Here is a 57,184-nt window from a genome sequence, read left to right on the forward strand (position 1 = left end):
GGCGCTGGGCGTGCCCGCCGTCAACTACGGCCCCGGGGCCCCGCTGCTGGCCCACAAGCGGGACGAACGCGTGCTCGCCTCGCTGATCAACCACTGCGAGGAACGGCTGTGCGCCTGGCTGACAGCCTGATGTGCCTTTGCGGCAACCTGCCGGGGCATACGCTGATCGGCGAAGATCCTCCCGTCGCCGGACGACGCGGGAGGCGGTGTTTCGGAAGGAGCGGCCCGTGACCAGTGCCGAGGGAGAGGCCCGGGAAGAAGCCCGCCGGGAGCAGCATTTGGGGCCGGTGACACGGCGGCGGGGCCAGGTCCAGCGGACCACTACCGACCAGCGGCTGCTGGACACGCAGCCGGGGCCCGTGGAATGGGTGCACCAGGACCCGTGGCGGGTGATGCGCATCCAGTCCGAGTTCGTCGAGGGCTTCGGCACGCTCGCCGAACTCGGCCCGGCCATCAGCGTCTTCGGCTCGGCCCGCACGCCGGTCGGCTCGGAGGACTACGAGAACGGCGTCAGGATCGGCAGGGCCCTGGCCGAGGCCGGCTTCGCCGTGATCACCGGCGGCGGGCCCGGCACGATGGAGGCGGCGAACAAGGGCGCCTACGAGGCGAACGGCATCTCGGTCGGCCTCGGGATCGAACTCCCCTTTGAGCAGGGGATGAACAACTACGTCGACATCGGCGTGAACTTCCGCTACTTCTTCGTCCGCAAGACGATGTTCGTGAAGTACGCGCGGGGGTTCGTGGTGCTGCCCGGCGGACTGGGCACGCTCGACGAGCTGTTCGAGGCGCTCACGCTCGTGCAGACGCGCAAGGTCACCCGCTTCCCGATCGTCCTGTTCGGCACGTCCTACTGGCGGGGCCTGGTGGACTGGGTGGAGAACATGCTGATCGGCACCGGCAAGGCGGCGCAGCACGACCTGGACCTCTTCCACCTGACGGACGACGTGGACGAGGCCGTGAGCCTGGTCAGCAAGGAGACCGGGCAGGCGTAGCCCGGTCTCCCCCCTCCGGGAGGCCGGGGACGTCCGGAGCCGGGGCGTCCGTTCGGGCCGGTCCGTTCAGGCCAGGCCGCGGCGGGCCACGGCCGGTGGGCGGTGGCCCGCGATGGACGCGACCATGTCGAGCACCTGCCGGGTCTCGGCCACCTCGTGCACCCGGTAGACCCGGGCCCCGAGCCAGGCCGAGACCGCGGTCGTCGCGAGTGTGCCCGTCAGCCGCTGCTTGACCGGCCGGTCGAGGGTTTCCCCGACGAAGTCCTTGTTCGACAGGGAGACCAGCACCGGCCAGCCGGTGGCCGTCATCTCGCCGAGCCGGCGGGTGGCCTCCAGGGAGTGCCGGGTGTTCTTGCCGAAGTCGTGGCCCGGGTCGATGAGGATGCCGTCGCGGCGCACGCCCTGCTCGACCGCCCGTTCGGCCAGGCCCAGGGTCACCCGGAGGATGTCGGCCATCACGTCCTCGTACGCCACCCGGTGCGGCCGGGTGCGCGGCTCGGCGCCGCCCGCGTGGGTGCAGACCAGGCCGGCCCCGTACCGGGCCGCGACCGCGGCGAGCTGCGGATCGACCCCGCCCCAGGCGTCGTTGAGCAGATCGGCGCCCGCCTCGCAGACCGCCTCCGCGACCTCGTGCCGCCAGGTGTCGACGCTGATCACCACCTCGGGGTGGCGCCGCCGCACCTCGGCGACGAAGCCGACCGTGCGCCGCGCCTCCTCCTCGGCCGTGACCTCCTCGCCGGGGCCGGCCTTGACACCGCCTATGTCCACGATGGCGGCACCCTCGGCGATCGCCTGTTCCACGCGGGCCAGGGCGGGCTCGTCCCGGAAGGTGGAGCCCTGGTCGTAGAAGGAGTCCGGGGTGCGGTTGACGATGGCCATGACCACCGGCTCGTGCTCACCGAACTCGCGCTTCCCCAGCCGCAGCACCACGTAACCTCCTCCGGCCGCCCGGTGGGCGGTGGGACCGTCTTCCGGCCCGGGACAACTGTCCGGCGGGCCCCTCCGGCTCTCCGTACGGACCGTGTGACGGGTTCGGGGGCCCGTCCGGTCGTTCCCGCCGGGTCCGCGCCGCCCCGCGATACGGCCTGATCCGGCGCGAAGGGCCAGAGAGACCCTAGCCCCTCGGGACCGCCCGCCGGAGCGTGCCCGCACCCGGCCGGTTGCCCGGCGCCCGGCGGAGCGTGGCACCATCGTCCCCTCAGACCCTGCCGAAGCACCCGGGGAGACGGTCGTGTTCTGGTTCATGCTCATCGCGCTGGTCGTGGTGGTCGCGGCGGTCACGCTCGCCGTGGTCGGCGGCGACGACGGCGCGGCGCTGCCGGAGGCCGGGCCGGACCGGCTCGCCGATCCGCTGCCCCTCTCGCGCCCCGTCGGCCGCGCCGACATCGAGGCGGTGCGCTTCCCGGTGGTCGTGCGCGGCTACCGCATGGACGACGTCGACGACGTGCTCGACCGGCTCGGGGCCGAAATGGCCGAGCGGGACGCCCGGATCGCCGAACTGGAGACGGCGCTGACGGGTGCCCGGGCGGCCGTCTACGGCGCCCCGGACCTCTTCCGCGAGGACGCCGGGGAGCAGCCGGCTGCGAACGGCCGCGCGGCGGACGGTGGCGCGGTGGGCGACGGCGCGGCGGACGGTGGCGCGGTGGGAGACGGCACGGAGGCCGGTGGGGAAGCGTCCGCCGGCCCCTCCGGCGACCCGTCCCCGGAACCGGCCCCCTCCCCGGCCCCGGCCGTCTCCGCCGGGACCGGCACGGCCGCCGGTGACGGAAACCCGGGCGGGGACGAGGCCGGTGACGGGGCCGCCGGCGGCGAGGGAACGCCCGGCGCGGCCGCGGCCGATGACGCCACGGACTCCGGTGCCCGGGATTCCGGCTCCGCGGACTCCGGCGTCACGGGCTCCGGCGCCCGTCCGGCGCCCGGCGGCGGGCGGTCCGCGTGACCGGCCCGGCCGCCGAACCGGTACCGGCGGGCGCGCCGCTCCCCGGCCCGGACGGCCTGCTCCGCTGTCCCTGGGGTCTCTCCGCCGAGGAGTACGTGGCCTACCACGACGGCGAGTGGGGCCGGCCGGTCCACGGCGACGACGCCCTCTTCGAACGGCTGTGCCTGGAGGCGTTCCAGTCCGGGCTGTCCTGGCTGACGATCCTCCGCCGCCGGGAGGGCTTCCGCGCGGCCTTCAAGGGCTTCTCGATCCCCGACGTCGCCGCCTTCACCGGCGAGGACGTGGAGCGGCTGCTCGGCGATACCCGGATCATCCGCAACCGCGCCAAGATCGAGGCGACGGTGGCCAACGCCCGGGTGGCCGCGGGCTGGGAGAAGGGCGAGCTCGACGAGCTCATCTGGTCGTACGCGCCCGCCGCCGGCCCGGCCCCGCGCACGCTCGCCGAGGTGCCGGCCACGACCGGCGAGTCGACGGCGCTGGCGAAGGAGCTCAAGAAGCGCGGCTTCCGCTTCGTCGGGCCCACCACGGCCTACGCCCTGATGCAGGCCTGCGGGCTCGTGAACGACCATCTCGCCGGGTGCTGCGCCCGGGCGGACGGCCGGACCTGACCGCGGGGCCCGGCCCGGCCCGCCCGGACGACCCGGCCCCCTCGCCCGCGCACCGGAGCCGCGCCGGACCGGTTCCGGAGTGCCGGCTCACCGCCCCGTGAAGCGCGGCCTCTCCTTGTTCACGAAGGCCTCGACCGCGATCGCGTGGTCCTCGGAGGCCCCGGCCCGGGTCTGGAGCTCGTCCTCCTTGGCCAGCGTCTCGGTGAGGGAGTGCGTGGCCCCGTAGGCCAGTGACTCCTTGAGCGCCGCGTAGGCGAGCGTCGGTCCGGAGGCCAGCTTCCGGGCGACGGCCTCCGCCTCGGCGGCGAACTCGTCCGCCGGGACCACCCGGTTCACCATGCCCAGGTCCAGCGCCTCGTGGGCGTCCACACTGCGCGGGAAGAGCAGCAGATCGGCGGCCCGGCCGTGGCCGATCAGCCGGGGGAGGGTCCAGGAGACCCCCGAGTCGGCGGTGAGGGCCACCCCGGCGAAGGACGTCGTGAAGGCGGCGGTGGCGGAGGCGATCCGGTAGTCGGCGGCGAAGGCGAAGCCCGCTCCGGCCCCGGCGGCGACGCCGTTGACCGCGGCGACCACGGGCTTGGGCATCCCGGCGATGGCCTCGGTGATCGGGTTGTAGTGCCGGCGCACGGTGTCCATCGCGTTGCCCCCGCCGGACTCCCGCGCGGCGGCCAGGGCGCCGGTGTGCTCCTTGAGGTCCTGGCCGACGCAGAAGGCCCGGCCCCGCCCGGTGAGCAGCACGGCCCGTACCCCCGGGTCCGCGGCGGCCTGCCGGAGGGCGTCCCGCAGGGCCTCCTTGAGCTCGGTGTTCAGGGCGTTCATGGCGTCGGGACGATTCAGGGTGATCGTCGCGAGTCCGTCGGTCACCTCGTGGAGCACGGTGTCGGCCATCGCCGGCTACCTCCGTCAGGGCTGGTGGGAATGGTGGTGAGCGGTCGGATGACAGCATGACGGAGACGGGCGGCGGCGGATACGCGGGCCGCCCCGGGGCGGTGGAGCGCCGGGGGCGGCGGAGCGGCGGCGGAGTATGGCAGCCGCATGGCCCAATTGTCGGCATTTGTGGAAGCCCGTTGTGCAAGCGATGCAGACCGATGTTGGTCATCGGGTCCCGCGATGCGGGATAATGGCCTGGAAGCAATCTGTTCGATGCCGGTGACGCTGCCTTTCGGGGGCCGTCGGCTGACTGTGAGCTGGTTTCAGGAAGGGGAACGAGCATGGCGGCCATGAAGCCGCGGACGGGCGACGGCCCGCTCGAGGTGACCAAGGAGGGGCGGGGCATCGTCATGCGCGTTCCGCTCGAAGGCGGCGGTCGGCTCGTCGTCGAACTCACACCCGACGAGGCCGATGCGCTGGGCGACGCTCTGAAGCAGGTCGTCGGCTGAGGCCGGGTCACCATATTCGTCCCGCCGCCCCGGCGGGAGCCGCGCACCGCCCGGTGCCGGCTCCCCGTCCGGGGCGGTGGCGTGTCCGGGGCGGGGCGGACCGGGGCGGGCCCGGGCTCACCGCCCGCGCTTGACCGCGCAGAGCAGACCGTCGCCGACCGGGAGCAGCGAGGACAGCAGCGTCGTGCTCTCCCGTACGGTGCGCAGCAGTTCGCGCAGCCGCTGCACCTCCAGCGGCTGGGCCGAGGCGTCCATGGTGCGGCCGTGGGCGAAGACACCCTCGAAGACCACCAGGCCGCCGGGGCGCAGCAGGCGCAACGATTCGTCGAGGTAGTCGAGGCACTCCGCGCGGTCGCCGTCGCAGAAGACGAGGTCGTAGCCGCCGTCGGCGAGCCGGGGCAGGACGTCCAGCGCGCGCCCGGGGATGAAGCGGGCCCGGTTGGCGGCGAAACCGGCCGCGCGGAAGGCCTGGCGCGCGAACTGCTGGCACTCGGGGTCGGTGTCCACGGTCGTGAGCACGCCGTCCGGCCGCATGCCGTGCAGAAGGTGGATGCCGGAGACGCCGGTCCCGGTGCCGATCTCCGCCACCGCCTTGGCGTCCACCGTGGCGGCGAGCAGGCGCAGGGCGGCACCGGTGCCGGCCGACACCGAGCGGAGCCCCGACTCGCGGGCCCGGTCCCGGGCCCAGAGCAGGGTCTCGTCCTCGGCGACGAACGCATCGGCGAACGCCCAGCTCGTCTGCCGGTTGCCGGTAATGGCCCTCTCCTGTCCCCGTGGTCGACGCAACGGTGACTGTATCCGCTGCCCCCGGGAACCCGCAGATGGGACCGGACGTTAGCCCAGCGGGGAGAAGGAAAGGGGTCGGGAGAGCGGTGACCGAAAAGCGGGTCAAGGATGCTTATCCGGAGCTAACGGGCGAGCTGGCTATGGTAGGTGCTCCACTGGACACCACCAGAGCCACCAGGGGAGGTGCGGCTGCAGCCGGTGACCGGGGGGTGCTCCGCCGCCTCCGCAGGTACTCCGGTGAGCCGAAATCCGTGACCGACACCGCTGACCGTCCTCGTCCCGACGACTCCACCGCCACCGCGACCTTCTCCACGACGGCGTCGTTCGGTGAGGGGGAGTCCCCGGCGTGGACCCCTCCCACCTGGGAGGAGATCGTCAGCACCCACAGCGCGCGGGTCTACCGTCTCGCCTACCGCCTCACGGGCAACCAGCACGACGCCGAGGACCTCACCCAGGAGGTCTTCGTCCGCGTCTTCCGCTCGCTGTCCACCTACACCCCCGGCACCTTCGAGGGCTGGCTGCACCGGATCACCACCAATCTCTTCCTGGACATGGTCCGCCGCCGCCAGCGCATCCGCTTCGACGCCCTCGCGGACGACGCCGCCGAGCGGCTCCCCAGCCGCGAGCCCTCCCCCCAGCAGCACTTCCACGACGCCCACTTCGACGCGGACGTGCAGCAGGCCCTGGACACCCTGGCCCCCGAGTTCCGCGCCGCGGTCGTGCTGTGCGACATCGAGGGGCTGTCCTACGAGGAGATCGCCGCGACCCTCGGCGTGAAGCTCGGCACCGTGCGCAGCCGCATCCACCGCGGCCGGTCCCATCTGCGCAAGGCGCTCCAGCACCGGTCGCCCGCGGCCCGTGCCGAGCAGCAGCGCGCCTTCGCCACCGCGCTCCCGGGACAGACGGGACCGGCGGGACAGGGAGGGCTCGGAGGAGAGGTCGGGACGGCGTGACCGGGTCGGGCGGTGCGAGCCCCGCCGAGCAGCATCTGGGCGACCGTCTCGCCGCGCTGGTGGACGGGGAGCTCGGCCACGACATGCGCGAGCGGGTGCTCGCCCATCTCGCCACCTGCTGCCGGTGCCGGGCCGAGGCCGACGCGCAGCGCCGGCTGAAGAACGTCTTCGCCGAGGCGGCCCCCCCGCCGCCGTCGGCGGGGCTGCTCGCCCGCCTGCAGAGCCTGCCCGCGGGAGACGGCGCACCGGACGGCCCGTTCGGCGGTCCGCCGTCCGCCTTCGGTGAACGCGGTTCCCGTCCCGGCCGTTCCGCGCCGGCCGACTGGTTCGGCGGCGCCGGAGAGGCCGAGGCCACCGTCGCCACGGTCGGGGACACCCGGCGGGGCGGCTTCCGTATCCACGAGTTCGGCCGCCGCCCCGCGCCCTCCGTCGCCGTCGCCGCGCCCGGCCCGCGCCAGAGCCTTCCGCAGCGCAGCCGCCGCTTCGCCTTCGCCGCCGCGGGCGCGGTGTCGCTGGCCGCGTTCGCCCTCGGCGGCACCCTGCCGCTGGAAGCGGCGGTGGACGGCCAGCGGGGCCACGCCGACACGGCGGGCGCGGCCGACCGGTCCGGCTCCGCCGGGTCCGGCGGCGAGGTCGTCACCGCCTCGGTCGCCGGCCGCTCCGGCGGCGCCACCAGCGTGGACCTCCCGGAGCCCGGCGCACCGGCCGGTTCCCTGACGCCCACCGCGACGGCCCACCCCGAGCAGGCACTGAGCCGGCCCGCTCCGCTGCTCCCCGCCGACGCCGCGCTCGCGCCGCTCATACGCCATCTCCTGAACGTCCGGCCGGGCAACGGAATCCCGGCCTCCCCGGCCGGCGCCCCAGCACTCTCCCCGTCCCCCACGACGCTCACCGCACCCTCGGCCCCGGAGCGGCCCCCCGGTTCCGGCAACCGGGTGGCACCGCTCGCGGGCGGAACCACGGCCACCGCCTTCCTGCCTCCCGCCGCCCGCTGAGCCGTCCGCCGCGCGGACCGGCCGGAACCGGCCCCTGCGGACCGGCGCGTGAACCTGGTTGAATCGCACGGTGGACCGCGGGCGGCCCGCGCCGCGGACGGACTGTGGGGAGAACATGAACCAGGGCAAGGCCACCGGCCCGAAGCCGCAGTGGTGGAGCCGCCCGCGGGGCGGCACCGCCCCCGACCCGGCAGCGTCCCTCGCCCCCGAGCGGGCAGCCGAGCCGTCGCCCGCCGCCCCGTCATCCGTGCCCGGCCCCGGCACCCCGTCCGGCTCCGGCGCCCGGGCTCAGGCTCCGGACTGCCACGCCTCGGAGCCCCCCGCAGGCCCCGAAATCTCTGCCGACGGCTCCTCTTCCGGACCGGACGGCTCCACGACGACCCTGCCGGGCGCGGCGGTTCCTGGAAGCCGGGCTTCCGCGGCCTCCGCTCCGGACCACGGTGAACGACCCGGCGCGGGCCTTCCCCCGCACGTCCCGGGCGGTGGCGCGGCTCCGGGTGCGGCGGGCACGGCAGAGGAGCCACGCCCCCTTACCGGCGCTGCGGCGACCGGTGCTGCGGCGACCGGGGTGCCGGCGGCGGAACCGCCCGTTCCAGGGCCCGCGCCGACCCCTCCCGGCCCGGGGGCGGAACAGCCCGCCGGCGAGCCGCGGCACGCGGCCGATCCGTACGGCACCCCGCCCTACGGCACCCCCGGCCCCTGGGCCCCCGCGCCGCCGGTCCAGCGTCCGGCGGTCACCCCGGCCCGGGGCACGGTCCTGCCGCCGGACGCTCCCCTTCCGGCGCCGCCGGCGGGGACGGGAGCGGGGGACGGGAGCGGCGAACGGCTCACCGCGTCCGTACCGCCGCCGTGCCCGCAGCCCGCGCCTGCTGCCTCCCTGGCGCCGCCGCAGGGGCCGCAGGCGCCTCCGGCAACGGCCGTACAACCCGGGCGCAGCGAGGAGCCCGGTGCGGCCGCGGACCGGCCCCTGCCGGCCGCCACCACGGGACCGGACGCCGGCACAGCGCCCGTCACAGCCGCGCCCATCTCGCCCGCGACGGGTGGTGCCGCCCCGGCCGGCCCTACCTCCGCCGGCCCCGCGGCGGCCTCCGGTGGCTCGGCGGCAGAGGGCTCCGCGCCCGCCGCCGGCCCCGCGCCCGCAGCGGCCCCTGCCGGCTTGCCCGCACCGGCTGGACCGGTCGCCCACACGGCGCCCGGGGAAGCGGAGCCGTCGCCGGCCTCCGCAGCAGCCGACGGCGCCTCATCCACACCCCCGCCCCTGCCCGTTCCGGCGCCCGCGCCGTGGCCCGCGCCCGCCGGCTCCGGGACGGCCGCCGGGATGCCGTCCGTACCGTCCGCGCCCGGAGCCGGCGGGCACTGGGAGCGGTACGACCCCTGGGCCGCTCCCGGCGCCCCGGCTCCCGGAGCCCTCCCCGCCCCGGGCGGACCGCTGCCCGCCGTCCGCCGTCGGGGCCGCTCCCGGGGCGCCCTTGTGGCGGGCGCGCTGCTGCTGACCCTGGTGGCGGGGGCCATCGGCGGCGGCGTCGGCGCGTACATCGAGCGCAACGGCGGCGTGGTCGACGTCGCGCTGCCGCAGGCGCCCGCCGAGGACCGCCCCCGCGACCCCGGCAGCGTCGCGGGCATCGCCGAGGCCGCGCTGCCCGGTGTGGTGACCTTCCACGTCAAGGGCGGCGGCAAGGAGGGGACGGGCACCGGCTTCGTCCTCGACCGGCGCGGCCACATCCTGACCAACAACCACGTGGTGGAGGCCGCCGCGTCGGGCGGCGACATCTCGGTGACCTTCAGCGGCGGTGCGACGGCCGAGGCCGAGATCGTCGGCCGCGACAGCGGCTACGACCTGGCGGTGGTCCGGGTCTCCGGGGTGCGGGGGCTGCGTCCGCTGCGGCTCGGCAACTCCGACTCCGTCCGGGTCGGCGACCCGGTCGTCGCCATCGGCGCTCCGTACGATCTGGCGGGCACCGTCACCTCCGGCATCATCAGCGCCAAGGAACGCCCGATCACCGCGGGCGGCGGCAAGGACGGGGGGAGCGACGTCAGCTATGTGGACGCGATCCAGACGGACGCGCCCATCAACCCGGGGAACTCCGGCGGTCCGCTGATGGACATGGAGGGCCGGGTCATCGGGATCAACAGCGCGATCCGGGCCGCCGACGACGAGACGGGGCTCGGCGCCAGCCAGGGCGGCAGCATCGGCCTCGGCTTCGCCATCCCGGTCAACCAGGGCAAGCGGGTGGCCGAGGAACTGATCAACACCGGCCGGGCCACCCACCCTGTGATAGGCGTCACCCTCGACATGCGCTTCACGGGCGACGGCGCCAAGGTCGGCGCGGACGACGGCGACCGCCCGGCGGTCACGCCCGACGGCCCGGGCGACAAGGCGGGCATCAAGCCCGGTGACGTCATCACCGCGGTGAACGGCGCCCGCGTGCACAACGGCGAGGAGCTGATCGTGAAGATCCGCGCGCACCGGCCCGGCGACCGGCTCGAGCTCACCCTGAAGCGGGACGGCCGGGAGCGCACGCTGCGGCTGACCCTGGGGTCGGCGAGCGACGAGGAGTGACGGACGGCCGCGCGGTGCGGAGCGCCGGCCGTCCTCCGCGCCGGGCGAGCCGCGAACGGCAGCGGGCGGCCGCGAGCACCGGGCCGGCGGCGCGCTCCCCGCGGCCCACGCGAGCCCCGCGGCCGGTCCGCCCGCTCCGTCCGGTCCCCCCGGCCGGCCCGGTCCGCCCGGCCCCGCCGGGAACCGGCCCCCCGCCGTACTCCCGCGCTTCACCGCGCCGTTCCCCCGGCGGTACCGCCCACCCCGCACCGCCGGGTACCGTGGACGGGGCCCCGACCCGTCCCCCCGTCGGTCCCCGGCGGCGGCGACCCCCGACCAGCGGGCCGCGGACGTCCCAAGGAGCTGACGGTGTTCAACGACATAAGCACGCTGGAACTCTTGGCTCTCGTGATCCTCGCGGTGCTCGTCTTCGGCCCGGAGAAGCTGCCCAAGGTGATCCAGGACGCCTCGCGCCTCATCCGCAGGATCCGGGACTTCTCGGAGAACGCCAAGGCGGACATCCGCTCGGAACTGGGCCCGGAGTTCAAGGACTTCGAGTTCGACGACCTGAACCCGAAGAACTTCGTCCGCAAGCAGCTCCTGGAGAACGACGAGCTCGGGATCAAGGAGATCCGCAGCAGCCTCGACCTCCGCAAGGAGATGAACGAGGTGGCGGACGCCGTCAACGGCCGGGACGGTGACGCGTCCGGCGGCGGCTCCACGAGTGGTTCCCGGATCTCCCTGGAGAAGTCCTCCGGCACCACGGGGGGCACGGGCGGCGGCTCCGACCTGCTGCGCAAGCGGGACCGGCTGGAGTCGGGCGAACGCCCGCCCTTCGATATGGATGCCACCTGAACCAGGCATATGTCCGAACGAAACGACCGGTGTGGTTATCCTCCCTGTGTCCGGGGTCAGTCCGCCCGCTCGGCGGTTCGCCCTTCGGCAACGGGGCAATGAGGAAGGACCACGCAGATGGAGACCACGAGCCGGGCAGAGGCGCAGGAAGCGCTCGACGGGCCCACGGTGGCCGACGGGACGGCCGGGGGCGGGGCCCGGAGGGTCCTGGACCCCCGCTCGGCGGACGGGTATCTGCGGGCCGACTTCCCCTGGTACGGCCTCGACGAGGCGTTCACCGGCCCCCGCTGGCTGACGGGCGTGGGGGTCGCCGCCGACGGCACCGTCGAGCACGGCTCCACCGGGCACGGTGAGGCCCCCGCGTACCGGTCGGAGACCGAGGAGCGGGACCAGCGCTTCGTGATCGTCGTGACGGTGGCCGGCCGGCCCGTGCGCAGCAGCGCCGACGGCACCGGCACCCTGGAGGCCACCTCGGTCTCCTCGGCGGCCTGGCTCGCCGGCTCCGGGCTGCTGTCCCGCACCTGGCCGAACCAGATGGAGCGCTCGCTCCGCGAGGACTGGCTGGAGCAGCAGACGGCGATCGCCTGGGATCTCGCCGACGACCTGGACGGCCCGGCGTGGTCGGTGCTGTCGCTGCCGGTCGACGGGGTGCCGACGCCCTTCCGCCACCGCGAGTCCGAGTACGGCTGGGTGCTGGCCGGGGAGGCGCCGGGCGGAGTGCTCCTGGGCGCGTACGGCCGCGGTATGAGCCCCTACGGGCTGGGTTTCGCGGTGATCAAGGACATCGCCGGATACGCCGGCTGAGCGGACGACGACCGCGGGCCCCGTTCCGCCGCCCTCTGTGAGGGGCGGCCGAACGGGGCCCGCGGCGCGGAGCCCGGAGCTCTCAGAACTTGTTGCGCGGGGTGATCCCCAGCGCCATCCCCGACAGCCCGCGCTTGCGGCCGCCGAGCTTGCCCGCGATCGCGCGCAGCGCGCTGCCGGCCGGGGACCCGGGGTCGGTGAGCACGATCGGACGGCCCTCGTCGCCGCCCTCGCGCAGCCGGACGTCGATCGGGATGGTGCCGAGCACGGGGACGCTCGCACCGGTGGTCCGGGTCAGCCCCTCGGCGACCCGCTCGCCGCCGCCGCTGCCGAACACGTCCACCATCTCGTCGCAGTGCGGGCAGGGCATGCCCGACATGTTCTCGACCACGCCGACGATCTTCTGATGGGTCTGCACGGCGATGGAGCCCGCCCGCTCGGCGACCTCGGCCGCCGCCTGCTGGGGCGTGGTGACCACCAGGATCTCGGCACCGGGGACCAGCTGCGCCACGGAGATGGCGATGTCGCCCGTGCCCGGCGGCAGGTCGAGCAGCAGTACGTCGAGGTCGCCCCAGAAGACGTCCGCGAGGAACTGCTGGAGCGCCCGGTGCAGCATCGGCCCGCGCCACACCACGGGGGCGTTGCCGGGGGTGAACATGCCGATGGAGATGACCTTCACGCCATGCGCCGAGGGCGGCATGATCATGTCCTCGACCTGGGTCGGCCGGGCCTCCGTGCCGAGCATGCGGGGCACCGAGTGGCCGTAGATGTCGGCGTCGACGACGCCGACCTTCAGGCCGTCGGCGGCCATCGCCGCGGCGAGGTTGACCGTCACCGAGGACTTGCCGACACCGCCCTTGCCGGAGGCCACCGCGTAGACGCGGGTGAGCGAGCCGGGCTTGGCGAAGGGCACCTCGCGCTCGGCCTTGCCGTCGCGGAGCGCGGCGGCCAGCTCCTTGCGCTGCTCGTCGCTCATCACGTCCAGCTCGACGCTCACGGAGGTGACGCCCTCGACGGCGGAGACGGCCTCGGTGACCTCACGGGTGATCGTGTCGCGCAGCGGGCAGCCGGACACCGTCAGGTACACACCGACCGCGACGGAGCCGCCGGCGGCGATGTCCACCGATTTGACCATCCCGAGCTCGGTGATGGGGCGGTGGATCTCCGGGTCGTTGACCGTCGCGAGGGCGGCGCGCACCGCCTCCTCGGAGGGCGCGGAGACGGGGGGAGTGTCGGTAGCCATACCGTCGATGGTACGGCGCTCGCGCGGCTGTGCGGACGGCCGGTCCGGGAGGTGCGTCACAGTCCCCGGAGCAGCGGGGGGTCCGGGGGCGGGCCCGGTCGCCGTCAGCGCTCGGGGGAGTGTTCGCCGGCGGCCGCGCGGCTCTCCAGTTCCTTCAGCAGGTCCTGGAACTCGGAGCGGATCCAGTCCCGGGTGGCGACCTCCCCGAGGCCCATCCGCAGGGCGGCGATCTCCCGGGTCAGATATTCGGTGTCGGCGATGCTGCGTTCGTTCTGCTTGCGGTCCTGTTCGAGATTGACCCGGTCCCGGTCGTCCTGCCGGTTCTGCGCGAGCAGGATCAGCGGCGCGGCGTAGGACGCCTGCAGGGAGAGCATCAGGGTCAGGAAGATGAACGGGTACTCGTCGAAGCGCAGCGCCGGCGGGCCGAAGGTGTTCCACAGCAGCCACACCACGATGACGACCGTCATCCACACGATGAACCGCCCGGTGCCGAGGAACCGGGCGATCTTCTCGGAGACGCGGCCGAAGGCCTCCGGGTCGTACTCGGGCATCAGGCTGCGGCGGGGGGCCCGCGGCTGGTCGAGGCGGGTGCGTTCGGTCGTGCTCATCGGCTGCCTCCGGGCAGGTTCTCGACCCCTACCGGCCCGTGGTACTCCGTCTCCCGCCAGTCCTCGGGGAGCAGGTGGTCGAGGACGTCGTCGACGGTCACGGCGCCCAGCAGGGAACCGCTCTCGTCGACGACCGCGGCCGCGACCAGGTTGTAGGTGGCGAGATAGCTGGTGACCTCGGGCAGCGGGGTCTCGGGGCGCAGTGGCTGCAGGTCCTTGTCGACGATGGAGCCGACGAGGGTGAACGGCGGGTCGCGCAGCAGCCGCTGGAAGTGCACGGTGCCGAGGAACTTCCCGGTGGGCGTCTCGTCCGGCGGCCGGGTGACGTACACCTGGGCGGCGAGCGCGGGGGAGAGGTCGCTGTTGCGGACCCGGGCCAGCGCGTGGGCGACGGTCGCGTCCGGGCGCAGCACGATCGGGTCGGTGGTCATCAGACCGCCGGCCGTGCGCTCCTCGTAGGACATCAGCCGCAGGACGCCGGCCGCCTCCTGGGGTTGCATCAGCGCGAGCAGCCGGTCCTTGTCCCGCTCGGGCAGTTCGGAGAGCAGGTCGGCCGCGTCGTCGGGGTCCATCGCCTCCAGGACGTCCGCGGCGCGCTCCTCCTTGAGCTTGCCCATGATCTCCACCCGGTCGTCCTCCGGGAGTTCCTCCAGGATGTCGGCGAGCCGGTCGTCGTCGAGGGCCGAGGCGACCTCCACGCGGCGCTTGGCGGAGAGATGGTGCAGCACGTTGGCCAGGTCGGCCGGGCGGAGCTGCTCGAAGGTGGCGAGCAGATTGGCGGCGCCCTGGCCGTGTTCCTCCAGGGAGAAGCCGGTGACGGCCGACCAGTCGACGGTCAGCGCCTCGCCGCGGCGCCGCAGGGCGCCGCCCTTGCCGCGCCGGACGAACACCTTGTCGATCTCCCAGTCACGGCGGGCCGGGAGCTGGATGATCCCCACATCGAGCACCGTCACCTCCTCACCGCCCTCCACCAGGCGCACCCGCCGGTCGAGCAGTTCGCCGAGCACCAGGGTCTCCGTCGCCCGCTGCTCGAAGCGGCGCATGTTGACCACACCGGTGGTGATCACCTGCCCCGACTCCACGCCGGTCACCCGGGTCATGGGGACGAAGATGCGCCGCCGGCTCAGCACCTCCACGACCAGACCGACCAGGCGCGGGGGCCTGTTGCCCACCCGCAGCATCGCCACGAGGTCCCGGACCCGCCCCACCTGGTCGCCGTTGGGGTCGAACACCGGGACACCCGCGAGGTGCGAGACGAACACCCGGGGGGTGCCTGACGCCATGGCGCGGGTCTCCTTTGCCGGGAAAAACGGGCTGATGACGGGTTCAGGCTAACGTGCCCCGGTCCCGCCCGCCGGGGTGGCGCCGGGCCCCCGCGGGCCCGGCCGGGGGCCTGGACAGCACCGGTACGCTGCCGTCGAGTCCCCCCGCACTCAGGAGGCACAACCGACGTGACCGCACATCTCCGGACCCCGGCCGCCGCCCCCCGCACACGCTACGCGGCGTCCGTGGCAGCGGTGTTGCTGGGCCTCACCGCTGCCCTCACGGGATGCTCGGCGGAGGAGAAGGACCCGGACGCGGGGACGAACGGGGTGGGCAAGCTCTCCGCCAAGAAGATCGAGGGCCGGGCCATCAAGGCCGCGGACGCCGCCGACGCCGTCCGGCTGTCCGGCAACGTCGTCAGCAAGGGCCGGACGTACGAGCTCGACATGCGGCTCAAGGAGGACGGCGGCAGCGGCCGGGTCACCGCCGGCTCCAGCACCTTCGAACTGCTGCGTGTCGAGAAGGACCTCTACCTCAAGGCCGACGCGGCGTTCTGGAAGAGCCGGCAGGAGAAGCCGAGCAAGGCGGACATCGAGGCGGCCGGGAAGCTCGACGACAAGTACGTCAAGGTGCCCACGAGCGACCCCGCGTACAAGCAGTTCACCGGGTTCACCGACATGGCGGTGCTGCTCGACGGGCTGCTCGTCCTCCACGGCGACCGGTCCAAGGAGGAGTACACGGAGGTCGGCGGCGTCCGCGCGATACGGGTGGCCGCCGGTGGCGGCGCCGGCGGCACCATCGACGTCTCCCTGGAGGGCACGCCGTATCCGCTGCGCTTCCAGCGGGCCGGGGACGCGGGGGTCCTCCGGCTCACCGACTGGAACAAGGACTTCGGCCTCAAGGCCCCGGAGAAGGGCGACATCGTCGACTACGGGCCGGAGATCACCACGGAGTGACACGGCGCCGGCCACGCGCCGCCGGACCGCTCGGCCGATCCCCGGGACCGTGAACGCCCGTCCCGCACAGCGCCGTACGCCCCGGGAGGCGGGGCCCGCCCACCCGTCGCCGACTCCGCGTCAGCGGCCCCCGCGCCCCCGCAGCAGCAGCTTCGGCAGGGCGCCCGGGGCCGCCCGCCGCGTGGTGGCGGGGGTGGCCGGCGGGGCCGCGGCCAGGGAGCCGTCCGGTAGCGGCGCCGGACCGCCGGCCGGGGTCAGCCGCAGTACCCGGCACTCGCGGGCCCAGCGCTCGGTGATGGTCTCCGAGTCCGGCGCGTTGAGCCGCTTGCCCTTGAGCTCGGCCACCGCGGCGGCCCACTCCGCGGAACCGGCCGCGAGTTCCGTGACGGTGGCCTCGAAGGAGACCAGCCGCCCGCCCTTGTCCTTGCTCCGCACCGTCACCGTCACGGTGGCCGGGCCCCGGGAGGCCTCCGCCCGGCCGAGCCCGGTGAGCGGCTGTTCGCCGGGCCCGTCGCCGACCACGCAGACGGCGCCCTCGTGCCAGACGTGCCACAGGGCGCGCTCCGGGCCCTCGGAGCCGCGCACCCAGACCAGCCCGGACTTCTTCGCGGCCTCCTCGATGAGCGCGCGCTCCAGCGGCGTCGCCGGCGCCCCCGTCTGCCCCTGCGTGCTTGTCATGCCCGCCAGCCTACGCAGCCGCGGCGGGCGCTCACAGCCAGCCGTTGCGCTTGAAGAGCCGGTACATGGTGAGGCAGATGCCGCCGATCGCCGCCATCACCACCGGATAGCCGTACTTCCAGTCGGTCTCCGGCATGTAGGAGAAGTTCATGCCGTAGACCCCGCAGATCATGGTGGGTACGGCGATGATGGCCGCCCAGGCCGTGATCTTGCGCATGTCCTCGTTCTGCGCGACGGTCGCCTGCGCCAGATTGGCCTGGAGGATCGAGTTGAGCAGGTCGTCGAAGGACACCACCTGCTCGTTGACCCGGGCCAAGTGGTCGGCGACGTCCCGGAAATAGGTCTGGATCTCCGGGTCGATCATCCGCATCGGACGCTCGCTCAGCAGCTGCGTCGGCCTCAGCAGCGGCGACACCGCCCGCTTGAACTCCAGCACCTCGCGCTTGAGCTGGTAGATGCGCCCGGCGTCGCCGCCGCGCGGCCCGCCGCCGCCCGGCGCCGAGCTGAAGACGTCGATCTCGACCTCGTCGATGTCGTCCTGCACGGCGTCGGCGACGGCGATGTAGCCGTCGACGGTCTGGTCGGCGATGGCGTGCAGCACCACGGACGGCCCCTTGACCAGCAACTCCGGGTCGTCCTCCAGCCGGTGGCGGAGGGACCGCAGGGAGCCGTGGCCGCCGTGCCGGACGGTGATGACGAAGTCCCGGCCGGTGAAGCACATGACCTCGCCGGTCTCCACGACCTCGCTGGTGGCGGTGAGTTCGGCGTGCTTCACGTAGTGGATGGTCTTGAAGACGGTGAAGAGGGTGTCGTCGTAGCGCTCCAGCTTCGGCCGCTGGTGGGCGTGGACGGCGTCCTCGACGGCCAGCGGGTGCAGATCGAACTCCCGGGCGATACCGGCGAATTCGGCCTCCGTCGGCTCGTGCAGGCCGATCCAGACGAAACCGCCCTCGGAGCGGACCCGCTCGACGGCGGCGGCGGGGGAGAGGCGGTCGCGGCCGCGGCGCCCGTCCTGGTAGACGGCGCAGTCCACCACGGCGCTCGGGACCTCGGGGCAGTCGGCCGCCGCGGTCGTGCCCGGGTAGGGGTGCCCCTTGCGGAGCGAGGGACGGAACGACGGGCGCACCGCCGCTCGCAGGTCACGGATCATGGACATGGCAAGCTCCTTCGCGGGCCGGCCACCGGGCGAACGGGCAGCACTGCCGGGAATGGGGGCGTACGGCGGTCTACGGCCGAACGTCCGCAAAGCCGGCGGTGCGGCGGGTCGCGCGGCGAGCGGCGGGTCGCTGCGGACACGGAACGGGGTGGAGACGGAATGCTCTTCCGCCGTGCGCTGCGGAACTCCGCGGTGACGGTCTCCGGGTGCCCTCGGGCGACGGAGAAAAATCCTGGGGCCGGACGATTACCGCGTGAGGCGGTGGGGTACGTCAGGGCTCAGATCGCGAGGAACAGCCGCGGCGCGGAAGAGCCGCCGGTACTGCACGGTCGACTGGGATCCATGTGCAGCCCCACCTCCTCCGGTCGGTCCCCCGTGGGGGAAGCGCCGATCGCGGCGCGTGCCGCGAGACTGACGTCCGGCCGAGTTGGACGGTGCTCTCGCACGCACGTCCTGGCCGACGGCTCAGACTAGCAGTCATATGTGATGGCGGAACGCTTCCCTGCGGGCGTCCCGCCGTTCTCCCTCGCGTCTATGCTCGCCCCATGTCTCACGTTTCGCAGCTGGTGGAAGCCCGGCTGAGCTCGGCACTCGGCGAACCCGACGCCCGCGCGGCCGTCACCTTCCTCGGCGCGGACCGCATCGAGGTGCTCCGTTTCCGTGACGGAGACCTTGTGAGATACGCCACCCTCGGGATGTCCGCGCAGCCGATGACCGACCCGACGGCCGTGGTCGCCGACCCGGTGCGCGGCCCGCGGGCCGAACTCGTCCTCTCCGTGCGCGCCGGCCGCGCGGACACCGACCAGGTGTTCCGGCCGCTGGCCGTGCTCGCCGCCTCGCCCCAGGTGGAGGGCGTGGTGATCGCCCCCGGCGCCTCGCTCGACCTGGGCGAACCCCTCTGGCCCGGGGCGCCCTTCGGCTCCGTCCTGGTGGCCGAGCCGGGCGGCCTGGTGGAGGACCTGGAGCTGGACGATCCCATGGACCCCGTCCGCTTCCTCCCCCTGCTGCCGATGACGGCCAACGAGGCGGCGTGGAAGCGGGTGCACGGCGCGGCCGCGCTGGAGGAGCGCTGGCTGGCCCACGGCACGGACCTGCGGGATCCCCTGCGCGCGGGCGTCGCTCTGGCCGATTAGCCGCGGACAGCGGCAGGCCGTCCTGGATACGCCCGCGGGATGTCATATGCGTCCGGCGTTTGTCGGACTTTTGCGCCCCCGGACGAGTGATCGTCCTTGACGCGGCGGGTGCCGGGGAGGACCGTTAACCCTTATGAGGGGTGAACCGAGTTGCCCGAAGTGCGGTGGGAGGGTCCGGCCGCCCGGACTCTTCGCGGACACCTGGCAGTGCGATGTACACGGCACGGTCCATCCCCTGCAGCCGGTCGTCCCGCCCAGCGTCGAAGCCCTCACGGTCGTGGTGAAACGGGCCCGGGTCCCGGTGTGGATGCCGTGGCCGCTGCCGGTCGGCTGGCTGTTCACCGGGATCGCCTGCGCGGGTGACGACCGCAGTGGCGGCCGCGCCACCGCCGTCGCCTGCTCCGGGCCCGGCCCCCTGGGTGGCATGGGGGAACTGCTGCTGATCGCCGAGGAGCTGGGCGTCGGGCTGGGCGCCCGGTACGCGGGCATCCCCGGCCCGGACCCGGGCCCCCACATGCGCGTGGACGACCCGCCGGACGTCAAGCTGCACGCGGCCGGCCGGCCGACCCCCCTGTGGCCGGTGCGGGACGTCCCCCCGGACCGCGCTGTCTTCGCCGGGGAGGCGCTGGGCATGTGGCTCTGGGCCATCGTCTGGCCCGAGCAGACCGGGCTGCTGATGTACGACGAGCTCGTCCTCACCGATCTGCGGGACGCGGGCGCCGAGGTCGACCTGCTGCCCTGCGGGGCGCTCTCCCCGCGCCTGCTGGACTGATCCCGCGCCACCCGGCCCGCGCCGCGCGCTGTCACCCCGGGCCCGGCTCCTCGTGACGGCCGGCCGCCCGGTGGGCCCGTCCGGCCCGCGCCGCTTCCGTGCCGGCTCGGCGCAGGCTCCCGCTCCGCTCCGCGCCCCGTCCCGCTCCGCTCCGCTCCGCGCCCCGTCCCGCTCCGCTCCGCGCCCCGTCCCGCTCCGCTCCGCGCCCCGTCCCGCTCCGCTCCGCGCCCCGTCCGACTGGGGCGTCGTCCCCGACCCTTTCCGTACCGTCCCTGGAGCCGTGCCGTGCGCATCGACCTGCACACCCACTCCACGGCCTCGGACGGCACCGACACCCCCGCCGAGCTGGTGCGGAACGCCGCCGCGGCCGGACTGGACGTGGTCGCGCTGACCGACCACGACACGGTCCGCGGCCACGCCGCCGCCGCGGCCGCGCTGCCCGAGGGGCTCACCCTCGTCACCGGCGCCGAGCTGTCCTGCCGTACGTCCGGCGGGACCGGGCTCCACCTGCTGGCCTACCTCTTCGACCCGGCCGAGCCGGAGCTGGAGCGGGAGCGGGAGCTGGTCCGGGACGACCGGGTGCCGCGCGCCCGGGCCATGGTCGCCAAGCTGCGCGAACTGGGCGTCCCGATCACCTGGGAGCAGGTGGCGCGGATCGCCGGCGACGGCTCCGTCGGGCGGCCGCACATCGCCACGGCCCTGGTCGAGCTGGGAGTCGTCGGCAGCGTCTCGGAGGCCTTCACGCCCGAATGGCTCGCGGACGGCGGACGGGCCTACGCCGGGAAACACGAACTCGATCCCTTCGCCGCGGTCCGGCTGGTCAGGGCCGCCGGAGGAGTCACCGTCCTCGCCCACCCGCTGGCGGCGCGGCGCGGCGCCTGTGTCAGTGAGGACGAGATCGCGGAACTGGCGGCGGCCGGCCTCGACGGGATCGAGGTGGACCACATGGACCACGACGCCACCGCCCGTGCCCGGCTGCGCTCCCTCGCCGGGGACCTCGGGCTGCTCACCACCGGGTCGAGCGACTACCACGGCAGCCGCAAGAGCTGCCGGCTCGGGGAGTACACGACCGACCCGGAGATCTACGGCGAGATCGTGCGCCGGGCCACCGGCGCCTTCCCCGTGCCCGGCACCGGCGGCTGAGCCACCGGCCGCGCGCGCCCCTCACCGGGCACTTCCTCGCACGCCCCGCCCCGCCCGGGCCCCCGGCCGGCCGTATGCCGTCCGCGTCCTCCACCCCTCTTCCCGCAAGGCACCCCTGTGTTCGACGTCGCTCTCTTCGGTTCCGTCTTTGTCACCCTTTTCGTGATCATGGACCCGCCCGGCATCACCCCGATCTTCCTCGCCCTGACCTCCGGCCGGGCCACCAAGGTGCAGCGCCGGATGGCCCTGCAGGCGGTGCTGGTGGCCTTCGGCGTCATCGCCGTCTTCGGAGTCTTCGGCCAGCAGATCCTCGACTACCTGCATGTGTCCGTCCCGGCGCTGATGGTCGCGGGCGGACTTCTGCTGCTGCTCATCGCCCTCGACCTGCTGACCGGCAAGACGGACGAACCCACGCAGACCAAGGACGTCAATGTCGCGCTCGTCCCGCTGGGCATGCCGCTGCTGGCCGGGCCCGGCGCGATCGTCACCGTCATCCTGGCGGTGCGGAAGGCGGACGGCCTGGACGGCCAGCTCGCGGTGTGGGCGGCCATCCTGGCGATGCACGTGGTGCTGTGGCTGGTCATGCGCTATTCGCTGCTGGTCATCCGGCTGATCAAGGACGGCGGTGTGGTGCTGGTGACCAGGCTGTCCGGGATGCTGCTGTCGGCCATCGCGGTGCAGCAGATCGCCAACGGGATCATCCAGTTCGTCCAGGGCGCTTGACGGGGACCGGAACGGTCTCCGGGCCCGCCCCGGACCGGCTTCCCTCCGGGCACGACCGCGCCCCCGTACGTCCGATGCGCACGGGGGCGTGATGTGTCCGCCGGTCCGGCCGGGCGCGGAAGGCTCCGGCCCGGCGGCGCGCGTTACGAGGCCGGGGTCTCGGCCGGGCGGATGTAGAGGCGGCGGCCGGCTGCCGCGGCCTGCTGCACGATCCGGTTGACGGAGGCGGCGTCCACGACGCTGCAGTCGACGGCCGAGCCGTCGATGTCGTCAAGATGCATGATCTGGAAGCGCAAGCGCTTCTCCCTTCGTCTGATCCTCCTGCGGAGAACTACTGGAGAACTGCTGGTGCGGGAACCGCGTTGCGGTCCCGCGGGGGTCACGGCGGTCGTCCGGCCGTGGCGGAAGAGCGGTCGGCGGGGGCGGTCGGTCCCCGCCTCTCACGGTTTCCAACGGCTTGCGTGGTACAAACATTCCCTACGCTAACGAAATTTTTCGCTTGCCTAATCAATCCCGGGTGAGGACCGGTGAGGGCCGCCGCCCACGGGCCGGTTGTGCCCGCCCGCGGGCCGCCGGGACAATGGAGCCGTATGGACGACGACGCCGCAGAGACCTCCCCGATCCCGCCGCCGCGGCCGCCCGCGGCCGCGGGCTCCGGGACGGACCCGTACGCGGGCCTGCGGCTGGGCGAGGTGGCGGCCGGCATCCAGCGCACCAACGAACTCCTGCAGCGGGTGCTCGCCGAGGTCGCGACCACCCCCTCCACCCACGCCGTCTTCGCCGACGCCGGATACGTCTACGCGGCGGCCGGCCGGCTCGTCACGGGCGTGGAGGACCGCCGGGCCTTCGAGCTCGACGCAGAAGGGCTGATCGAGGCCTTCATCGACAAGGCCCGGACGATCTTCCCGGACAGCCGGCTGCTCCGCGTCTACTGGTACGACGGGGCCCGGCGCCGGATCCACACCCCCGAGCAGCAGCGGATCGCGGAACTGCCCGACGTCAAGGTCCGGCTCGGCAACCTCAACGCCAACAACCAGCAGAAGGGCGTCGACTCCCTGATCCGCGGCGACCTGGAGTCCCTGGCCCGGCACCGCGCCATCAGCGACGCGGTGCTGATCGGCGGCGACGAGGATCTGGTGTCCGCCGTGGAGGCGGCCCAGGGCTACGGCGCCCGCGTACACCTCTGGGGCATCGAGGCGGTGGCCGGCCGCAACCAGGCCGATCCGCTGCTCTGGGAGGTGGACAGCCAGCGCGTCTTCGACCTGGAGTTCTTCAAGCCCTACGTCACCGTCCGGGCCGCCGCGGAGCCCGGCGGCGACCACGTGCTCTGCGAGGGGCTCCCGCCCGGCCGCGAGGACGTACGGTTCGTGGGCGCCCGGATCGCCGCCCGCTGGCTGGCCGAGCGCGGCCGGGACACCCTCGCCGAGATGCTGCCCGGCTATCCGTATCTCCCGCCCCAGGCGGACCAAGAGCTGCTCAACGAGGCCGAGGAGCTGCTCCAGCACTCCCTGCGCGGCCACGCCGGTCTCCGCCGGATCCTGCGCGACGGATTCTGGGACCATCTGCGGCCGCAGTACTGAGCGGAGGCGCCGCCGGGCCGTTTCCCCGGACAACCGTCCCCCGGACAACCGTTCCCCGGCGGGCCGGTCCGGCTCCCCGGGCCCGCCCGGGGAGCCGGGGCGCCCCGTGCCTTCCGGGGCCCGCACGGCGCCGGCTCGCCCCGGACCGGCCCCCGCCCGCTCCGCCGGTTCAGTCCCCGGCCGCCGCCCAGAACTCCGCCAGGGCCCGTGCCGTCTCCAGCGGACGCTCGGCGTTCGGCGAGTGCTCCGCGCCCTCGATGACGGTGTGCCGGGCCCCCAGCCGGACCGCCATCCGCTCCATCAGCGTCACCGGCCAGGCGTAGTCGACCGTGCCCGACAGTACGTGCTTCGGCAGCGGCACGGCGGCCAGCTCCGCCACCCGGTCCGGCTCGGCGATCAACTGCCGGCCCGTGGCGATCAGCTGCTCCGGCACGGTGCCCGTCCAGCGGCGGTGCAGAAAGGCCGCCGTGGCGTCGGGGACCTCCGGGGTGTCCGCGATGTCGGCCACCTCCGGGGTGCCCGCGGCGCCGTCCCCGACCCCCGCGGCCGCCCGGGCGTCGGACTCCCGCATGGCCTGCCAGACCGACTCCATGTCCATCACCCGCAGGGCGTCGACCAGCAGCTTGGTCCGCGCCTGCTGGGCCGGCGTGATCGCCGCCGGGCCTGAGCTCATCAGGGTGAGCGAGCTGAACGGCGCCGGATCCCGCAGGACGGCGGCGCGGCTGATCAGCCCGCCGAGCGAGTGCCCCAGCAGATGCAGGGGACCGGCCGCCTCCGCCGTCACCGCGGCGGCCTGGACGAGCACGTCGCGCGCGAGCTCGGCCTGCGCGTAGGCGGCCTCGTCGCGTGGCCCCCCGCTCTCGTGCTGTCCCCGCCCGTCCACCGCGACCACCCGGAAACCGGCCAGCGCCAGCGGCTCCAGCAGCGCGATGAAGTCCTCCTTGCTGCCGGTGTAGCCCGGGATCAGCAGAGCCGTACCGCGGGGCGCCGCGCCCTCGGGCGGTACGGCCTCGTGCACGGCGAAGTCACCGCGCGCGGTGGTGAGTCGGCGGGCCCGGGCACACGCGGGCAGGGTGAGGATCGGTGGCCTGCTCATGGGCCGAGGCTATCGGTCCGCACCGACGGCGCGGCGGCCGCCGGCCCCGGGCAGCCCGGTGGCCCGGTCCCCCGCCGAGCGGAGGGCCGGGCCACCGGGCCGCGTGGTGGTGCGTGCGGGTCAGCTCTCCGAGGAGGCCTCGGCGGAGGCGGCCGAACCGGCCCGGGTACGACGGCGGCGGCGGGCCGGCTTGGCCTCGCCCTCACCGTGGCCCTGCGCCGTCTCCTGCTGCGCCTCCGGGGCCGGGGCCGCGCCCTCCGGCTTGGCGGCGGCGCCCGAACGGGTACGGCGGCGACGGCGCGGGGTCCGCGGCGCCGGGGTACCGGCGGAGGCGTCGGCGGTGTCCGGGGCGGAACCGGACGCTCCGTCCGGGGACGTGCCCTCGGCCGTGGCGGCGGCCCGCTCCGCGTCACCGCTCCCGCCGGTCAGCGGCTCGCCGGCGCGGGTGCGGCGGCGGGAGCGCGGGGCGCGGGTGCGCCGCGGACGCTCCTCCTCCTTGGCCGCCGGTGCCCCGCCGCGTCCGCCGGTGCCGCGGCGACCGCGGCCACCGGTCTCACCGAGGTCCTCGATCTCCTCGGCGCCCAGACCGGCGCGGGTCCGCTCGGCACGCGGCAGGACGCCGGTGGTGCCCTCGGGGATGTTCAGCTGCTCGTACAGGTGCTCGGAGGTGGAGTACGTCTCCTCCGGGTCGTCGAACGGCAGGTCCAGCGCCTTGTTGATCAGCTTCCAGCGCGGGATGTCGTCCCAGTCGACGAGGGTGACGGCGATACCCGACTTGCCCGCGCGGCCGGTGCGGCCGATGCGGTGCAGGTAGGTCTTCTCGTCCTCGGGCGACTGGTAGTTGATGACGTGGGTGACGTTGTCGACGTCGATACCGCGCGCGGCGACGTCGGTGCAGACCAGCACATCGACCTTGCCGTTGCGGAAGGCGCGCAGTGCCTGCTCGCGCGCGCCCTGGCCGAGGTCTCCGTGGACGGCGCCGGAGGCGAAGCCCCGGCGGGCGAGCTGGTCGGCGATGTCGGCGGCCGTCCGCTTGGTGCGGCAGAAGATCATCGCCAGCCCGCGGCCCTCGGCCTGGAGGATGCGGGAGACCATCTCCGGCTTGTCCATGGAGTGCGCGCGGTAGACGAACTGCTCGGTGTTGGCCACCGTCTGGCCCACGTCGTCCGGAGTGGTCGCGCTGATGTGCGTGGGCTGCGACATGTAGCGCCGGGCCAGGGAGATGACCTGGCCGGGCATGGTGGCCGAGAACAGCATGGTCTGCCGCTTGGCCGGCAGCAGCTGGATGATCCGCTCGACGTCCGGCAGGAAGCCCAGGTCGAGCATCTCGTCGGCCTCGTCGAGGACGAGCGCGCGGACGGCGGAGAGATCCAGCTTGCGCTGGCCCGCCAGGTCGAGCAGCCGGCCCGGGGTGCCGACGACGACGTCGACGCCCTTCTTGAGCGCCTCGACCTGCGGCTCGTACGCCCGGCCGCCGTAGATGGCGACGACGCGCACATTGCGGACCTTGCCGGCGGTGAGCAGGTCGTTGGTGACCTGCTGGCAGAGCTCGCGGGTGGGGACGACCACGAGCGCCTGCGGGGCGTCCGTCAGCTGCCCGGCTTCGGCACGGCCGGCCTCGACGTCGGCGGGGACGGTCACGCGCTCCAGGATCGGCAGGCCGAAGCCGAGCGTCTTGCCGGTGCCGGTCTTGGCCTGGCCGATGACGTCGGACCCGGAGAGCGCGACGGGGAGGGTCATCTCCTGGATCGGGAAGGGGGACGTGATGCCGACGGCCTCAAGGGCCTCGGCGGTCTCGGGAAGGATCCCGATGTCTCGGAACGTAGTCAGGGTCTTGCCTCTTCTGTGAGACGCGACACGAGGCGGCGGAGGGGGTCAGTACCGCGCCGGTTCATCGGCCGGTCACCAGGACCTGCCGGACAGTGCGGGACCACTGCCTCCGCATCACGCGCTCGCGTCACGAGCGGTTCCCTCATGTGCGGTCCGTACGGTGGTACGCGCCGCGGGGAGGGCGGTCGGGGTTGGAAGCCGATCGGCCAACCGACCGGGCATCCGCTGGGGTGCTGAGGAATGTGCCTCAGGTGTTTCCACATGCGACGGACTCCTGGGGAGGACTCCACATACTCCACATGCGACGGACCCGCCGGTGGTCGGCGGGCGCAATACCACTGTACCCCGGAATCGCGCATTTGTATTGGGTCCTTCTCGCTCCCGGGCTCCGCGGGAGGGGGCGGCCGGCCCCTCCCGGGCCGCCCCGGGCGGACTATTGTGCGCTGCATGGAGACGCCCGACGAGACCCCTGACGCAAGCACCGACGCCCCTGCCGGCCCGGCCGGGCAGCACACCGGGATCGCCGCCCGGAACTGGGCGGAGGCATCCGCCGACCCGCAGTACCGGGCGGCCGTGGTGGATCTGCTGGGCGCCCTGGCGTACGGCGAGCTCGCCGCCTTCGAGCGGCTGGCCGAGGACGCCAAGATGGCGCCGACCCTGGAGGACAAGGCGGAGCTGGCGAAGATGGCCTCCGCCGAATTCCACCACTTCGAGCGGCTGCGGGACCGGCTGAGCGCGATCGACGCGGAGCCGAAGACGGCCATGGAGCCCTTCGCCGCGGCCCTGGACGGCTTCCACCGCCAGACCGCCCCGTCGGACTGGCTGGAGGGTCTCGTCAAGGCGTATGTCGGCGACTCCATCGCCAGCGACTTCTACCGGGAGGTGGCCGTCCGGCTGGACTCCGACACCCGGGACCTCGTGCTGCAGGTTCTCGACGACACCGGGCACGCGAGCTTCGCGGTGGAGAAGGTGCGGGCGGCCATCGAGGCCGACCCGCGGGTCGGCGGGCGGCTGGCGCTCTGGGCACGGCGGCTGATGGGCGAGGCGCTCAGCCAGGCGCAGCGGGTGGTCGCGGAGCGGGACGCGCTCTCCACGATGCTGGTCGGCGGTCTCGCGGACGGCTTCGACCTGGCGGAGGTGGGACGGATGTTCTCCCGGATCACGGAGGCGCACACCAAGCGGATGGCCGCGCTGGGGCTCGCGGCCTGACCGCCGCGCGGCCCGCCGGGCCGGACCGTCAGGCAGCGGCGGACCGGCGCATCCGTCCCGGCCTGCGGACCAGCAGGGACAGCAGCGCGGCGGCGACGACCAGGGCGCCGGCCAGACTCGCGAGGGCGTGGCCGGGCCCCATCACCGTGCGCGTGATCAGGAAGCCGAAGAGGGCGGCGACGGGGCCGGTGGCGTACACCAGCGGCGAGGCGGGGAGCCGGCCGGACAGCCACCGCACACCGGCGGAGGCGACGGCGAAGCCGATCAGAACCGATCCCAGGGCTTCCCACAGCATCGATGCGTCCCTCCCGTTTCCCGTGACCGGCGGTCGGCTCGGCACCGGCCCCTGCTGCGTCGTACCCCGCGCCTCCGGACGGTAATCCTCCGGGGCCGGTGGGTGGTTCCGCCCGGTGGCGGAGGAGGCGCGGGGCGGGCGCGGGCCCGCCTACGCGGACGTGCGGCGGCCCGGGAGTCCACCGGACTCCCGGGCCGCCGCACGTGCGCTGTGCTGCGTGGCCGGCCCCGTCTACAGGGCGCCGAAGCCGACCTTGCGGACCGCCTGCTCGCCGATCTCCACATAGGCGAGCTTCTCGGACGGCACCAGGACCTTGCGGCCGTGCTCGTCGACCAGGGTCAGCAGCTGTGCCTTGCCGGCGAGCGCGTCGGCCACCGCCCGCTCGACCTCGTCGGCAGTCTGCGCGCTCTCGAGAACGATCTCCCGAGGCGTGTGCTGCACGCCGATCTTGACCTCCACGGCTATGTCCCTCCGACGTATTCGGTTTCCCCGGCGAACGGGCCCGGGGAAGGGTGCGCGGCCTGCCGCGCCGTACGCAGGCAAGATTAGCCCGGTCCGGGGCCCGTACTCGTGTACGGCCGCACGCTTGCGGCGAACAAGGGGGACAACCGGGGTGGCGGCCGGGGCGGCGTCCGCTCAGTCCTGCTGGTTCGAGCCGTGCAGCGGGAAGCCGGCGATACCGCGCCAGGAGAGCGAGGAGATCAGCTTGGCCGCCGCGTCGCGCGGCACCTGCTGGCCCGAGCTGAGCCAGTAGCGCGCGGTGATCTGCGCCATGCCGCACATGCCGACGGCGAGCAGCATCGCCTCCTCGGGCGGCAGGTCGGTGTCCTCGGCGATCACCTCGCTGACGGCCTTGGCGCTCTCCAGGCTCACCCGCTCCACCCGCTCGGCGACGGCGGGCTCGTTGGTGAGGTCCGACTCGAAGACCAGCCGGAACGCGCCGCCCTTGTTCTCGACGTACGCGAAGTAGGCGTCGATGGTGGCCTCGACGCGCAGCTTGTTGTCCGAGGTGGAGGCGAGCGCCGCGCGGACCGCGTCCATGAGGGCGTCGCAGTGCTGGTCCAGCAGGGCGAGGTAGAGATCGAGCTTGCCGGGGAAGTGCTGGTAGAGCACCGGCTTGCTGACCCCCGCGCGCTCGGCGATGTCGTCCATCGCCGCGGCGTGGTAGCCCTGGGCCACGAAGACCTCCTGGGCGGCCCCCAGCAGCTGGTTGCGACGGGCCCGGCGCGGCAGGCGCGTACCCCGTGGGCGCGCCTCGGTCTGCTCGATGGCTGTCACGCCGCCTCCCAAGAATCGTTCCTTGCACGGTGAACACCGCGCCGCCATCGTACTTTCGGGTAACCCGGCTGTGCGCGGTGCCGACCGACAATTTCACCGACCGGACAGGGCATTGCGGACGTAAGGGGTGAAACCGGTTGGGTTACGGGTCGTTTCCCGGCCGCGGCCCCCCGGCCCGGCCCCGGTTCCCGGCCCGGGCCCCGGCGCCCGCTCCGGTTCCGGGGGATCAGCGGTAGTCCTCCTCGTCGAGTTCCACCACCCGGGCCTGCTCCACGGCGTCGGCCGGATTGGCGGCGTCGGGGACGTGCTCGGGCAGCGGCTCGCCCTCGCGCTCCTGGAGTTCGGCGCGCTGTTCGGCCGCGTCCGCCTCGGGGGTCTCGATGTCGGGCTCCTCCTCGCCGGTGCCGGTCTCGTCCTCGAAGGTGTCCGGTTCTGTGGGATCTGCTGACATGCGTGCTTCCCTTTCCAGGCCGAGCGCTCTTACACCGAACCCCATCCCCCTTGCCGAGCCTAGGAGCAGCGGCAGCCCCGCGCGATGCGGGCCTGTGACGGCGGACACACGGAAGCAGGTGTGATCGTCTCGTAACATTGCGGCATGTCGTCGACCGAGCTGCCACCGGTCCCCGCCGCGGCCGAGGTGACCGCGGCGCAGGGGGCCGCGGTCGTTCCGGGTGAGGAACTGCGCACCGTCGCCCTCTCCGGCCTGACCCTGAGCGTCCGCTGCCGCCCGCCCGCGCGCGACGGACTGCCGCCCGCGCTGTATGTGCACGGACTCGGCGGCTCCTCCGCCAACTGGTCCGCGCTGATGGGCGAGTTGGCGGGCCATCTGGACGCGGAGGCGGTGGACCTCCCCGGCTTCGGCCACTCGCCTCCCCCCGACGACGGCAACTACTCCATATCTGGGCACGCCCGCGCCGTGATCCGCCTGCTGGACGCCGCCGGCCGCGGCCCCGTCCATCTGTTCGGCAATTCGCTCGGGGGAGCCGTTGTCACCCGGGTCGCGGCCGTCCGGCCCGACCTGGTGCGCACCCTCACGCTGGTCTCGCCCGCGCTGCCCGAGTGGCGCCCCCAGCTCTCCGCCGTCCCGACCGGACTGCTCGCGGTCCCGGGCGTGGCCGCCCTGTTCAGCCGCGCGACCAGGGACTGGACGGCCGAGCGGCGCACCCGCGAAGTTCTCACCCTCTGTTACGGAGATCCCGCGCGCGTGGACGCGGAGGGATTCCGGGCCGCCGTCGCGGAGTACGAGCGGCGCCTCGGACTGCCGTATTTCTGGGACGTGATGACACGCTCGGCCCGAGGAGTGGTGGACGCGTACACCCTCGGCGGGCAACACTCTCTGTGGCGGCAGGCCGAGCGGGTGCTCGCACCGACTCTGCTCGTCTACGGCGGTCGCGACCGGCTCGTGTCCTTCCGGATGGCCCGCCGGGCGTCCTCGGCCTTCCGTGACTCCCGGCTTCTCGCTCTGCCGGAGGCCGGACACGTAGCGATGATGGAATACCCGGAGGCGGTGGCGCGGGCCTTCCGCGAACTGCTGCACGAGACGACCGCTGATGCGGGCAGGAGCTGAAGCGACGCGTGGGACGTCATAGCCGTCGGAGCCGCACTGAACCGGCCGGGAACCCCGGAGCCCCCCGGCCGGACGCGCCGGCCACCGCCGCCACGGCCGCCGGCTCCGCCGCGGGGCGGGGCGGGCCGGGCGTGGCGACGGCCCCCGGAGCACCGTACGAGCGCCCCCGGGCGCCCCGGGCCGCGCGGCCGCAGGGCGCCGCCCCCTACGGGACGCCGCCGCAGGGCACTCCCGCCCACGGCACCCCGGCGTACGGAAGCCCGGCGTACGGAACCCCGCCGAGGGGCACGCCCGCGCCCGGGACGCCCGCCCACGGGACTCCGGTCTACGGCACCCCCGCCCACGGGACGCCGGTGTACGGGACCCCGCCGCACGGCACACCCCGCGTGCGCGGGGGTCACCCCCAGCAGTACGAGTCGGGCGGTGGCTGGGGCGCCGCGCCCGCGCGCCCGGCGCCGTACGGCACGGGCATCGCCCCGCCGCTGCGGCCGGCCGGCGGGACCGTGCCGAGGCCGCGGCAGGAGTTCGTCGAGGCGTTCGACGACGGGGTGTTCCCGGCCGGCACCCCGGCGCCCGGCACCCACCCGCGGCCCGGCCATCCGGACGGCGGCCGCGGCCGGGGCCCCGCGCCCTCGGCGGCGGGCGGCGAACCGCCGGAGGACGGCGACGGCGGCGGCACGGGCGGCACGGGCGGCGGAGACGATCCCGACCGCCGGGCCCGCCCTTCCGGGGCCGGTGAGAGCGCGGAGAAGGGCGGCAGGGGCCGGGCCTTCACCGGGGTGGCGGCGGCCGCCGTGACGACCGTGCTGGCGATCGTGGTCGCGGGACAGGTCGCCGACGGCGGACCGAACACCGACGCCGCCCCAGTGCTCGGCGGCGGACAGCGCGACGACGGCGCGGGCCTCTCGCGCTCCGACGACCGCAAGGCCGTGGAACAGCCGGGCAACGTGGTCCGCAAGCCGCAACGGCTGTCCTACGCGGCCCGGATGGCGCTGAAGGAGACCCTCGACCCGCAGCTCGCCGGCCCCGGCGCCTTCCGCACCGTCGGCCGCCCGGAGGAGGGCACGGGCAAGGGGCAGGTGCTGCGCTACCGCGTCGACGTCGAGAAGGACCTCCCGCTGGACGGCGAGCTCTTCGCCGAGGCCGTCCACCGCACCCTCAACGACGACCGGAGCTGGTCCCGGGGCGGGGCCCGCACCTTCGACCGGGTGACCGGCGAGGACGCCGACTTCGTGATCACGCTGGCCAGCCCCGGCACGACCGGGGTCTGGTGCGCCAAGTCAGGACTCGACACCACCGTGGACAACGTTTCCTGCGACTCGGCGTCCACCCCGCGGGTGCTGATCAACGCCTACCGCTGGGCGCAGGGGTCGGCGACCTTCGGCGACGACATCGCCGGGTACCGCGAGATGCTGATCAATCACGAGGTCGGCCACCGGCTCGGCCTGAACCACCGGTCCTGCACGGCGCAGGGCGCGTTGGCGCCGGTGATGATGCAGCAGACCAAGTCGCTCTCCTCGGGCGGCATCACCTGCCGGCCGAACGCCTGGCCGTTCCCGTAGTTCCGGGCCCGCCCGGTGCCGCTGCCGGGCCGTACCCGCCGGGTCCTTCCCGGTCGCCGCCGGGCACGGCACCGGTGTGCGGACCAGCCCTTCGCGGGCTCGGAGGGCGCCGACGCAGCCGGTGACAGCTCCCGGACACCGGGGCCGGGCGTGGCGCCGATGATCGCGCAACGCCGCGGGGCCTGAAAAGTCACGAGCATTCACCCCTTTTGGTGGTGCTGCGGACAACCGTCCGTCGCGCCGCGCCCTGTCCTCGTACGGTCGTCCCGCTGTCCGCCGGGCAGCCTGTGCGGAGATCGGTGGTGCAGTCGTGCGCGTTGACGTGTTCACGGAACGTGTGGGTCCGTATGCGACCCGTGAGGCAGGGGTGCCGCCCCGGGGCGCTCCCGTTCACCGGGGCCGTGGTGACGCGGTCGCGGGACCGGTCGGCGGCCTCCGCGGCGGGGCTCACCGGGCGGAGGCGGAACGTTCCGCTCCGTCCGCCCGCCGCCCTCCTCCGCCGGATCTCCGCCCTCCTCCGCCGGCTCCCCGCCCCGCCCGGCGAAGGCAGTGACCACCGGACACCGGCACCGCTCCCCTCCGCCCCTTCCCTTCCGTCCCGCCGCGATCCCCCCGCCCGCGGCCCCACCCGGCGGCTCCCCACCCCGGCCGCCCCGCCGGTTCCCGACGGAACCGGACCCCGCCCTTCCCGAATCGCAAGGAGAACGAGACATGACGCCACGCGACTTCCCCACCGGCGCCCCGGGCCCGTCCCGCCGCACCGGCCACCTCGCCGGCCGGGAGCGGGAGGGCGCGCGATGAGGGTGCTGCTGATCGGTGCCAACGGCTTCATCGGGCGGCATGTCGCCGAGCGGCTGCTCGCGGACCCCGCCGCGCAGCTCACCGCGCTCGGCCGCGGGGACGACGCCGACGTCCGCTTCGACCTGGCCGGTGGAAGCCCCGGCGCGCTGGCCCGCTTCCTGGACGCGGTGCACCCCGGCGTGGTCGTCAACTGCGCGGGCACCACCCGCGGCGGTGCCCGGGAGCTCACCCGGCACAACACCGTCGCCGTGGCGACGGTCTGCGAGGCGCTGCGCCGCAGCCGCTGCGGCGCGCGGCTGGTGCAGGTGGGCTGCGCCTCGGAGTACGGGCCCTCGCAGCCCGGCTCCTCCACGGCCGAGGACGCCGTGCCGCGCCCCGGCGGGCCCTACGGGGTGAGCAAGCTGGCGGCGACCGAGCTGGTTCTCGGCTCGGACCTGGACGCGGTGGTGCTGCGGGTGTTCTCCCCGGCCGGGCCCGGTACGCCGGCCGGCTCCCCGCTCGGCCGGCTCGCCGAGGCCATGCGGCGCGCCATCCAGGCGGGCGACACCGACCTCAGGGTCGGCGGCCTGGGCGTGCAGCGCGACTTCGTGGACGTACGGGACGTCGCGCGCGCCGTGCACGCGGCCTCCCTGTCGGCCGCCCAGGGCGTCGTCAACATCGGTACCGGCCGGGCCGTGCGGCTGCGCGACGTGGCCGGAGTGCTCGCCCGGGTGGCCGGATTCGGCGGCGCTGTCCGCGAACTGGACATCGCGTCTCAGCGTGGGCCCGGCTCGGGCGGGACGGGCGAGCAGCAGCCGCCTCCGCCGTCCCCGCATCCGTACCCCGACGGCTGCGGCAGCTGGCAGCAGGCGGACGTGCGGACCGCCCGCGACCGCCTCGGCTGGCGGCCCCGGATCGGCCTGGAGGAGTCGCTGGCGGACATCTGGATGGAGGCGGCATGTCGTCTCTGATCCGGAGCGTCCCCCGGCGGGTGGTGCGGACGGCACCGGCCGCCCGGCCCGGCGTCGGGGTGCCCGGCTGCGCGCATCCGCTGCTCGCGCCCGCGGAGTGGGCGGCGCTCACCCGTCCGGGCGCCCCGCTGGACTGGGCGGTCCTCGATGTGGCGCGCGGGCCGGGCGCGCTGCCCGATCCGCGCTGCCTGGAGGCGGCCGGGCAGGTGCGGAACGGCGGGGTGCGGGTCCTCGGCCTGCTGGACCTGGGCCACGGCACCCGGCCGTTCGGCGAGCTCGTCGCGGACGCCCGGCGCTTCACGGAGTGGTACCGGACGGACGGGTTCTATCTGCGCAGCTGCCCGAGCCGGTACGCCGCCCTGGACGGGGTCCGCCGCCTCGCGGACGCCCTGCTGGCGCTGGGGCGGGGCGGGCACCTGGTGCTGGAGCACGGGCTGCACCCCGACCCCGGTTACGCGGAGATCCCCGGCCAGCTGGTGACCTTCGCCGGGCCGTGGGCGGAGTACCGCTGGTCACAGGTGCCGGAGTGGACGGCGGAGTACCCTCCGGAGCGGTTCTGCCACCTGGTCCACTGCCTGCCGCGCGGCCATCTGGAGCAGGCGCTGCGGACCGCCCGCTGGCTGGGCGCCGGGACCGTCTACTTCACGGACCGGACCGATCGCGGTGACGGCGTCGCCCCCTGGGAGGCGCTGCCCGGGTACTGGGACGAATTCGTCTCGCGGATCGGAACACGTGTCTCGGAATGAGAAGGGGCGTGGCAGTGTTACGGAAAGAACAACTGTCCTCTTACCGACCAACGGAGTCCCCGTGTCGCTGCCACCCCTGGTCGAGCCGGCCGCCGAGCTCACCGTCGACGAGGTCCGCAGGTACTCCCGCCACCTGATCATCCCGGATGTGGGGATGGACGGGCAGAAGCGGCTCAAGAACGCCAAGGTGCTCGCCGTCGGGGCCGGAGGGCTCGGCTCGCCGACCCTGATGTACCTCGCCGCCGCCGGCGTGGGCACGCTCGGCATCGTCGAGTTCGACGAGGTGGACGAGTCCAACCTGCAGCGCCAGGTCATCCACAGCCAGGCCGACATCGGCCGGCCCAAGGCCGAGTCCGCCCGGGACACCATCCTGGGCATCAACCCCTACGTCGACGTCCGGATCCACGCGGAGCGGCTGGACAGCTCCAATGTGATGGAGATCTTCGCCGACTACGACCTGATCGTGGACGGCACGGACAACTTCGCCACCCGCTACCTGGTGAACGACGCCTGCGTGCTGCTGAACAAGCCGTACGTCTGGGGTTCGATCTACCGTTTCGACGGCCAGGCCTCGGTCTTCTGGAGCGAGCACGGACCGTGCTACCGCTGCCTCTACCCGGAGCCCCCGCCGCCGGGCATGGTCCCGTCCTGCGCCGAGGGCGGCGTGCTCGGCGTGCTCTGCGCGTCGATCGGCTCCATCCAGACCAACGAGGCCATCAAGCTGCTGGCCGGCATCGGCGAGCCCCTGCTCGGCCGGCTGATGATCTACGACGCCCTGGAGATGCAGTACCGGCAGGTCAAGGTCCGCAAGGACCCGAACTGCGCGGTCTGCGGGGAGAACCCGACCGTCACCGAGCTCATCGACTACGAGGCCTTCTGCGGTGTCGTCTCCGAGGAGGCGCAGGAGGCGGCGGCGGGCTCCACGATCACTCCGGCGCAGCTCAAGGAGTGGATCGACAACGATGAGAAGATCGACATCATCGACGTCCGGGAGCCGAACGAGTACGAGATCGTCTCCATCCCCGGCGCGCGGCTGATCCCCAAGAACGAGTTCCTGATGGGCAACGCCCTGCAGGACCTGCCCCAGGACCGGAAGATCGTCTTGCATTGCAAGACGGGTGTCCGGTCCGCGGAAGTCCTCGCGGTGCTGAAGAACGCGGGCTTCTCGGACGCCGTGCATGTCGGCGGCGGCGTGATCGGCTGGGTCAACCAGATAGAGCCGGAGAAGCCGGTCTACTGACCGGCAGCGACGGCGGCCCGGCCGGTACGGGCTTGCGGAAGCCCCCCGCGCACCGCTCGGTGCGCGGGGGGCTTCCGTCTTCCGTAGTGTCGGGGGTTCGGGAGGGCTCAGGAGCAGGTCGTGCCGTCCTCCGGGACCTCGCCGTCGAGGAAGTAGGCGTCGACGGCCCTCTTCGTACAGGCGTTCCCGGAGCTGTACGCGCCGTGCCCCTCGCCCTCGTACGTCAGATGGATGCCCACGCCCTTGCCGAGCCCGTCGGCCATGATCCTCGCACCCTCGTAGGGTGTCGCCGGGTCGCCGGTGGTGCCGATCACCAGGATCGGGTCGGCGCCCTTCGCGCTCACGTCCGGTCGGCCCGCGTCCTCCCGCACCGGCCAGCCGGCGCACCAGCCGGCCAGGTCCCAGGCCAGGAACTCCCCGAAGACGGGGGAGAGTTCGCGGAACTCCGGCAGCAGCTCCCGGGCCTCGTCCAGACTCAGCCGGTCGGCGGAGTCGGCGCAGGATATGGCCCGCTGGGAGTGGCTCTGGTTGCTGTACCGGCCGCTCTCGTCCCGGTCGTTGTAGGCGTCGGCCAGGGCGAGCAGCCGGCTCCCGGTGCCCGCCTGGAGCGCTTCCCGCAGGGCGTCGGTCAGCCGTGTCCAGAGCTGCTCGGTGTAGAGGGCGCGGACGATGCCGGTCCGGGCCAGGGACTCCGTCAGCTCCCGCCCTCCGGTGGCCGGGAGCGGATCGCGGTCCAGCCGCCGCAGCAGTGCGGCGACCCGCTCGGCTCCGGCCTCCGGATCGGTCCCGACCGGGCAGTCCGCGCCCTGCGCGGCGCAGTCCGCGAGGTAGTTCTCCAGGGCGCGCTGGAAACCGGTGGTCTGGTTGCGCGCGTGCCGCACGTCGTCGGCGGAGGGATCGCTGACCGCGTCGAGCACCAGCCGGCCCACCCGCTGCGGGAAGAGGTGGGCGTACACCGCGCCGAGCCGGGTGCCGTAGGAGAAGCCGAGGTAGTGGAGTCTGTCGTCACCGAGGACGGCGCGGAGGAGGTCCATGTCGCGGGCGGCGCTCTCGGTGCCGACATGGGGCAGCACCGTGCCGGACCGGCGCTCGCAGCCGGCCGCGAAGTCCTTGGCGTCGGCCAGGAACGCCTTCTCCTCCGTCGCGTCGTCCGGCGTGTGGTCGAGCCGGGACGCTGCGGCCTCCATCGCCTCGCTGTCCCGGCACACCACCCCGGAACTCCCGGCGACCCCGCGCGGGTCGAAACCCACCAGGTCGTACCGGGAGCCGAGGTCGTCGAAGACGGTGCCCCAGCCGGGGAGGCTCGCCACGCCGGAGCTGCCGGGGCCGCCGAAGTTGAGCAGGAGCGAGCCGATCCGCCGCTCGCTGTCGGCGGCCCGGGCGCGGATCAGGGCGATGCCGAGGGTCTCGCCGTCCGGGTCGGCGTAGTCCAGCGGGGCCCGGACCGTGGCGCACTGCCAGCGGGCGCCGGGGGCTCGCGCCGCGGGGCCGAGGGCCTTGACGGGCGCCTCGCATTCCGTCCAGCGCGGCTTCTGGTCCGTCAGGGAGGCGGGCAGCCGCGGGAGTCCCGCGCCGCCCGCGCCGCCCGCGCCGGGAGAGGCGGACACGGCGGCCTTCCCCGGCGTGCTCTCCTTCTCCTTGTCCCCGCACGCGGCCGTGGTGCCGGCCAGCAGCAGGGCGACCGCGGCCAGCACCCCGGCTCGGACGGTTCTGGACATAAGGGCTCCACTTCGCCTGGCAACCGTCGGCTCGGGGGCGCTCGACGTGAGAGGAACGACGACGCAACATCGTAGGCCCTGGGTCTGTCAGAGGGTGACGAAAGTGACTTCTGTGGCCTTGACCCCGACCCAGACCGGGGAGCCCTCGCCGAGCGCCAGTTCGGCCGCCGCCTGCGGGGTGATCTCGGCGACGACGTCCGGCTCGGCGTCGACCAGCACCCGCAGCCGCCCGCCCTGCGCGCCGATCTCCCGCACGGTGCCCCGCCAGACGTTGCGCGGACTGCCCGACGGCCGACGGGTGTGGAGGGACACCGCCTCGGGGCCCACCACGGCCAGTGCCCGACTGCCGGCCGGCGGCAGCGGATCGGCCGCCACCAGGCGCCCGCCGCCGTCGAGTTCGAGGACGCCGGCCGTCCCGGCCCCGTCCGCCGCCGCGGTGGTGCCGGGCCACGCGTTCCGGCCGAGCATCCGGGCCACCCACGGCGACCGCGGATGGCGGGAGACCTCCGGGGGAGCCGCGTACTGCACGGCGCGGCCCTCCTCCAGGACGAGCACCCGCCCGGCGAGCGTGACCGCCTCGACCGGATCGTGCGTGACGATCAGGCAGACGCCGGGGAAGCCGGCCAGATGGGTGCGCAGGGCGTGCCGCACCGCGGCCCGCGTGGTCTGGTCGAGGGCGGCCAGCGGCTCGTCCAGGAGCAGCAGCCGGGGGCGCGCGGCCAGGGCGCGGGCGAGCGCGACGCGTTGCGCCTGGCCGCCGGAGAGCTCCCCCGGCCGCCGGTGCGCGAGACCGCCCACGCCGAGCCGGTCCAGCCACCGCTGGGCCTCCCGGCGCGCGTCGGCGCGGCCCGCGCCCTGGGCGCGCGCTCCGTAGGCGGTGTTGGCGAGTGCGGAGAGATGCGGGAACAGGGCACCGTCCTGCGGCACCCAGGCGATGCCCCGCCGGTGCGGGGGGAGCGCGGAGACATCGCGGTCGCCCAGGAGCAGCCGTTCGGCGCGGGCGCGGGGGGTGAGCCCGAGGAGTGCGCGCAGCAGGGTCGTCTTGCCCGCCCCGTTGGGGCCGACGACGGCGACGGTGGTCCCGGCCGGCACGGCGAGGGAGAACCGGTCGGCGCCGGTGATGTCCGCGGTGAGGGGGAGGCCCTCCTCCGGCGCGGTGCCGTCGCCGTCCGTGCCGTCGCCGTCCGTGCCCGTCTCCGGCCTCCGGTCCGCGTCGTCGTGCCTCGTGTGGTCGTGCGCCGTGCCGGGCCGCACGGAGGCCGGCGCGTCCGCCGGGGCTCCGGCCGCCGGGAGCCGCCGGGGCCCCGTCAGCCAGCGGCCGCGCAGGGCGATCAGCACGGCCGTCGCGATGGCGAGCAGCAGCAGCGAGACCGCCGTTGCCCCCTCGGGGTCGTCCTGCAGCAGGAGGTAGACCTGCAGGGGCAGGGTCTGGGTCGACCCGGGGAGATTCCCCGCGAAGGTGATCGTCGCCCCGAACTCGCCGAGCGCCCGCGCCCAGCACAGCGCCGCCCCCGCGAGCAGACCCGGCGCGACCATCGGCAGCGTCACGGTGCGGAACACCCGCAGGGGCGAGGCGCCCAGGGACGCCGCCGTCTCCTCGTAGCGCGGATGGAGGCCGGACAGGGCCCCCTCCAGACTGATCACGAGGAAGGGGAGGGAGACGAAGGCGGCCGCGACGACCGCCCCGGCGGTGGAGAAGGGCAGGGTGAGCCCGGTCCACGCCTCCAGCGGGCGGCCGAACAGCCCCTGGCGCCCGTAGCCCCGGAGGAGGGCGACACCGGCGACCGTGGGCGGCAGCACCATCGGCAGCATCACCAGGACGCGCACCAGGCCCCGGCCGGGGAAGCGGACACGCGCCAGCAGCCAGGCCAGCGGCACCCCCAGCAGCAGGGACAGCAGCAGCGCCCAGCCGGAGACGGCGAGGGACAGGGTCAGCGCCTCCAGGACGGCGGGCCGGGTCAGCCGCTCCGGCAGCCCCGTCCAGGGCGTGCCGGTGAGCACACCGGCCAGCGGGACGAGGAGGAAGGCGACGGCCAGGGCGGCCGGCAGCGCGAGGGCGAGCGGGGGGCGCTCCCCGGCGCTCCGCGCGGCGGCGCGGCCGGCGCGGCCGGTGCGGCCGGTGCCGCCGGTGCCTCCGCCGAGGCTCCCGGGGCGGCGTTCCCGGTGCTCCCGGTGCTCCCCGCGGCCTTGCGCGGCCCCGCCGGTGCGGCTCACGGCCGGGTGAACCCGGCGTCGCGCAGCAGGCGCTGGGCCGGCTGCGAGCGGAGCCAGCGGACGAACTCCCCGGCCGCGGCGGGATGGCGGGAGCCGTTGAGCGCGGCGGCCGGATAGGACACGGCGGCGTTCCGGCCGGCGGGCAGGTCCACGGCCGCGACCGCGTCCCCGGCGCTCAGGATGTCGGTGCGGTAGACGAGACCGGCGTCGGCCTCACCGAGCCGGACCTTGCTCAGCACTGCGCGCGTGTTCGGCTCCTGGGAGACCGGGGCGACGGTGACGCCCGCCCGGCCGAGGACCCGCTCGCTGTAGCGGCCGACCGGGACCTCGGGTGCGGCCAGCACGACCTTGAGACCGTCCCGCCCCAGATCGCGCAGGCCCTTGATCTTCTCGGGATTCCCCGGGGCGACGGCGATGGCCAGCTCGTTGCCGGCGATGACGGCCGGGGTCCCGGTGTCGTCCGCCAGGGTCTCCATGGTGGTGGTGTCGGCGGTGACGACCACGTCGGCCGGCAGCCCCTGCCGTACCTGGGACGCCAGTTCCTGCGAGCCGGCGAAGGAGAGGCGCACGTCGGTGTCCGGGTGGGCCTTCTCGTAGCCGGTGGCGAGCCGGCCCGACACCTCGGTGAGCGAGGAGGCGGCCAGGACCGTCAGCTCCGTCCTGCCGTCACCGTTTCCCGTGCCGCCGGAACCGGGAGCACAGGCGGTGGCGGAGGCGAACAGCAGAGCGGTTCCGAGGGCGGCCAGTACGGCCGGCGCGGAGGCCGCCGCGCGGCGTGCGGAGCTGCTGCGGTCCATGGCTGTTCCGGCGCTCAGACGAGGTCGATGTGGACGTTGGTGGACTTCACCCGGGCCACCGCCTCCATCCCGACGGCCAGTCCCAGCTCCTCCACCGCCTCCCGGGTCAGCAGCGACACCAGGCGGTGCGGGCCGGCCTGCACCTCCACCTGCGCGGCGACATCGCCGGTCCTGACCGAGGTGATGATGCCGGGGAAGGCGTTGCGGGCGGTGGTGTACGGTTCCTCCCCGCCGTCGCCCGCGTGGGCCTCGGCGGCCAGGGCGACGGAGAAGGCCGCCAGGTCGGGGCCCTCGATCAGCCGCTTGCCGGCGTCGTCCCGGCGGGTGGGCAGCCGTCCGGAGTCCGCCCAGCGGCGGACGGTGTCGGGGCTGACGCCGAGCAGCCGGGCCGCCCGGCCAATGGTGTAGGACCGCATGTGCGGCACTGTACGGACGTGCCGCTCGCATATGCAAGGCGGGTGGCGCATACGGTCCGCATCAGCGGAACCCCGGGCTCGGCGCGGGGCGGACCGGCGGGCCTCCGGGCGGCCCTCAGATGGCCGCCTTGCGCGTGAGCTGCGTGAAGGCGAGCCACCCCGGCAGCACGGGCAGCCAGAACGTCATCAGCCGGAAGAGGAGCACCGCGGGCGTGGCGATCTCCTTCGGCAGGCCGGCCGCGATCAGACCCAGCGTGAGCGCGGCCTCCACCGCGCCGACACCGCCGGGGGTGGGGGCCGCCGAGCCGAGCGCGTTGCCGGCGAGGAAGACGACGGCGATGCTCGCGTAGCTCAGCTCGCCGCCGAACGCCCGGATCGAGGCGTCCAGGCACATGACGAACGCGAGCTGCATCAGCAGCGTGCCGCCGATCCCGGTGAGCAGTTTCTGCGGACGCTGCATGATGTCGAGCATCCGTGGCACCACCCCGGCGAAGAGGGACCGCACCCGGGTGGAGACGAACTTCCGCAGCACCGGCACCGCCGTGACGATCAGCGTCAGCACCGCCGCCGTCAGCAGCCCGGCGATCACCGTGCGGGAGGGCGACAGGGAGGGCGTGCGCTCCGTCCCGGTGAGATAGCCGAAGGTGGCCAGCAGCAGGATGTGCAGGCCGAGGCCGACGAGCTGCGAGGCGCCGACGCTCGCCACCGCGAGCCCCGGGCGCACCCCCGCCCGTTGCAGGAAGCGGGTGTTGAGCGCCACTCCGCCGACGGCGGCCGGGGCGACCAGCTTCACGAAGGATCCGGCGACCTGGGCCATCACCGTCCGGAAGAAGGGCACCTTCTCCGAGACGAAGCCGAGGAGGTTCAGGGTGGCGCCCAGGTAGCTGAGCGCCGCGAAGAGCATCGCCGCCGCCACCCAGCCCCAGCGGGCCTCGGCGACGACGTCCTGGAAGCTCACGTGGGTGAGCTGGGAGAGCAGGAAGTACGCGGCGAAGGCGCCCGCGATGAAGGTGACGAGGGTGCGCGGCCGGATCCGCTCCAGCCGGGCCGGCTCGACCGCGGCCTGCGGACGGATCAGCAGGACCTGACGGCGGATCTGCGCCAGCAGGTCCTCCTCGCGGGCCTCCTCGATCGCCTCGTCCACGGCCCGCTTCTCGGCCCGTACGGCCTTGCGGTCGGGCAGTATCGAGGAGGAGCCGTCGGCGGCGGCCGCGTGCCGGGCCCGGGACGCCTCCAGCGCCGCCTCCCGCTCCCGCTGCGCACGGTCCTTGGCGCGGCTGCGGAGCTCGGCGCGGGTGGCGCGGCTGAGGGCGATCGGCTGGAGCAGCGGCAGGCTGTCGGCGACGGCGTCCGGGCCGAGGACGGCGACCGCGGCGCTCACCGACCGCTCGGCACCCACCCGCAGCCCCAGCGTCGTCAGCAGCTGGGCCACGTCCATGCGCAGCACCAGGTCGCTCGCGGCGATCTCGCCGCCGCGCAGGTCCGTGAGGATCACCGCGCCCGAGCGGTCCACCAGGATCGCGTCGCCGACGAGCCGGCGGTGCGCGATCCGCCGCGACTGCAGCGCGCGCACCTGGTGCCAGGCGCCGCGGAGCAGGTCGTCGGTGATCTCGTCCTCGGGCAGGGAGTCCAGGCTGCGGCCGCCCGTGTGCTCGTAGACGAGCATCACGGCGTCCGGGCCGAGTTCCGAGGTGGCGATCAGCCGGGGCGCGTTGGCGCCGGCGGCGATGGCGGCGTAGGCGAGCAGCGCCTCCTGCTCCAGTGCCTGGCGCAGCGACTGCAGACTGCGGCGCTGGGTGATGCCGCGCAGGGCCATCCGGCGCCAGACCCGGTAGAAGAAGCCCTGCGCCTGCTGTTCGCGGTCGACGACGGTGACGTCGAGGGGCGGGCCGTCCTCCAGGGTGACGAGGTAGCTGCGGCCGCGGTCCTGCCGCTCCGCCTCCTGGTCCTCCTCGGTGCGCAGGGCGCGGACCGGCTTGAAGCCGACACGGCGCAGACCGGCCAGGAGCGTCTGCCCGGTCGGCCGTACGTTCGGGGAACCGACGGCGTAGAGGGTGCCGTAGGCCACGGTCCAGCCCAGCAGCACGGTGACGACGATCGAGAACGGGGTCGAGAAGCCGCCGACGAGGACCGCCAGCGAGTCGAGCAGCAGGACGAACCAGAGGACCACGCGCCAGCGCGGCCGCCGGGCCATGCCGACGGCCGTCATATAGGCGATGACGGGCGCCAGATAGCCGTGCACCGGGTCGGTCACATCACCGTTCGGAGCCTGCTGGGTGAGCGCGTCGCGAATGGAGCCGGGGGCCGACTCGGCCACCCACAGATCGGTGAGGAGCGCGATGCCGTGGGCCAGGACGGCGGCGAGCACACCGTCGGCGATGCGCAGGCCGTCGCGCTTGGCCAGCCGTTCGATGGCGAAGGCCACCGGCACGATCAGCACGGCGACGCTGGAGGCCAGGCCGGCGAAGTTGATCAGGAGGGTGGGCGCCTGGCCGGTGCCCTTGCCGATGTCCTTCTCCAGGCCCTCGGTCGTCCCGTGCGCGAAGGCGGCGACGGCGAGGACCACGGCGATGCCGAGCACGCCGAGCAGCAGCCGTACGAGGTCGGGCGGGCGGTGCACGCGCGCGGGCAGCAGGGGCTCGTCACCGGGGACGGAGTCGGTGTGCTCCGCGGCGCGCCGGCCCTCGGTGGCGCCGGAGCGCGCGCGGTCGCGATCGGCCGTGCTGCCGCCGGCCGGTGCGTCGCCGGTCGCGGGGCTGCCGGGAGAGCCGTCAGCGGAGGAAGGGACGTCGGAGGCGGCGCCGGCGGAAGAGGCGCCGGCGGCAGGGGTGTGACCGGCGGGGATGTCCGGGCGCGACGGCGCGGCGGAGCTGCCGGCCCCCTCGGGACCGCGGCCGTTCCGCTGCTCTGCCATCTCTTCTTGGTCTCGTATCACCAGTCACCGCCCGGAAGATGGTGTCACGGTTGCGCCCGATCGAGGGGCAGGAGGGCGCATTTCGGAGGCGTGGGAAATCCCACGCGCGCCCCGGGACGACCCGCGGAGGCCGCGGCCGGCGGCCGGACCGGAGCGGTGTCGGCACCGTGGTGCAGGATGGGTCGGATGAGTGGAGAGAGCACCCCGGACGGACCGGGGGATCTGCCCGAGTACGCGGAGCGGGTGCTGGCGACGGCCGAACTGATCCCGCCCGGCCGGGTGATGACGTACGGCGACGTCGCCGAGTGGCTCGGCGAGTCCGGCCCCCGGCAGGTGGGCCGGGTCATGGCGCTCTACGGCGGCACCGTCCCCTGGTGGCGCGTGGTGCGCGCCGACGGAGTGCCGCTGCCCGGACACGAGATGCGGGCGCTCGCCCACTACCGCGCCGAGGGCACCCCCCTGCGGGAGCCCCGCGGCGGCTCCGGCCGGACACCGAGGATCGACCTGGCGGCCGCCCGCTGGGACGGCGGTGCCGGCGCGGTGGAGGGGGCGCGCGATGCCGGTGCCGCACCGCGCGGCGCGGAGGGCGGCGCGGTGGACGGTGCCGGAGTGTGACGTCACATCGGACAGCATCCGTCATCCCGCCCCTGAGACGCCCGCGCGTTTTCCCGGAGCCCCCGACGGACCGGTGTGCCGCGCGGCGCTCCGTGTTTCCATGAGCGGGGCGTCCGTGCCGCCGCCGCGGACGGACGTCCCCCGCGCACCACCGACACACCCGGCCGTCACCGGGCCCCCTCCGGCACACGGCGACCAGCACACCCTCCAGGACCGGCGACCCACGTGAGCACCTCCCTCCCGTCCCTCTCCCCGCACCCGCGGGTACGGCAGCCGACGAGCCCGTACCGGCTCGTGCGGACCCCGCCCGGGCCGGTGGACCCCCCTGTCCTGGACGCACACCAGCGCGCCGTGGTTGAGCACGGCGGGGGGCCGCTGCTCGTGCTCGCCGGACCCGGCACCGGGAAGACCACCACCCTCGTGGAGACGGTGGCCGAGCGGGTGCGCCGCGGCACCGACCCGGCGCGCGTCCTCGTCCTCACCTTCAGCCGCAGGGCCGCCGTCGAACTGCGCGACCGGATGGCCGCCCGGCTCGGCGGCAACGGACCGCAGGCCACGACCTTCCACTCGTACTGCTACGCGCTGGTGCGGGCGCACCAGGACGCCGATCTCTTCGCCGATCCGCTGCGGCTGCTGTCCGGCCCCGAGCAGGACGTCGTGGTCCGCGAACTCCTCGCCGGGCAGACCGAGCTGGAGCGGACGGGACGCGGCCCGGTTCGCTGGCCGGACGAGCTCCGGGCCTGCCTGACCACCCGCGGCTTCGCCGACGAGGTCCGCGCCGTGCTGGCCCGCAGCCGGGAACTCGGCCTGGACCCCGGCGCGCTGGGGGCCTTCGCGGCCAGGACCGGGCGGCCCGACTGGAGCGCCGCGGCCGCGTTCCTCGCGGAATACCTCGACGTGCTCGACGCCCAGGGCGTGCTCGACTACGCCGAACTGGTGCACCGGGCGGTGCTGCTCGCCCGGCGCCCGGAGGTCGCCGCCGAGATCGCCGGACGCTATGACGTGGTGCTGGTCGACGAGTTCCAGGACACCGACGCGGCGCAGGTGCGGCTGCTGCACGCGCTGGCGGGACGCGGCCGCGACCTGATCGCCTTCGGCGACCCCGACCAGTCCGTCTACGCCTTCCGCGGCGCCGACGTGAACGGCATCCTCGGCTTCCCGCACGCCTTCCCGCGGGCCGACGGCCGGCCGGCGCCGGTGCGCGTGCTGCGCGCCTCCCGGCGGTCCGGCGCCGCCCTGCTCGCCGCGAGCCGCCTCGTCACCCGGCGGATGCCGCTGCCCCGGCTGCCCGCCGACGTCGTCCGCGCCCACCGGGAGCTCGAACCGGTACGGGAGGGCGGCCGCGTCGAGGTCTTCACGTATCCGACGGCAGGCGCCGAACTGGACAACATCGCCGACATCCTGCGCCGCGCGCATCTGGAGGACGGCGTGCGGTGGAGCGACATGGCCGTCCTGGTGCGCGCCGGGGGGCGCTCCATCCCGGGCGTGCGCCGGGCACTCACCTCCGCGGGCGTCCCCGTGGAGGTCGACGGCGACGACCTGCCGCTGCGCCACGAGCCGGCGGTGGCGCCGCTGCTGACGGCCCTGCGCGCGGCGGCCACGGCCGCGCTCCCGGACCGGCGGGAGTTCGCGGAGGACGGGGCGGCGAGCCGGGCGGACGGCGGGACGGACGGGGGGACGGACGGCGGCGTCGCGGCCGGAGCTGAGGCAGGCGCCCCGGCGGACGCGGGGGAGGCGGAGGGGACGGATCCGGTGCGGCAGCCGGAAGGGAAGCCGGAGCCGGGGACAGAACCGGGGTCAGAGCCGGGGCCAGGGCCGGGGCCAGGGCCGGGGCCAGGGCCGGGGCCAGGGCCGGGGCCAGGGCCGGCGCCGGGGCCGGAGGCCGCACGGCTCGACACCGAGACCGCCCTCACCCTGCTCACCTCCCCGCTGGGCGGCATGGACAGCACCGACCTCCGGCGGCTCGGCCGGGCCCTGCGCGAGGAGGAGCGCGCGGCGGGCAACCCGCTGCCGCGCCCCTCCGACGTCCTGCTCGCCGAGGCCCTCGCCGAGCCGGAGCGGCTCGTCGCGCACGACCCGGCGTACGCGCGGGGCGCGCAGCGGCTCGGCACGCTGCTGCGCAAGGCGCGCGAACTGCTGGCCGGCGGCGGCACCGCCGAACAGGCGCTCTGGGAACTGTGGGACGGCACCCCCTGGCCCTCGCGGCTGGAGCGGGCCGCCCTGCGCGGGGGCGCGGCGGGCCGCAACGCGGACCGCGACCTGGACGCCGTCTGCGCGCTGTTCGAGACCGCCGCGCGCGCCGAGGAGCGCATCGGCGGCCGGGGCGCCCTCAACTTCCTGGAGGAGCTGGACGCCCAGGACATCGCCGCCGACACCCTCTCCGGCCGCACCGTCCGGCCCGACGCCGTCCGGCTGATGACGGCGCACCGGGCCAAGGGCCTGGAGTGGCGTCTCGTGATCGTCGCCGGGGTGCAGGAAGGGCTCTGGCCCGATCTGCGCCGCCGCGGTTCCCTGCTGGAGGCCGACCGGATCGGCCGGGACGGGATCGCCGAACCGCTCACCCCGGGCGCCCTGCTCGCGGAGGAGCGGCGGCTGTTCTACGTCGCGGCGACCCGCGCCCGCGAACGGCTCGTCGTCACCGCCGTCAAGGCGCCCGCGGACGACGGCGACCAGCCCTCCCGCTTCCTCACCGAACTGGGCACCGACCCGGTCGACGTCACGCAGCGCCCGCGGCGCCCGCTGTCCGTCGCCGCGCTGGTCGCCGAGCTGCGGGCCACCACCGTCGATCCCGCCGCCTCGCCGGCGCTGCGCGAGGCGGCGGCCGAGCGGCTGGCGCGGCTGGCCGCGCTGCGGGACGAGGACGGGCGCCCGCTGGTGCCCACCGCCGACCCCGACCGCTGGTGGGGCCTGTACGAGCCGACGCACAACCGCGTCCCGCTGCGCGACCGGGACCAGCCCGTCACCCTCTCCGGCAGCGCCCTCGACCAACTGGTGAACACCTGTTCCCTCCAGTGGTTCCTCGGGCGGGAGGTCCGGGCGGACAAGCCCGCGACCGCCGCGCAGGGCTTCGGCAACGTCGTCCATGTGCTCGCCGACGAGGTGGCCTCCGGGCGGACCCCCGCCGATCTGGCCGTCCTCATGGAGCGGCTGGACTCCGTCTGGGACTCCCTCGCCTTCGACGCCCCCTGGAAGTCCCGGCAGGAGAAGGAGAACGCGCGTGCGGCCCTGGAACGCTTCCTCAGCTGGCACGTCCTGGACCGCGGCGCCCGCACCCCGGTCGCGGGCGAACACGGCTTCGACGTGACGCTGGAGGCGGGCGACCACGCCGTCCGCATCCGGGGCAGCATGGACCGGGTCGAGGCGGACGCCGAGGGACGGGCCTACGTCGTCGACTTCAAGACCGGCAAGTCCAAGCCCACCGGCCCGGAGGTCGCCCGCCATCCGCAGCTGGCCGTCTACCAGCTCGCGGTGCGCGAGGGCGCGCTGGACGAGGTCTTCGGGGGGCGCGCCCCGGAGGCGGGCGGCGCCGAACTCGTCCATCTGCGGCTGGGGGCGCCCAAGCGGGAGGGCGGTGACGCCCTGCCCGCCGTCCAGGCACAGGAGCCGCCGGTCACGGAGTCCGGCGAACCCGCGGACTGGGTGAGCGGACTGCTCGCCGACGCGGCCGGCCGGGTCCTGGACGAGCGCTTCACGCCCAGCACCGGGCAGCACTGCGGGCACTGCGCCTTCCAGAACTCCTGCTCCGCCCGCCCGGAGGGGCGGCACGTCGTGGACTGACGGCCGCCGTCGTCGAACGGCGGCCGGGCCCGTTCCTCGGCGGTTGGGCTGCCGGGGCCGCAGCCGCGGCCGCGCGAGCCCGGAGCTGCCGGCCGCCTGGTCCCGGCACGGCCGGTTCCCCGGCCCCCGCCGCCGCCACGGCTGTCGGCGGGCACCGCTAGCCTCGCTCGGGTGGCAGCACGCATCAGCGACCCCGAGCAGCTCAAGGAGCTCCTCGGCATCCCCTTCACCCCGGAGCAGACGGCCTGCATCACCGCGCCGCCCGCCCCGCAGGTGATCGTGGCCGGGGCCGGTTCGGGGAAGACCACGGTGATGGCCGCCCGTGTCGTCTGGCTGGTCGGCACCGGCCAGGTGGCGCCGGAACGGGTGCTGGGCCTGACGTTCACCAACAAGGCCGCCGGCGAGCTCACCGAGCGGGTCCGCAGGGCCCTGGCCGCCGCCGGGATCACCGACCCGGACCCCGGGCCCGCCCCGGGGACACTGCCGCGGCCGCGCGGCGAAGAGCAGGGGGCTTCGTCCGGCGAGCCGTCCGGTGAACCGCAGATCTCCACGTACCACGCCTTCGCCGGGCAGCTCCTCAAGGAGCACGGCCTGCGCATCGGGCTCGAACCCACGGCCCGGCTGCTCGCCGACGCCACCCGCTTCCAGCTCGCCGCGCGCGTGCTCCGTACCGCCCCCGGCCCGTATCCGGCCCTGACCAAGTCCCTCCCCGCCCTCGTCGAGGACCTGATCGCGCTGGACGCGGAACTCGCCGAGCACCTCGTGGAGCCGGAGCGGTTGCGGGCCCACGACACCGCGCTGCTGCGCGAGCTGGACGGTGCCCGGCTGAGCAACGCCGAGCTGCGGAAGGTCCCGGAAGCCGCCCGCGCCCGGCTGGAACTCCTCGAACTCGTGAGCGCCTACCGCGAGGAGAAGCGCCACCGCGACCTGCTGGACTTCGGCGACCAGATCGCCTTCTCCGCGACTCTCGCCCGCACCCGCCCCGAGGTCGGCCGCATCCTCCGCGAGCAGTTCGAGGTCGTCCTCCTGGACGAGTACCAGGACACCTCCGTGGCCCAGCGCATCCTGCTGTCCGGGCTGTTCGGCGGCGGCACCGGCCACGCCGTCACCGCCGTCGGCGACCCCTGCCAGGCCATCTACGGCTGGCGCGGGGCATCCGTCGCCAACCTCGACGACTTCCCCCGGCACTTCCCGGAAGCCACCGGCCGCCCCGCCCGGCGCCAGGCGCTCAGCGAGAACCGCCGCAGCGGCGGCCGCCTCCTCGACCTCGCCAACCGCCTCGCCGCCCCCCTGCGCGCGATGCACGAGGGCGTCGAGGCACTGCGCCCCGCGCCCGGGGCCGAACGCGACGGCAGCGTGCGCTGCGCGCTGCTCCCGACCCACGCCGAGGAGCTGGACTGGCTCGCCGGCTCCATCGCCCACCTCGTCCGCACCGGCACCCCGCCCGGCGAGATCGCCGTGCTCTGCCGCACCGCCGGAGACTTCGCCCGCATCCAGGGGGCGCTCGTCGAACGCGACGTCCCGGTGGAGGTCGTCGGCCTCTCCGGGCTGCTGCACCTGCCCGAGGTCGCCGATCTGGTCGCCGTCTGCGAGGTGCTGCAGGATCCGACGGCCAACGCCGCGCTGGTCCGGCTGCTCACCGGGCCGCGCTGGCGGATCGGCCCGCGCGACCTGGCGCTGCTCGGCCGCCGGGCCCGCCTCCTGGTCCGCTCCCGGCCGGACGGCGACGGGGCGTACGAGGACCCGGACCGGCGGCTGGCGGAAGCCGTCGAGGGCACCGACCCGGCCGAGACCGTCTCGCTCGCCGACGCACTCGACACCTTCCTCGTTCCGGACGGCCCGGGCCGGTACGGCCCGTCCGGCCCGCCCGGGTCGTCCGGCCGCTCCGATGACGGGCTGCCGTTCTCCGCCGGGGCCCGGGTGCGGTTCGCCCGGCTCGCCGCAGAGCTGCGCGATCTGCGGCGCTCGCTCGCCGAACCGCTGATGGACGTCCTCCACCGGGTGCTGGCCACCACCGGCCTGGAGGTCGAGCTGTCCGCCTCGCCGCACGCGCTGGCCGCTCGCCGCCGCGAGACGCTCGGCAACTTCCTGGACGTCGCCGCCTCCTTCGCCGCGCTCGACGGAGAGGCCGGGCTGCTGGCCTTCCTCGGCTTCCTGCGCACCGCCGTGCAGCACGAAAAGGGCCTCGACAACGCCCTGCCCGGCGGGGAGAACACGGTCAAGGTCCTCACCGCGCACAAGTCCAAGGGGCTGGAGTGGGACGTCGTCGCCGTGCCGGGCCTGGTCGCCAAGCAGTTCCCGAGCGAACAGGGGCGCGACTCCTGGACCTCCCGGGCCAAGGTCGTGCCGCACGCCCTGCGCGGTGACGCGGACACCCTGCCGGACGTCGCCGCGTGGACCGCCGAGGGGATGGGCGCCTTCCGGGCCGCGATGAAGGACCACCAGGCGACCGAGGAACTGCGGCTGGGCTACGTGACCTTCACCCGCCCGCGTTCGCTGCTGCTCGCCTCGGGCCACTGGTGGGGGCCCTCGCAGAAGCGGCCGCGCGGCCCGTCCGCGTTCCTCGAAGAGCTGCGCGAGCACTGCGAGGCGGGCCACGGGGAGATCGACGCCTGGGCCGAGCCGCCCGGTGAGGCGGAGGAGAACCCGGCCCTGCGGGAGGCGGCGGAGGAGCAGCCCTGGCCGCTGCCGCTCGACCCGGCGGCGCTGGCACTGCGCCGGAAGGCGGCGGAGCGCGTCAGGGTCCATCTCGACCGCCTGGACCGCCTGGACCGCCTGGACCGCTTGGACCGCGCGGACAGTCCGGCCCGTCCGGACCGGATCGCCGCGGCGGAGCGGGCCCTGCCCGCGGCGCCGGACGCCGGCGGGGCTCTGCCGCACCCGGCGGAGCCCTCCTCCGGCGGCGAGGGCAGCGGCCGGAGTGCCGAAGGGACGGGACGGGACGCCGAGCCGGGGAACGGGACGGGACCCGCCGGGGAAGCGCCCGGCGATCAGGAGTGGGGTGGGCCGCGGGGCGCGGAGGTGCCCGGCCCCGAGGTGCCCGGCCCCGAGGTGCCCGGCCCGGACCTGTTCCGGTGGCCGGAGCCCTGGGAGACGGAGCCGCCCCACGACCCGGACTGGCCGCCCCCGCCGGAGGACGAGGAGTACGGGGAGCACCAGCCGGAGCCGGACGCGATGCGCGCCACCGACCGTGCCCACCCCGGCCGGCCGCACCCAGGCCGTCCGGGCACCGTTCCGGACCAGACCCGGGGCCCGGTCGGCAGTCCCGGTCCGGTGACCGGCGCGGACCCGGGCGGAGAAGCGGACACGGATGGGGAGGCGCCCACGGACCCGGTTTCCGCCGCCGCGCTGCTCGTCCCGGAGGAGGCCCGTACCGTCGCGTCCTGGGACCGGGATCTCGACGCGCTCGCGGGCGAGCTGCGCCGTGCCCGTGAAGCCGTGCGCGAGGTGCCCGTGCCCCGCACCCTGAGCACCTCCCAGCTGCTGCGCCTCGCGGCGGACCCCGAGGGCTTCGCGCGGGAGCTGGCCCGGCCGATGCCGCGTCCCCCGCAGCCCGCCGCCCGCCGGGGCACCCGTTTCCACGCCTGGGTCGAATCCCGGTTCGAGGAACTGCCCCTGCCCCTGCTCGGGCCGGAGGAGCTGCCCGGTGGCTTCGACGACGAGGGCGCGGCCGGACAGGAGATCGCGGACGAGCGTGATCTGGCCGCGCTGAAGGAGGCGTTCGACCGCACGCCGTACGCGCGCCGTACGCCGTACCGCGTCGAGGCGCCGGTGCAGATCACGCTCGCGGGCCGGGTCATCCGGGGCCGCGTCGACGCCGTGTACCGGGACAGCGGCCCGGACGGGGACGTGTTCGAGATCGTGGACTGGAAGACCGGCCGGTCCCACTCCGCCGACCCGCTCCAGCTCGCCGTCTACCGGCTCGCCTGGGCCGAGCAGACGGGGGTGCCGCCGGCGTCCGTCACGGCGGCGTTCCTGTACGTCCGCAGCGGCGAGGTGGTCCGTCCCCCGGACCTGCCGGACCGGGCGGCCCTGGAGCACATCCTCCTGGGCGGCGGTCATGCCGGCGGTGACGGCCCCGGGGACGGCGACGGCGACGCTCACGGCGGCAGCGAGAGGCACGGCCCCGGCGAGGGGCACGGTGGCGGCGGCGCGGACGACGGCCCGGCCGGGCCCTGAGGGGGCCGGCGGACAACCGTGCCGTCCGGCAGCCCCATACCCCCCGCGGGGTCTCCGGGCGGCGGGCCGGTGATGCGCCCGGGCGGCCCGCCCGGAGTCCGCGGCTCCCGGGACGGATAGGCTCGGGAGCATGAGCGTCACCCCGGACAGCGCCGTCCGTGCCCTCGGTATGAGCACCGTTGAGCACCGCGCCGCCGTGTCCGGCGGTCCCGGCGGTCCCGGCGGTCCCGGCGGGGAAGCCGCGCACCCGCCTTCGCGCAGCGGCGACCGTCCGTGCCGTCCGGGGTCCGCGCCGCGCCGCGCCGCCGGTGCCGTGCCACCGGTGTGCGCCGCACCGCATGCGGCCAGTCCCCGGCCCTTCGTCGCGGGAAGCGGGGCCGCCCCCGGCCGTGAAGGTGAGGGAGAACACGGGACCCCCGCGGGGCGATCCGGCCGGGAATGGGCGAGGATCGGCCGGTCCGCGCCGCCCGCACCCGGCTCCCACGCGCCGGCGCGCACGCCCCTCCGCACTCATCCGCATCGCCACCCCTGGGGGAGTAGGAAGCAGCCGTGACCATCTCGACCGACCGCCCCGACGCCCCGGACATCCCCCTCACCGTCCCGGGCGGCATCGACCGGGCCGCGCACCACCGCTTCGACGAAGCGTGGCTCGCCGCGGCGTGGAGCCATCCCACGACGCGGGTCTTCGTCGTCTCCGGCGGCCAGGCGCTGATCGACGACACCCCCGACGGGCGCACCGAGCTGGTGATGACCCCCGCGTTCGAGGCCCCGGTCACCGAGACCCACCGCTACTTCCTCGGCACGGACGCCGACGGCGTGCGCTACTTCGCGCTGCAGAAGGACTCCCTGCCGGGCCGGATCGACCAGTCCGCGCGCCCGGCGGGACTGCGGGAGGCGGGGGTCCTGCTGTCGCCGCGCGACGCGGCGCTGATGGCACACGCCGTCGCGCTGGAGAACTGGCAGCGGCTGCACCGCTTCTGCTCCCGGTGCGGGGAGCGCACCGTCATCACGGCGGCGGGCCATGTGCGCCGTTGCCCGGCCTGCGGCGCCGAGCACTATCCGCGCACCGACCCGGCCGTCATCATGCTGGTGACCGACGACCGGGACCGCGCGCTGCTCGGCCGGCAGGTGCACTGGCCCGCCGGGCGGTTCTCCACGCTCGCCGGGTTCGTCGAGCCGGGGGAGTCGATCGAACAGGCCGTGGTCCGCGAGGTGGCCGAGGAGGCCGGGGTCGCGGTCGGCGGGGTCCGCTACGTGGCGAGCCAGCCCTGGCCCTTCCCGTCCAGCCTGATGCTCGGCTTCATGGCCCGCGCCACGTCGCCGCACATCACGGTGGACGGCGAGGAACTCCACGAGGCGCGCTGGTTCTCGCGGGAGGAGCTGGAGGCGGCCTTCGAGTCCGGTGAGGTGCTGCCGCCGACGGGCATCTCGATCGCCGCCCGGCTGATCGAACTCTGGTACGGCAAGCCGCTGCCCGCGGGCTTCCCCCGCTGAGGCGGGAGCCGCGGGCGGCGGACGGCGCGCGCGGACGGCGCGCGTGCGGACGGTGGGCGCGGAGCTCTGCCGGGGTGGTGACCGGTTCCGGCCTCCGCCCGGCGGGGCCTCCGGCGCCGTTCGGCGGGTCGCGGCGGTCGCGTTCGCCCCGGCGGGCCGGAAGGGCCGCGGGGCGGCCCGCCGAGCGGACCCCGGGCCCTCCCACGACGTGACGGACGAGCTTCCACGGCGAGGCGGACGGCCGTCACCGCGGAAGGCTGCGGGAACCCCTCCCGACCGGCCCGGAGCGGGGCACCGGGCCTGCCCCGGAGCGGGCCCGCCGGGGGACCGCAGTACGGCCGCCGACGGCCGTCAGACGCCGAGCTTGGCCTTCACCTGGGCCAGCGAGGGGTTGGGCAGGGCGGAGCCATCCGGGAACAGCACGGTCGGCACCAGCTGGTTGCCGTTGTTCACCTTCTCCACGAACTTCGCCGACTCCGGGTCCTTCTCGATGTTGACCTCGGTGTACGCGATGCCCTCGCGCTCCATCTGGCTCTTCAGCCGGCGGCAGTAGCCGCACCAGGTGGTGCTGTACATCGTCACAGTGCCCGTCGTGCCGGTCATGGATTACGGCTCCTTCGCTGTCGCCTGGTTACGGAGAGGCAACGTGCCGGCGCGCGCGACCATTCCCGGGACCCGGCCCGGTCCCGCGTGATCCGCCCCTCACAGCGCCCCCCGCGCCCGCTCCCGCCTCGCGCGCCTCCGTCCGCCTGCGACTCCGCGGCCACCGCCCGGCGGCGGGGACGCGACCGGTGCGGGACGGGGGCGGCACGCGGCGGGCCGACCGGTACGACCGGAGAGGCCCGGCTGTGGACAACCTCCCGGCCGTTCCGGAGAACCTGGCAGCATGGCGGGGTGACACCAGCGACACCAGCCACTCCCTCCCCGCTCTTCCCGGGCCCCGCGGCGCCGTCGGAGTACCCGGCCGTGCCGGACGGTGCCGACGCCGTGCTCGCCGGGCTGGACCCGGAGCAGCGCGAGGTCGCCACCGCCCTCCACGGTCCGGTGTGCGTGCTGGCCGGCGCCGGTACGGGCAAGACCCGCGCCATCACCCACCGCATCGCCTACGGGGTGCGTGCGGGCATCCTCCAGCCCGGTTCCGTCCTGGCGGTCACGTTCACCAACCGGGCCGCCGGTGAGATGCGCGGCCGCCTCCGGCAGCTCGGTGCCACCGGTGTCCAGGCCCGCACGTTCCACTCCGCCGCGCTCCGCCAGCTCCAGTACTTCTGGCCCAAGGCGGTCGGCGGTCCGCTGCCGCGGCTCGTCGAGCGCAAGGTCCAGGTGGTCGCCGAGGCGGCCGCCCGCTGCCGTATCCGCCTGGACCGGGGCGAACTGCGGGATGTCACGGGCGAGATCGAGTGGGCCAAGGTCACCCAGACGGTTCCCGAGGACTACCCGGCGGCCGTCGCCCGCGCACGCCGCCAGCCGCCCCGGGATCCGGCGGAGACCGCCCGCGTCTACGAGACCTATGAACTGCTGAAGCGCGACCGCGGCGTCATCGACTTCGAGGACGTCCTGCTGCTCACGGTCGGGGTGCTGCAGGACCGGCAGGACATCGCCGACGAGGTGCGCCGCCAGTACCAGCACTTCGTGGTCGACGAGTACCAGGACGTCAGCCCGCTCCAGCAGCGGCTGCTGGACCTGTGGCTGGGGGAGCGCGACAGCCTCTGCGTCGTCGGTGACGCGAGCCAGACGATCTACTCCTTCACCGGTGCCACCCCGGACCATCTGCTGGACTTCCGCGTCCGCCATCCCCACGCCACGGTCGTCAAACTGGTCCGGGACTACCGCTCCACCCCGCAGATCGTCCATCTCGCCAACGGTCTGCTGGGGCAGGCCCGCGGCCGTGCCGCGGAGCACCGGCTGGAGCTCGTCTCGCAGCGCGCCGCCGGCCCCGAACCCGCGTTCGCGGAGTACCCGGACGAGCCGGCCGAGGCCGAGGGCACCGCGCGCCGGGTCCGGGAACTGCTCGACTCCGGGGTCCCCGCCAGCGAGATCGCCGTGCTCTACCGCATCAACGCCCAGTCGGAGGGCTATGAGCAGGCCCTCGCCGACCAGGGCGTCCCGTACCAGCTCCGCGGCGCGGAACGGTTCTTCGAGCGGCCGGAGGTGCGGGAGGCCGGACTGCTGCTGCGCGGCGCCGCCCGCGCCGCGGACTCCACCGACCCCTCCCGCACGGAGACGGACATACCGTCGCAGGTGCGGGCCGTGCTCTCCACCCGGGGATGGAGCCCGGAGCCGCCGGCCGGCTCGGGCGCGGTCCGTGACCGCTGGGAGTCGCTGGCCGCGCTCGTCCGGCTCGCCGAGGACTTCGCCCGGGCGCGGCCGGAGGCGGCGCTCGCCGACTTCGTGACCGAGCTCGGTGAGCGGGCCAACACCCAGCACGCGCCCACGGTCGAGGGCGTCACCCTGGCCTCGCTGCACGCGGCCAAGGGCCTGGAGTGGGACGCGGTCTTCCTGGCCGGCCTGACCGAGGGCATGATGCCGATCACCTACGCCACGACGGACGCGCAGATCGAGGAGGAGCGCCGGCTGCTCTACGTCGGCATCACCCGGGCCCGGGTCCACCTCACCCTCTCCTGGGCCCTCTCCCGCACCCCGGGCGGCCGCGCCGGCCGGCGGCCGAGCCGCTTCCTGGACGGACTGCGGCCCGGCTCCCATGCCGGCGCCGGCACGGCCGTCCGCGCCCCGGCCACCGGCGGCGGGGTGGAGCGGGGCGAGGAACCGCGCCGCCGCCGGCGCGGCCCGGTGCGGTGCCGGGTCTGCGGACGCACCCTCACCGACGCGGGCGAGATGAAGCTGATGCGCTGCGAGGACTGCCCCTCGGAGCTGGACGAGGGCCTCCACCAGCGGCTGCTGGAGTGGAGGGCGGGCCGCGCCCGTGAGCTGGGGCAGCCGGCGTTCTGCGTCTTCACCGACAAGACCCTGCTGGCCATCGCCGAGGCCGTGCCCGCGGACGGGGCCGAGCTGGCGGTGATCCCCGGTGTGGGACGGCGGAAACTCGACCGCTTCGGCGCGGATGTCCTGGCGCTCTGCGCGGGGGAACAGCCGCCCGCCGGGGCGCCGGACGGGCAGTCCGGCGGCTGACGCGAAATCGTCGGGAAAATAGTTTGCGCACGCCGCCGGATTCCCCATAGGTTCTCTTTCGCGGGCATGACAGGGCCTTTTTCGGGCCCACTGTTCCGTGCTGTACTTGTACGACACCTGTAGGACGGACTGGCTTCGACCAGTCCCCCGAGACGCCGAGAGGAGGCGAGCCCCAATGATCAGCATCACCAAACTGGCCGGTCGTGACGTGCCCGTCTCCCGCCTGTCCGGCGTCTCCGTGCTCTGTGGATCCGC

At 74.9% G+C, this 57,184-nt stretch carries 49 protein-coding genes (2 of these 49 running past the window's edge); 28 read left to right on the plus strand and 21 right to left on the minus strand.

Going from position 1 to position 57,184, the window contains the following annotated elements; genetic code table 11:
- A protein-coding gene (dapE, locus tag IF83_RS0116675) for a succinyl-diaminopimelate desuccinylase (protein WP_030544987.1) crosses the window boundary here: on the plus strand, nt 1-130 show its final stretch. Its footprint begins 950 nt before the window's first position; only the last 130 of its 1,080 coding nucleotides appear in the window; its start codon lies off the left edge, out of view; the stop codon is at nt 128-130.
- Between the two features lie 97 nt (nt 131-227).
- Entirely contained in the window at nt 228-992 is a 765-nt protein-coding gene (locus tag IF83_RS0116680; RefSeq protein ID WP_051722834.1) for an LOG family protein, read from the plus strand.
- 66 nt (nt 993-1,058) lie between these two features.
- Here IF83_RS0116680 and folP read toward each other — a convergent pair whose 3' ends face one another.
- Nucleotides 1,059-1,919 carry a dihydropteroate synthase gene (folP, locus tag IF83_RS0116685; protein ID WP_030544989.1) on the minus strand — a complete coding sequence of 287 codons (861 nt, stop codon included), beginning with the start codon at nt 1,917-1,919 and terminating at the stop codon, nt 1,059-1,061.
- A 304-nt stretch (nt 1,920-2,223) separates the two neighbouring features.
- Here folP and IF83_RS35665 point away from each other — a divergent pair, with 304 nt between their 5' ends.
- A complete protein-coding gene (locus IF83_RS35665; RefSeq protein ID WP_078843542.1) occupies nt 2,224-2,931 on the plus strand; it encodes a DivIVA domain-containing protein in 708 nt (235 codons plus the stop codon).
- Nucleotides 2,928-3,539 (plus strand): DNA-3-methyladenine glycosylase I, encoded by a 612-nt coding sequence (locus IF83_RS0116695; RefSeq protein ID WP_030544991.1) that lies wholly within the window; start codon nt 2,928-2,930, stop codon nt 3,537-3,539. The genes IF83_RS35665 and IF83_RS0116695 overlap by 4 nt, the downstream gene beginning before the upstream one ends.
- An 87-nt stretch (nt 3,540-3,626) precedes the next feature.
- Here the strand turns inward: IF83_RS0116695 and chcB are convergent, their stop codons facing one another.
- Nucleotides 3,627-4,427, minus strand: coding sequence for a 2-cyclohexenylcarbonyl CoA isomerase (gene chcB, locus IF83_RS0116705; RefSeq protein ID WP_030544992.1), 801 nt, complete (start codon nt 4,425-4,427; stop codon nt 3,627-3,629).
- 323 nt (nt 4,428-4,750) lie between these two features.
- Between chcB and IF83_RS32170 the strand changes: the two genes are divergently transcribed.
- Nucleotides 4,751-4,918, plus strand: a complete 168-nt coding sequence (locus IF83_RS32170; protein WP_018105485.1) for a DUF3117 domain-containing protein — start codon at nt 4,751-4,753, stop codon at nt 4,916-4,918.
- Nucleotides 4,919-5,035: 117 nt separating this feature from the next.
- On the opposite strand, the gene IF83_RS0116715 is transcribed toward IF83_RS32170, so the two are convergent.
- Complete coding sequence (locus IF83_RS0116715; protein WP_030544993.1) at nt 5,036-5,704, minus strand: O-methyltransferase; 669 nt, start codon at nt 5,702-5,704, stop codon at nt 5,036-5,038.
- Nucleotides 5,705-5,844: 140 nt separating this feature from the next.
- On the opposite strand from IF83_RS0116715, the gene sigE reads away from it, so the two are divergent.
- From sigE to IF83_RS0116745, 5 genes are all read left to right on the plus strand, one after another.
- A complete protein-coding gene (sigE, locus tag IF83_RS30325; protein ID WP_078843544.1) occupies nt 5,845-6,657 on the plus strand; it encodes an RNA polymerase sigma factor SigE in 813 nt (270 codons plus the stop codon).
- The gene (locus tag IF83_RS34805; protein ID WP_051722835.1) at nt 6,654-7,652 is read left to right on the plus strand and encodes an anti-sigma factor family protein; all 999 of its coding nucleotides are present in this window, start codon (nt 6,654-6,656) and stop codon (nt 7,650-7,652) included. The genes sigE and IF83_RS34805 overlap by 4 nt, the downstream gene beginning before the upstream one ends.
- A gap of 877 nt (nt 7,653-8,529) precedes the next feature.
- Entirely contained in the window at nt 8,530-10,212 is a 1,683-nt protein-coding gene (locus IF83_RS32175; protein WP_279617223.1) for a S1C family serine protease, read from the plus strand.
- A gap of 348 nt (nt 10,213-10,560) precedes the next feature.
- Complete coding sequence (locus IF83_RS0116740; protein ID WP_030544997.1) at nt 10,561-11,046, plus strand: sec-independent translocase; 486 nt, start codon at nt 10,561-10,563, stop codon at nt 11,044-11,046.
- A gap of 117 nt (nt 11,047-11,163) precedes the next feature.
- Nucleotides 11,164-11,850 carry a hypothetical protein gene (locus IF83_RS0116745; RefSeq protein ID WP_030544998.1) on the plus strand — a complete coding sequence of 229 codons (687 nt, stop codon included), beginning with the start codon at nt 11,164-11,166 and terminating at the stop codon, nt 11,848-11,850.
- An 82-nt stretch (nt 11,851-11,932) separates the two neighbouring features.
- Here the strand turns inward: IF83_RS0116745 and IF83_RS0116750 are convergent, their stop codons facing one another.
- The 3 genes from IF83_RS0116750 to IF83_RS0116760 form a co-directional block, all read right to left on the minus strand.
- The gene (locus tag IF83_RS0116750) at nt 11,933-13,093 is read right to left on the minus strand and encodes an Mrp/NBP35 family ATP-binding protein (protein ID WP_030544999.1); all 1,161 of its coding nucleotides are present in this window, start codon (nt 13,091-13,093) and stop codon (nt 11,933-11,935) included.
- A 104-nt stretch (nt 13,094-13,197) separates the two neighbouring features.
- On the minus strand, nt 13,198-13,701 hold the full coding sequence (locus tag IF83_RS0116755; RefSeq protein ID WP_037680225.1) for a DUF1003 domain-containing protein: 504 nt from the start codon (nt 13,699-13,701) through the stop codon (nt 13,198-13,200).
- Nucleotides 13,698-14,984: a magnesium transporter MgtE N-terminal domain-containing protein gene (locus IF83_RS0116760; protein WP_030545001.1), complete on the minus strand. Its 1,287-nt coding sequence runs from the start codon at nt 14,982-14,984 to the stop codon at nt 13,698-13,700. The genes IF83_RS0116755 and IF83_RS0116760 overlap by 4 nt, the downstream gene beginning before the upstream one ends.
- Nucleotides 14,985-15,152: 168 nt before the next feature.
- Here IF83_RS0116760 and IF83_RS0116765 point away from each other — a divergent pair, with 168 nt between their 5' ends.
- Nucleotides 15,153-15,920: a hypothetical protein gene (locus tag IF83_RS0116765; RefSeq protein WP_030545002.1), complete on the plus strand. Its 768-nt coding sequence runs from the start codon at nt 15,153-15,155 to the stop codon at nt 15,918-15,920.
- Between the two features lie 120 nt (nt 15,921-16,040).
- On the opposite strand, the gene IF83_RS0116770 is transcribed toward IF83_RS0116765, so the two are convergent.
- Together IF83_RS0116770 and IF83_RS0116775 are read right to left on the minus strand one after the other, a co-directional pair.
- Nucleotides 16,041-16,598: a hypothetical protein gene (locus IF83_RS0116770; protein ID WP_051722836.1), complete on the minus strand. Its 558-nt coding sequence runs from the start codon at nt 16,596-16,598 to the stop codon at nt 16,041-16,043.
- 31 nt (nt 16,599-16,629) lie between these two features.
- On the minus strand, nt 16,630-17,754 hold the full coding sequence (locus IF83_RS0116775) for a magnesium and cobalt transport protein CorA (protein WP_030545004.1): 1,125 nt from the start codon (nt 17,752-17,754) through the stop codon (nt 16,630-16,632).
- 545 nt (nt 17,755-18,299) lie between these two features.
- Here IF83_RS0116775 and IF83_RS0116780 point away from each other — a divergent pair.
- From IF83_RS0116780 to IF83_RS0116795, 4 genes are all read left to right on the plus strand, one after another.
- Nucleotides 18,300-18,887 carry a suppressor of fused domain protein gene (locus IF83_RS0116780; RefSeq protein WP_030545005.1) on the plus strand — a complete coding sequence of 196 codons (588 nt, stop codon included), beginning with the start codon at nt 18,300-18,302 and terminating at the stop codon, nt 18,885-18,887.
- Between the two features lie 133 nt (nt 18,888-19,020).
- A complete protein-coding gene (locus IF83_RS0116785; RefSeq protein WP_030545006.1) occupies nt 19,021-19,659 on the plus strand; it encodes a DUF6758 family protein in 639 nt (212 codons plus the stop codon).
- A 285-nt stretch (nt 19,660-19,944) separates the two neighbouring features.
- Nucleotides 19,945-20,802 (plus strand): PHP domain-containing protein, encoded by an 858-nt coding sequence (locus IF83_RS0116790; RefSeq protein WP_030545007.1) that lies wholly within the window; start codon nt 19,945-19,947, stop codon nt 20,800-20,802.
- Nucleotides 20,803-20,919: 117 nt separating this feature from the next.
- Nucleotides 20,920-21,525 carry a MarC family protein gene (locus IF83_RS0116795; RefSeq protein WP_030545008.1) on the plus strand — a complete coding sequence of 202 codons (606 nt, stop codon included), beginning with the start codon at nt 20,920-20,922 and terminating at the stop codon, nt 21,523-21,525.
- 143 nt (nt 21,526-21,668) lie between these two features.
- Here the strand turns inward: IF83_RS0116795 and IF83_RS34105 are convergent, their stop codons facing one another.
- Nucleotides 21,669-21,821, minus strand: a complete 153-nt coding sequence (locus IF83_RS34105) for a hypothetical protein (protein WP_167343596.1) — start codon at nt 21,819-21,821, stop codon at nt 21,669-21,671.
- A 294-nt stretch (nt 21,822-22,115) separates the two neighbouring features.
- Between IF83_RS34105 and IF83_RS0116805 the strand changes: the two genes are divergently transcribed.
- Nucleotides 22,116-23,105, plus strand: a complete 990-nt coding sequence (locus IF83_RS0116805) for an NYN domain-containing protein (protein ID WP_078843546.1) — start codon at nt 22,116-22,118, stop codon at nt 23,103-23,105.
- 169 nt (nt 23,106-23,274) lie between these two features.
- Here the strand turns inward: IF83_RS0116805 and IF83_RS0116810 are convergent, their stop codons facing one another.
- Together IF83_RS0116810 and IF83_RS0116815 are read right to left on the minus strand one after the other, a co-directional pair.
- Complete coding sequence (locus IF83_RS0116810) at nt 23,275-24,201, minus strand: alpha/beta fold hydrolase (RefSeq protein WP_030545010.1); 927 nt, start codon at nt 24,199-24,201, stop codon at nt 23,275-23,277.
- A 120-nt stretch (nt 24,202-24,321) separates the two neighbouring features.
- The gene (locus IF83_RS0116815; protein WP_037680229.1) at nt 24,322-25,941 is read right to left on the minus strand and encodes a DEAD/DEAH box helicase; all 1,620 of its coding nucleotides are present in this window, start codon (nt 25,939-25,941) and stop codon (nt 24,322-24,324) included.
- 528 nt (nt 25,942-26,469) lie between these two features.
- Between IF83_RS0116815 and IF83_RS0116820 the strand changes: the two genes are divergently transcribed.
- Nucleotides 26,470-27,240: a ferritin-like fold-containing protein gene (locus tag IF83_RS0116820; protein WP_037680231.1), complete on the plus strand. Its 771-nt coding sequence runs from the start codon at nt 26,470-26,472 to the stop codon at nt 27,238-27,240.
- Between the two features lie 28 nt (nt 27,241-27,268).
- Here IF83_RS0116820 and IF83_RS0116825 read toward each other — a convergent pair whose 3' ends face one another.
- From IF83_RS0116825 to IF83_RS0116840, 4 genes are all read right to left on the minus strand, one after another.
- On the minus strand, nt 27,269-27,535 hold the full coding sequence (locus IF83_RS0116825) for a hypothetical protein (RefSeq protein WP_030545013.1): 267 nt from the start codon (nt 27,533-27,535) through the stop codon (nt 27,269-27,271).
- A 231-nt stretch (nt 27,536-27,766) separates the two neighbouring features.
- Nucleotides 27,767-27,994 (minus strand): DUF3107 domain-containing protein, encoded by a 228-nt coding sequence (locus tag IF83_RS0116830; RefSeq protein WP_019710171.1) that lies wholly within the window; start codon nt 27,992-27,994, stop codon nt 27,767-27,769.
- A 177-nt stretch (nt 27,995-28,171) separates the two neighbouring features.
- On the minus strand, nt 28,172-28,813 hold the full coding sequence (locus tag IF83_RS0116835; RefSeq protein ID WP_030545014.1) for a TetR/AcrR family transcriptional regulator: 642 nt from the start codon (nt 28,811-28,813) through the stop codon (nt 28,172-28,174).
- 226 nt (nt 28,814-29,039) lie between these two features.
- Nucleotides 29,040-29,264, minus strand: a complete 225-nt coding sequence (locus tag IF83_RS0116840; RefSeq protein WP_030545015.1) for a hypothetical protein — start codon at nt 29,262-29,264, stop codon at nt 29,040-29,042.
- Nucleotides 29,265-29,408: 144 nt separating this feature from the next.
- Here IF83_RS0116840 and IF83_RS0116845 point away from each other — a divergent pair, with 144 nt between their 5' ends.
- The 5 genes from IF83_RS0116845 (at nt 29,409) to moeZ (ending at nt 35,679) form a co-directional block, all read left to right on the plus strand.
- Nucleotides 29,409-30,380, plus strand: coding sequence for an alpha/beta fold hydrolase (locus tag IF83_RS0116845; RefSeq protein WP_030545016.1), 972 nt, complete (start codon nt 29,409-29,411; stop codon nt 30,378-30,380).
- A 386-nt stretch (nt 30,381-30,766) separates the two neighbouring features.
- Nucleotides 30,767-31,942, plus strand: a complete 1,176-nt coding sequence (locus tag IF83_RS0116850) for a DUF3152 domain-containing protein (RefSeq protein ID WP_037680304.1) — start codon at nt 30,767-30,769, stop codon at nt 31,940-31,942.
- Between the two features lie 797 nt (nt 31,943-32,739).
- Nucleotides 32,740-33,693 carry an NAD-dependent epimerase/dehydratase family protein gene (locus tag IF83_RS0116860; protein WP_030545018.1) on the plus strand — a complete coding sequence of 318 codons (954 nt, stop codon included), beginning with the start codon at nt 32,740-32,742 and terminating at the stop codon, nt 33,691-33,693.
- Nucleotides 33,681-34,439, plus strand: a complete 759-nt coding sequence (locus tag IF83_RS0116865; RefSeq protein WP_051722837.1) for a spherulation-specific family 4 protein — start codon at nt 33,681-33,683, stop codon at nt 34,437-34,439. Before IF83_RS0116860 ends, IF83_RS0116865 begins: the two co-directional genes overlap by 13 nt.
- Before the next feature lie 61 nt (nt 34,440-34,500).
- Nucleotides 34,501-35,679 carry an adenylyltransferase/sulfurtransferase MoeZ gene (gene moeZ / locus IF83_RS0116870; protein ID WP_030545020.1) on the plus strand — a complete coding sequence of 393 codons (1,179 nt, stop codon included), beginning with the start codon at nt 34,501-34,503 and terminating at the stop codon, nt 35,677-35,679.
- 107 nt (nt 35,680-35,786) lie between these two features.
- Here moeZ and IF83_RS0116875 read toward each other — a convergent pair whose 3' ends face one another.
- The 5 genes from IF83_RS0116875 to IF83_RS0116895 form a co-directional block, all read right to left on the minus strand.
- Nucleotides 35,787-37,397 (minus strand): alpha/beta hydrolase, encoded by a 1,611-nt coding sequence (locus IF83_RS0116875; RefSeq protein ID WP_030545021.1) that lies wholly within the window; start codon nt 37,395-37,397, stop codon nt 35,787-35,789.
- 87 nt (nt 37,398-37,484) lie between these two features.
- Nucleotides 37,485-39,446, minus strand: a complete 1,962-nt coding sequence (locus IF83_RS0116880) for an ABC transporter permease (protein WP_051722862.1) — start codon at nt 39,444-39,446, stop codon at nt 37,485-37,487.
- 161 nt (nt 39,447-39,607) lie between these two features.
- Nucleotides 39,608-40,408: a molybdate ABC transporter substrate-binding protein gene (gene modA / locus IF83_RS0116885; protein WP_030545023.1), complete on the minus strand. Its 801-nt coding sequence runs from the start codon at nt 40,406-40,408 to the stop codon at nt 39,608-39,610.
- 14 nt (nt 40,409-40,422) lie between these two features.
- Complete coding sequence (locus IF83_RS0116890) at nt 40,423-40,824, minus strand: TOBE domain-containing protein (RefSeq protein WP_030545024.1); 402 nt, start codon at nt 40,822-40,824, stop codon at nt 40,423-40,425.
- A 115-nt stretch (nt 40,825-40,939) separates the two neighbouring features.
- On the minus strand, nt 40,940-43,738 hold the full coding sequence (locus tag IF83_RS0116895; protein ID WP_030545025.1) for a lysylphosphatidylglycerol synthase transmembrane domain-containing protein: 2,799 nt from the start codon (nt 43,736-43,738) through the stop codon (nt 40,940-40,942).
- Between the two features lie 186 nt (nt 43,739-43,924).
- On the opposite strand from IF83_RS0116895, the gene IF83_RS0116900 reads away from it, so the two are divergent.
- The 4 genes from IF83_RS0116900 to nudC all read left to right on the plus strand — a co-directional run bounded on the left by IF83_RS0116900 (nt 43,925) and on the right by nudC (nt 53,803).
- Entirely contained in the window at nt 43,925-44,353 is a 429-nt protein-coding gene (locus IF83_RS0116900) for an MGMT family protein (protein WP_037680234.1), read from the plus strand.
- 225 nt (nt 44,354-44,578) lie between these two features.
- Nucleotides 44,579-48,130, plus strand: a complete 3,552-nt coding sequence (locus IF83_RS0116905; protein WP_078843549.1) for an ATP-dependent helicase — start codon at nt 44,579-44,581, stop codon at nt 48,128-48,130.
- Between the two features lie 171 nt (nt 48,131-48,301).
- Nucleotides 48,302-52,309, plus strand: coding sequence for an ATP-dependent DNA helicase (locus IF83_RS0116910; protein WP_078843550.1), 4,008 nt, complete (start codon nt 48,302-48,304; stop codon nt 52,307-52,309).
- Nucleotides 52,310-52,858: 549 nt separating this feature from the next.
- On the plus strand, nt 52,859-53,803 hold the full coding sequence (gene nudC, locus IF83_RS0116915; RefSeq protein WP_030545029.1) for an NAD(+) diphosphatase: 945 nt from the start codon (nt 52,859-52,861) through the stop codon (nt 53,801-53,803).
- Between the two features lie 351 nt (nt 53,804-54,154).
- On the opposite strand, the gene IF83_RS0116920 is transcribed toward nudC, so the two are convergent.
- Nucleotides 54,155-54,406, minus strand: coding sequence for a mycoredoxin (locus IF83_RS0116920; protein WP_030545030.1), 252 nt, complete (start codon nt 54,404-54,406; stop codon nt 54,155-54,157).
- Between the two features lie 291 nt (nt 54,407-54,697).
- Here IF83_RS0116920 and IF83_RS0116925 point away from each other — a divergent pair, with 291 nt between their 5' ends.
- Nucleotides 54,698-56,929 carry an ATP-dependent DNA helicase UvrD2 gene (locus tag IF83_RS0116925; RefSeq protein WP_051722838.1) on the plus strand — a complete coding sequence of 744 codons (2,232 nt, stop codon included), beginning with the start codon at nt 54,698-54,700 and terminating at the stop codon, nt 56,927-56,929.
- Between the two features lie 175 nt (nt 56,930-57,104).
- Nucleotides 57,105-57,184, plus strand: the beginning of a protein-coding gene (locus IF83_RS32180; RefSeq protein ID WP_078843551.1) for a hypothetical protein. 244 nt of this gene lie beyond the right edge of the window; 80 of the gene's 324 nt are visible here — the first part of the coding sequence; it begins with the start codon at nt 57,105-57,107; its stop codon lies off the right edge, out of view.

It is taken from the genome of Streptomyces albus subsp. albus (genome assembly GCF_000719865.1).
GTDB classification, from domain to species: Bacteria; Actinomycetota; Actinomycetes; order Streptomycetales; family Streptomycetaceae; genus Streptomyces; species Streptomyces albus_E.

What these genes read in the sequence shown, in the direction of transcription:
- IF83_RS0116875 (WP_030545021.1), bottom strand. Translation starts at nt 37,397, where the DNA reads ATGTCCAGAACCGTCCGAGCCGGGGTGCTGGCCGCGGTCGCCCTGCTG.
- IF83_RS0116775 (WP_030545004.1), bottom strand. Translation starts at nt 17,754, where the DNA reads ATGTCCATGATCCGTGACCTGCGAGCGGCGGTGCGCCCGTCGTTCCGT.
- IF83_RS0116900 (WP_037680234.1), top strand. Translation starts at nt 43,925, where the DNA reads ATGAGTGGAGAGAGCACCCCGGACGGACCGGGGGATCTGCCCGAGTAC.
- IF83_RS0116770 (WP_051722836.1), bottom strand. Translation starts at nt 16,598, where the DNA reads ATGACAAGCACGCAGGGGCAGACGGGGGCGCCGGCGACGCCGCTGGAG.
- IF83_RS0116890 (WP_030545024.1), bottom strand. Translation starts at nt 40,824, where the DNA reads ATGCGGTCCTACACCATTGGCCGGGCGGCCCGGCTGCTCGGCGTCAGC.
- IF83_RS0116825 (WP_030545013.1), bottom strand. Translation starts at nt 27,535, where the DNA reads ATGCTGTGGGAAGCCCTGGGATCGGTTCTGATCGGCTTCGCCGTCGCC.
- IF83_RS0116805 (WP_078843546.1), top strand. Translation starts at nt 22,116, where the DNA reads ATGGACGACGACGCCGCAGAGACCTCCCCGATCCCGCCGCCGCGGCCG.
- IF83_RS0116845 (WP_030545016.1), top strand. Translation starts at nt 29,409, where the DNA reads ATGTCGTCGACCGAGCTGCCACCGGTCCCCGCCGCGGCCGAGGTGACC.
- IF83_RS0116815 (WP_037680229.1), bottom strand. Translation starts at nt 25,941, where the DNA reads ATGACCCTCCCCGTCGCGCTCTCCGGGTCCGACGTCATCGGCCAGGCC.
- IF83_RS32170 (WP_018105485.1), top strand. Translation starts at nt 4,751, where the DNA reads ATGGCGGCCATGAAGCCGCGGACGGGCGACGGCCCGCTCGAGGTGACC.
- IF83_RS0116760 (WP_030545001.1), bottom strand. Translation starts at nt 14,984, where the DNA reads ATGGCGTCAGGCACCCCCCGGGTGTTCGTCTCGCACCTCGCGGGTGTC.
- sigE (WP_078843544.1), top strand. Translation starts at nt 5,845, where the DNA reads ATGGTAGGTGCTCCACTGGACACCACCAGAGCCACCAGGGGAGGTGCG.
- IF83_RS0116860 (WP_030545018.1), top strand. Translation starts at nt 32,740, where the DNA reads ATGAGGGTGCTGCTGATCGGTGCCAACGGCTTCATCGGGCGGCATGTC.
- IF83_RS0116840 (WP_030545015.1), bottom strand. Translation starts at nt 29,264, where the DNA reads ATGTCAGCAGATCCCACAGAACCGGACACCTTCGAGGACGAGACCGGC.
- IF83_RS0116785 (WP_030545006.1), top strand. Translation starts at nt 19,021, where the DNA reads ATGAGGGGTGAACCGAGTTGCCCGAAGTGCGGTGGGAGGGTCCGGCCG.
- chcB (WP_030544992.1), bottom strand. Translation starts at nt 4,427, where the DNA reads ATGGCCGACACCGTGCTCCACGAGGTGACCGACGGACTCGCGACGATC.
- IF83_RS0116920 (WP_030545030.1), bottom strand. Translation starts at nt 54,406, where the DNA reads ATGACCGGCACGACGGGCACTGTGACGATGTACAGCACCACCTGGTGC.
- IF83_RS0116810 (WP_030545010.1), bottom strand. Translation starts at nt 24,201, where the DNA reads ATGAGCAGGCCACCGATCCTCACCCTGCCCGCGTGTGCCCGGGCCCGC.
- IF83_RS0116865 (WP_051722837.1), top strand. Translation starts at nt 33,681, where the DNA reads ATGTCGTCTCTGATCCGGAGCGTCCCCCGGCGGGTGGTGCGGACGGCA.
- IF83_RS0116755 (WP_037680225.1), bottom strand. Translation starts at nt 13,701, where the DNA reads ATGAGCACGACCGAACGCACCCGCCTCGACCAGCCGCGGGCCCCCCGC.
- modA (WP_030545023.1), bottom strand. Translation starts at nt 40,408, where the DNA reads ATGGACCGCAGCAGCTCCGCACGCCGCGCGGCGGCCTCCGCGCCGGCC.
- IF83_RS0116750 (WP_030544999.1), bottom strand. Translation starts at nt 13,093, where the DNA reads ATGGCTACCGACACTCCCCCCGTCTCCGCGCCCTCCGAGGAGGCGGTG.
- IF83_RS0116895 (WP_030545025.1), bottom strand. Translation starts at nt 43,738, where the DNA reads ATGGCAGAGCAGCGGAACGGCCGCGGTCCCGAGGGGGCCGGCAGCTCC.
- IF83_RS0116745 (WP_030544998.1), top strand. Translation starts at nt 11,164, where the DNA reads ATGGAGACCACGAGCCGGGCAGAGGCGCAGGAAGCGCTCGACGGGCCC.
- IF83_RS0116780 (WP_030545005.1), top strand. Translation starts at nt 18,300, where the DNA reads ATGTCTCACGTTTCGCAGCTGGTGGAAGCCCGGCTGAGCTCGGCACTC.